The sequence below is a fragment of the Actinosynnema sp. NPDC023658 genome (genome assembly GCF_040639995.1).
Lineage (GTDB): Bacteria > Actinomycetota > Actinomycetes > Mycobacteriales > Pseudonocardiaceae > Actinosynnema.
Genome location: NZ_JBFAAX010000013.1, coordinates 1 through 42,526 on the forward strand (window position 1 = coordinate 1; position 42,526 = coordinate 42,526).

General features: G+C 72.1%; 37 protein-coding genes, 2 tRNA genes and 1 riboswitch. Of the genes, 12 read left to right on the forward strand and 27 right to left on the reverse strand.

The window, feature by feature from the left end:
• Positions 1-310: 310 nt before the first annotated feature.
• Positions 311-3,688, reverse strand: a complete 3,378-nt coding sequence (locus tag AB0G02_RS03275; protein WP_360788591.1) for a pyruvate carboxylase — start codon at positions 3,686-3,688, stop codon at positions 311-313.
• Between the two features lie 468 nt (positions 3,689-4,156).
• Between AB0G02_RS03275 and AB0G02_RS03280 the strand changes: the two genes are divergently transcribed.
• Entirely contained in the window at positions 4,157-5,401 is a 1,245-nt protein-coding gene (locus tag AB0G02_RS03280; RefSeq protein WP_360788594.1) for a hypothetical protein, read from the forward strand.
• 47 nt (positions 5,402-5,448) lie between these two features.
• Here AB0G02_RS03280 and AB0G02_RS03285 read toward each other — a convergent pair whose 3' ends face one another.
• From AB0G02_RS03285 to AB0G02_RS03295, 3 genes are all read right to left on the reverse strand, one after another.
• On the reverse strand, positions 5,449-6,258 hold the full coding sequence (locus tag AB0G02_RS03285) for a hypothetical protein (protein ID WP_360788597.1): 810 nt from the start codon (positions 6,256-6,258) through the stop codon (positions 5,449-5,451).
• Between the two features lie 78 nt (positions 6,259-6,336).
• Positions 6,337-8,598 (reverse strand): ATP-dependent DNA helicase RecG, encoded by a 2,262-nt coding sequence (gene recG / locus AB0G02_RS03290; RefSeq protein ID WP_360788600.1) that lies wholly within the window; start codon positions 8,596-8,598, stop codon positions 6,337-6,339.
• 72 nt (positions 8,599-8,670) lie between these two features.
• Entirely contained in the window at positions 8,671-10,293 is a 1,623-nt protein-coding gene (locus AB0G02_RS03295) for a DAK2 domain-containing protein (RefSeq protein ID WP_360788602.1), read from the reverse strand.
• Between the two features lie 145 nt (positions 10,294-10,438).
• Here AB0G02_RS03295 and rpmB point away from each other — a divergent pair, with 145 nt between their 5' ends.
• Positions 10,439-10,630, forward strand: a complete 192-nt coding sequence (gene rpmB / locus AB0G02_RS03300; RefSeq protein WP_033437952.1) for a 50S ribosomal protein L28 — start codon at positions 10,439-10,441, stop codon at positions 10,628-10,630.
• A gap of 205 nt (positions 10,631-10,835) precedes the next feature.
• Here the strand turns inward: rpmB and AB0G02_RS03305 are convergent, their stop codons facing one another.
• From AB0G02_RS03305 to AB0G02_RS03320, 4 genes are read right to left on the reverse strand one after another with little or no spacing between them, the layout of a single operon-like run.
• Positions 10,836-11,510: a uracil-DNA glycosylase gene (locus AB0G02_RS03305; protein ID WP_360788605.1), complete on the reverse strand. Its 675-nt coding sequence runs from the start codon at positions 11,508-11,510 to the stop codon at positions 10,836-10,838.
• A 14-nt stretch (positions 11,511-11,524) separates the two neighbouring features.
• Positions 11,525-12,046 (reverse strand): gamma carbonic anhydrase family protein, encoded by a 522-nt coding sequence (locus tag AB0G02_RS03310; protein WP_360788607.1) that lies wholly within the window; start codon positions 12,044-12,046, stop codon positions 11,525-11,527.
• An 18-nt stretch (positions 12,047-12,064) separates the two neighbouring features.
• Entirely contained in the window at positions 12,065-12,535 is a 471-nt protein-coding gene (locus AB0G02_RS03315; protein WP_360788609.1) for a GNAT family N-acetyltransferase, read from the reverse strand.
• 14 nt (positions 12,536-12,549) lie between these two features.
• Positions 12,550-13,515 (reverse strand): thiamine-phosphate kinase, encoded by a 966-nt coding sequence (locus tag AB0G02_RS03320; RefSeq protein WP_360788611.1) that lies wholly within the window; start codon positions 13,513-13,515, stop codon positions 12,550-12,552.
• Between the two features lie 97 nt (positions 13,516-13,612).
• On the opposite strand from AB0G02_RS03320, the gene AB0G02_RS03325 reads away from it, so the two are divergent.
• A complete protein-coding gene (locus AB0G02_RS03325; protein WP_015104517.1) occupies positions 13,613-13,846 on the forward strand; it encodes an Lrp/AsnC ligand binding domain-containing protein in 234 nt (77 codons plus the stop codon).
• A gap of 20 nt (positions 13,847-13,866) precedes the next feature.
• Positions 13,867-14,445: a DUF3515 domain-containing protein gene (locus tag AB0G02_RS03330; RefSeq protein WP_360788614.1), complete on the forward strand. Its 579-nt coding sequence runs from the start codon at positions 13,867-13,869 to the stop codon at positions 14,443-14,445.
• Positions 14,446-14,480: 35 nt separating this feature from the next.
• Here AB0G02_RS03330 and AB0G02_RS03335 read toward each other — a convergent pair whose 3' ends face one another.
• Both AB0G02_RS03335 and AB0G02_RS03340 read right to left on the reverse strand, forming a co-directional pair.
• Complete coding sequence (locus AB0G02_RS03335) at positions 14,481-15,548, reverse strand: D-alanine--D-alanine ligase family protein (protein WP_360788617.1); 1,068 nt, start codon at positions 15,546-15,548, stop codon at positions 14,481-14,483.
• 199 nt (positions 15,549-15,747) lie between these two features.
• Positions 15,748-17,211 (reverse strand): PLP-dependent aminotransferase family protein, encoded by a 1,464-nt coding sequence (locus AB0G02_RS03340; RefSeq protein WP_360788674.1) that lies wholly within the window; start codon positions 17,209-17,211, stop codon positions 15,748-15,750.
• On the opposite strand from AB0G02_RS03340, the gene AB0G02_RS03345 reads away from it, so the two are divergent.
• Positions 17,210-17,872, forward strand: a complete 663-nt coding sequence (locus AB0G02_RS03345; RefSeq protein WP_360788619.1) for a pyridoxamine 5'-phosphate oxidase family protein — start codon at positions 17,210-17,212, stop codon at positions 17,870-17,872. The two genes, AB0G02_RS03340 and AB0G02_RS03345, sit on opposite strands and share 2 nt — an antisense overlap.
• On the opposite strand, the gene AB0G02_RS03350 is transcribed toward AB0G02_RS03345, so the two are convergent.
• The 4 genes from AB0G02_RS03350 to AB0G02_RS03365 all read right to left on the reverse strand — a co-directional run bounded on the left by AB0G02_RS03350 (position 17,856) and on the right by AB0G02_RS03365 (position 21,387).
• Positions 17,856-18,323, reverse strand: a complete 468-nt coding sequence (locus AB0G02_RS03350; RefSeq protein WP_360788622.1) for a cysteine dioxygenase family protein — start codon at positions 18,321-18,323, stop codon at positions 17,856-17,858. The genes AB0G02_RS03345 and AB0G02_RS03350 overlap by 17 nt on opposite strands.
• Positions 18,324-18,540: 217 nt before the next feature.
• Entirely contained in the window at positions 18,541-19,599 is a 1,059-nt protein-coding gene (locus AB0G02_RS03355) for a cystathionine gamma-lyase (protein WP_360788677.1), read from the reverse strand.
• Between the two features lie 80 nt (positions 19,600-19,679).
• Positions 19,680-20,684, reverse strand: coding sequence for an NAD(P)H-dependent glycerol-3-phosphate dehydrogenase (locus AB0G02_RS03360; RefSeq protein WP_360788625.1), 1,005 nt, complete (start codon positions 20,682-20,684; stop codon positions 19,680-19,682).
• A 1-nt stretch (position 20,685) separates the two neighbouring features.
• The gene (locus tag AB0G02_RS03365; protein ID WP_360788628.1) at positions 20,686-21,387 is read right to left on the reverse strand and encodes a lysophospholipid acyltransferase family protein; all 702 of its coding nucleotides are present in this window, start codon (positions 21,385-21,387) and stop codon (positions 20,686-20,688) included.
• Between the two features lie 101 nt (positions 21,388-21,488).
• Here AB0G02_RS03365 and cofC point away from each other — a divergent pair, with 101 nt between their 5' ends.
• Positions 21,489-22,097, forward strand: a complete 609-nt coding sequence (gene cofC, locus AB0G02_RS03370) for a 2-phospho-L-lactate guanylyltransferase (RefSeq protein ID WP_360788631.1) — start codon at positions 21,489-21,491, stop codon at positions 22,095-22,097.
• A 545-nt stretch (positions 22,098-22,642) separates the two neighbouring features.
• On the opposite strand, the gene AB0G02_RS03375 is transcribed toward cofC, so the two are convergent.
• Positions 22,643-24,202 (reverse strand): hypothetical protein, encoded by a 1,560-nt coding sequence (locus AB0G02_RS03375; protein WP_360788633.1) that lies wholly within the window; start codon positions 24,200-24,202, stop codon positions 22,643-22,645.
• An 84-nt stretch (positions 24,203-24,286) separates the two neighbouring features.
• On the opposite strand from AB0G02_RS03375, the gene AB0G02_RS03380 reads away from it, so the two are divergent.
• Genes AB0G02_RS03380 through AB0G02_RS03390 form a run of 3 tightly spaced genes read left to right on the forward strand, consistent with a single transcriptional unit; the run spans position 24,287 to position 27,760 of the window.
• Positions 24,287-24,493, forward strand: coding sequence for a hypothetical protein (locus AB0G02_RS03380; protein ID WP_360788636.1), 207 nt, complete (start codon positions 24,287-24,289; stop codon positions 24,491-24,493).
• A 59-nt stretch (positions 24,494-24,552) separates the two neighbouring features.
• On the forward strand, positions 24,553-26,841 hold the full coding sequence (locus AB0G02_RS03385; RefSeq protein ID WP_360788639.1) for an RNA degradosome polyphosphate kinase: 2,289 nt from the start codon (positions 24,553-24,555) through the stop codon (positions 26,839-26,841).
• Between the two features lie 7 nt (positions 26,842-26,848).
• Complete coding sequence (locus tag AB0G02_RS03390; RefSeq protein ID WP_360788679.1) at positions 26,849-27,760, forward strand: NUDIX hydrolase; 912 nt, start codon at positions 26,849-26,851, stop codon at positions 27,758-27,760.
• Positions 27,761-28,074: 314 nt separating this feature from the next.
• Here AB0G02_RS03390 and AB0G02_RS03395 read toward each other — a convergent pair whose 3' ends face one another.
• From AB0G02_RS03395 to leuC, 3 genes are all read right to left on the reverse strand, one after another.
• The gene (locus AB0G02_RS03395) at positions 28,075-28,767 is read right to left on the reverse strand and encodes an HU family DNA-binding protein (RefSeq protein WP_360788641.1); all 693 of its coding nucleotides are present in this window, start codon (positions 28,765-28,767) and stop codon (positions 28,075-28,077) included.
• A 198-nt stretch (positions 28,768-28,965) separates the two neighbouring features.
• On the reverse strand, positions 28,966-29,568 hold the full coding sequence (leuD, locus tag AB0G02_RS03400) for a 3-isopropylmalate dehydratase small subunit (RefSeq protein ID WP_360788644.1): 603 nt from the start codon (positions 29,566-29,568) through the stop codon (positions 28,966-28,968).
• A gap of 15 nt (positions 29,569-29,583) precedes the next feature.
• Positions 29,584-30,987, reverse strand: a complete 1,404-nt coding sequence (gene leuC, locus AB0G02_RS03405) for a 3-isopropylmalate dehydratase large subunit (protein WP_360788647.1) — start codon at positions 30,985-30,987, stop codon at positions 29,584-29,586.
• 71 nt (positions 30,988-31,058) lie between these two features.
• Between leuC and AB0G02_RS03410 the strand changes: the two genes are divergently transcribed.
• On the forward strand, positions 31,059-31,760 hold the full coding sequence (locus AB0G02_RS03410; RefSeq protein ID WP_053723084.1) for an IclR family transcriptional regulator: 702 nt from the start codon (positions 31,059-31,061) through the stop codon (positions 31,758-31,760).
• Positions 31,761-32,083: 323 nt separating this feature from the next.
• Here AB0G02_RS03410 and AB0G02_RS03415 read toward each other — a convergent pair.
• The 4 genes from AB0G02_RS03415 to gltX form a co-directional block, all read right to left on the reverse strand.
• Positions 32,084-32,156: transfer RNA gene (locus AB0G02_RS03415), tRNA-Glu, on the reverse strand.
• Positions 32,157-32,232: 76 nt separating this feature from the next.
• Positions 32,233-32,304 (reverse strand) — tRNA-Gln (locus AB0G02_RS03420).
• Between the two features lie 102 nt (positions 32,305-32,406).
• The gene (locus AB0G02_RS03425; RefSeq protein ID WP_360788651.1) at positions 32,407-33,144 is read right to left on the reverse strand and encodes an HAD family hydrolase; all 738 of its coding nucleotides are present in this window, start codon (positions 33,142-33,144) and stop codon (positions 32,407-32,409) included.
• A gap of 104 nt (positions 33,145-33,248) precedes the next feature.
• The gene (gene gltX, locus AB0G02_RS03430; RefSeq protein ID WP_360788653.1) at positions 33,249-34,739 is read right to left on the reverse strand and encodes a glutamate--tRNA ligase; all 1,491 of its coding nucleotides are present in this window, start codon (positions 34,737-34,739) and stop codon (positions 33,249-33,251) included.
• An 88-nt stretch (positions 34,740-34,827) separates the two neighbouring features.
• Between gltX and AB0G02_RS03435 the strand changes: the two genes are divergently transcribed.
• Positions 34,828-36,075: an FAD-dependent oxidoreductase gene (locus tag AB0G02_RS03435; RefSeq protein ID WP_360788656.1), complete on the forward strand. Its 1,248-nt coding sequence runs from the start codon at positions 34,828-34,830 to the stop codon at positions 36,073-36,075.
• 4 nt (positions 36,076-36,079) lie between these two features.
• Here the strand turns inward: AB0G02_RS03435 and AB0G02_RS03440 are convergent, their stop codons facing one another.
• Positions 36,080-36,850 carry a fumarylacetoacetate hydrolase family protein gene (locus AB0G02_RS03440; protein ID WP_360788659.1) on the reverse strand — a complete coding sequence of 257 codons (771 nt, stop codon included), beginning with the start codon at positions 36,848-36,850 and terminating at the stop codon, positions 36,080-36,082.
• Positions 36,851-36,907: 57 nt separating this feature from the next.
• Here AB0G02_RS03440 and AB0G02_RS03445 point away from each other — a divergent pair, with 57 nt between their 5' ends.
• Positions 36,908-37,549 carry a S1 family peptidase gene (locus AB0G02_RS03445; RefSeq protein ID WP_360788662.1) on the forward strand — a complete coding sequence of 214 codons (642 nt, stop codon included), beginning with the start codon at positions 36,908-36,910 and terminating at the stop codon, positions 37,547-37,549.
• Here AB0G02_RS03445 and cimA read toward each other — a convergent pair.
• The 4 genes from cimA to AB0G02_RS03465 form a co-directional block, all read right to left on the reverse strand.
• Positions 37,530-39,140 (reverse strand): citramalate synthase, encoded by a 1,611-nt coding sequence (gene cimA / locus AB0G02_RS03450; protein WP_360788665.1) that lies wholly within the window; start codon positions 39,138-39,140, stop codon positions 37,530-37,532. The two genes, AB0G02_RS03445 and cimA, sit on opposite strands and share 20 nt — an antisense overlap.
• 196 nt (positions 39,141-39,336) lie before the next feature.
• A complete protein-coding gene (locus AB0G02_RS03455) occupies positions 39,337-40,311 on the reverse strand; it encodes an ABC transporter substrate-binding protein (RefSeq protein WP_360788668.1) in 975 nt (324 codons plus the stop codon).
• On the reverse strand, positions 40,308-41,060 hold the full coding sequence (locus tag AB0G02_RS03460; RefSeq protein WP_360788671.1) for an ABC transporter ATP-binding protein: 753 nt from the start codon (positions 41,058-41,060) through the stop codon (positions 40,308-40,310). Before AB0G02_RS03460 ends, AB0G02_RS03455 begins: the two co-directional genes overlap by 4 nt.
• The gene (locus AB0G02_RS03465; protein WP_360788681.1) at positions 41,060-42,082 is read right to left on the reverse strand and encodes an iron ABC transporter permease; all 1,023 of its coding nucleotides are present in this window, start codon (positions 42,080-42,082) and stop codon (positions 41,060-41,062) included. Before AB0G02_RS03465 ends, AB0G02_RS03460 begins: the two co-directional genes overlap by 1 nt.
• A 190-nt stretch (positions 42,083-42,272) precedes the next feature.
• A riboswitch (cobalamin riboswitch) is annotated at positions 42,273-42,399 on the reverse strand.
• Positions 42,400-42,526: the final 127 nt, after the last annotated feature.

The following is a 42,526-nucleotide window of genomic DNA, read 5'->3' on the forward strand; positions in this document are numbered from 1 at the left end:
CCGGCTTTGGCCTGCCTGGGGTGCCCGTAAGGGCCCCATGTCAAATCGAGCCGACCAGGACCACCACACCCCGAACGTCGAACTCACATGCTCTGAGCGTTGAACTCACCCGCTCTGAACGTAGGACTCTCGCGCTACGACCGTAGGACTCTCGCGCTCCACCGTCCTGAACGCTCAACTCAGCGCACGCCAACGTAGGACACGCACGCTCCGAACGTAGGACACGCGCGACGCGAACGTAGGACACGCGTGTCCTGGAGGTAGGACACGCGCGTCCCGGACGTTCGACCCGACCCGACCCGGCCTGCGGTCAGCCGATCACGATCAGCAGGTCCCCGCCCTCGACCTGCTGCACGCCGCGCACCGCCAGCCGCTTCACCCGCCCGGCCTTGGGCGCGGTGATCGCCGCCTCCATCTTCATCGCCTCGATGGTGGCGATCGTCTGACCGGCCTCCACCTCGTCGTCCTCGGCCACACCGGGCGTGACGACCCCGGCGAACGGCGCGGCGACGTGACCCGGGTTGCCCCGGTCCGCCTTCTCCGCCACCGGCACCGCGGCCGCGATCGACTTGTCGCGCACCTGGATCGGCCGCAACTGCCCGTTCAGCGTCGCCATGACCGTGCGGATGCCGCGCTCGTCCGCCTCACCGATGGCCTCCAGGCCGATCAGCAGCCGCACGCCGGGCTCCAGGTCGACCTGGTACTCCTCGCCCCGCTTCAACCCGTAGAAGAAGTCCTTGCTGCCCAGCACGCTGGTGTCGCCGTAGGCGTCCCGGTGCGCCAGGAACTCCTTCGTCGGGGCCGGGAAGAGCAACCGGTTCAACGTGTTGCGCCGGTCGTCCTCCAACCCCTTCACGTCCGCGTCGGTCAGCTCCGCCACGCCCTTCGGCGCGGCACGGCCCTGCAGGGCCTTGCTCCGGAACGGCTCCGGCCAGCCACCGGGCGGGTCGCCCAGCTCGCCGTGCAGGAACCCGATCACCGACGCCGGGATGTCGTAGCGCCCGGGGTCCGCCTCGAAGTCGGACGGCGACACACCCGCTCCGACCAGGTGCAACGCCAGGTCGCCCACGACCTTGGACGACGGCGTCACCTTCACCAGCCGACCGAGCATCCGGTCGGCCGCGGCGTACATGGCCTCGATCTCCTCGAACTTCTCCCCGAGCCCGAGCGCGACCGCCTGGGTGCGCAGGTTCGACAGCTGCCCGCCGGGGATCTCGTGCCGGTAGACGCGGCCGGTCGGGCCGGGGATGCCCGACTCGAACGGCGCGTAGACCTTGCGCACCGACTCCCAGTACGGCTCCAGGTCGCACACCGCCTGCAGGTCGAGCCCCGTGGCCCGCTCCGTGTAGTCCGTCGCCGCCACGATCGCAGACAGCGGCGGCTGCGAGGTGGTGCCCGCCATCGACGCCACCGCGCCGTCCACCGCGTCCACGCCGGACTGGATGGCCGCCAGGTACGTGGCCAGCTGCCCGCCCGCCGTGTCGTGCGTGTGCAGGTGCACCGGCAGGTCGAACTCCTTGCGCAGCGCCGTCACCAACCGGGCCGCCGCCGGCGGGCGCAGCAGGCCCGCCATGTCCTTCACCGCGAGCACGTGCGCGCCCGCGCCGACGATCTGCTCGGCCAGCTTCAGGTAGTAGTCCAGCGTGTAGATGCGCTCGTCCGGGTTCGACAGGTCGGCCGTGTAGCAGAGGCAGACCTCCGCGACCGCCGAGCCCGTCTCCCGCACCGCCTCGATCGCCGGCCGCATCTGCTCGACGTCGTTCAGCGCGTCGAAGATCCGGAAGATGTCGATCCCGGTCTTGGTCGCCTCTTCGACGAACGCGCTGGTCACGGCCTCCGGGTACGGCGTGTAGCCCACCGTGTTGCGACCGCGCAGCAGCATCTGGAGGGTGATGTTCGGCACCGCTTCGCGCAACGCCGCCAGCCGCTCCCACGGGTCCTCGGCGAGGAACCGCAGCGCCACGTCGTACGTCGCGCCGCCCCACGCCTCCAGTGACAACAGCCCGGGTGCCATCCGCGCCACGTGCGGCGCCACGGCCAGCAGGTCCTTCGTCCGCACGCGCGTGGCCAGCAGCGACTGGTGCGCGTCGCGGAACGTGGTGTCGGTGACGGCCAGCGCCTTGCTCTCCCGCAGCCAGCGGGCGAAGCCCTCCGGCCCCAGCTCCACCAGCTTCTGCTTCGACCCGGCCGGCGGTTCGGCGTTCAGGTCGATCGCCGGCAGCTTCACCTTCGGGTCCACAACGGACGGACGCGGGCCGTTCGGCTTGTTCACCGTCACGTCGGCCAGGTAGGTGAGCAGCCGCGTGCCCCGGTCGGCGGAGTGCCGGGCGGTGAGCAGGTGCGGGCGCTTCTCGATGAACGAGGTGGTGACGCGGCCCTCGAAGAAGTCCTCGTCGTCCAGCACGGCCTGGATGAACGGGATGTTCGTCGACACACCCCGGATCCGGAACTCGGCCACCGCGCGCCGCGCGCGGGCCACCGCCGCGGAGAAGGTGCGACCGCGACACGTGAGCTTGACCAGCATCGAGTCGAAGTGCGCGCCGATGACCGTGCCCGCGCCGGTCGTGCCGCCGTCCAGCCGGATGCCCGAGCCGCCCGGCGAGCGGTAGGCGCTGATCATGCCGGTGTCGGGGCGGAAGCCGTTGGCGGGGTCCTCGGTGGTGATCCGGCACTGGAGCGCCGCGCCGCGCAGCTGCACGGTCTCCTGGCTCAGGCCGAGGTCGTCGAGGTTCTCCCCGCTCGCGATCCGCATCTGCGACTGCACGAGGTCCACGTCGGTGACCTCTTCGGTGACCGTGTGCTCGACCTGGATGCGGGGGTTCATCTCGATGAAGACGTAGTTGCCGCGCGGGTCGAGCAGGAACTCGACGGTGCCGGCGTTGCGGTAGCCGATGTGCCGGGCGAACCGCACCGCGTCGTTGCAGATCCGGTCGCGCAGCTCCGGGTCCAGGTTCGGGGCGGGCGCGATCTCGATGACCTTCTGGTGGCGGCGCTGCACCGAGCAGTCCCGCTCGAACAGGTGCATCACGTTGCCCTCGCCGTCGGCGAGGATCTGCACCTCGATGTGCCGCGGCTCGACCACCGCCTGCTCCAGGAACACCGTCGGGTCGCCGAAGGCGGACTCCGCCTCGCGGGACGCGGCCTCCAGGGCCTCCCTCAACCCGCCGGGCTCCTCGACCCGCCGCATGCCGCGGCCACCACCACCCGCGACGGCCTTCACGAACACCGGGAACGCGATGTCCTCGGACGCCCGGACCAGGGCCTCGATGTCGCTGGACGGCTCGCTGGACTTGAGCACCGGGAGGCCGGCCTCGCGGGCCGCGGCGATGGCGCGGGCCTTGTTGCCGGTCAGTTCGAGCACGTCCGAGGGCGGGCCGACGAACGTGATGCCCGCCTCGGCGCACGCCTTGGCCAGCTCGGGGTTCTCCGACAGGAAGCCGTAGCCGGGGTAGACCGCGTCGGCGCCCGCCTTGCGGGCCGCCTTGATGATCTCCTCGACGGACAGGTAGGCCCGGACGGGGTGACCGGGCTCACCGATCTCGTACGACTCGTCGGCCTTCAGCCGGTGCAGGGAGTTGCGGTCCTCGTGGGGGAAGACGGCAACCGTGCCGGCGCCCAGTTCGTAGGCAGCGCGAAAGGCCCGGATCGCGATCTCGCCGCGGTTGGCGACAAGAACCTTGCGGAACATGCGGCGTTCCCTCCCGGTTACTCGGCGAGTCCCGCCCGAGCGCGGGCGGGACTCGAGGAATCAAAAGCACGCTACCGTGCGCTTCCCGCCCCTCGGGAGTTCCATCTCACGTGACGGACGTCATCGTGATCGTTCACTCATCCGGTCAAGGCGGGCGCGACCTGGGATCACGCCCCGGGATTCTCCCTTGTGAGGGCACGTCGCGCAGCCCCCGGCGGGCCGCACGCGTGCGGCGGATTGACGGCGTACCGGTGCGGTGCCCACGTCACTGCCCGACAACGCCCGTTCACTCCACACGCTGAATCACCGACTCGTTACGGTGGGTTCGCGGTATCGGGTGACTACAGCCGGCGACTTCTCGGTAGGGTTGGCCGCATGGCCGGGGCTGAAGGGACTGGGCAGCCTGCTGCCCGCACTCATTTCGACGTCGTTCTGCGCGGTTACAACCAGCGCCAGGTGAACGAGCGGGTGACCAGACTCGAGTTCGACCTCAAGAACTCGAACCGGGCCCGGGACGCGGCGTCGGCCCAGGTCGCGGAGCTGAACAAGCTGCTCGGCTCCACGCGCGCCGAGCTGGAGAAGGTCAAGGCCCAGCTCAGCAAGCTGGCCACCAGCCCGTCCAGCGCCTCCAACGTCACCGAGCGCGTGCGCGTGATGATGACGTTGGCGGAGGAGGAGATCGCGGACATCCGCAAGGCCGCGCTGGAGCAGGCCAACGCCACCCGCGCCGAGGCCGAGCGGGCGGCGTCCGAGGGCAAGGCGGTGCACCAGCGCGCCATGGGCGAGCTGGAGGACCGGCGCCGGCAGCTGGAGGCGGCCCACCAGCAGCGGACCACGGAGCTGGAGCGGCAGCACGAGGAGCGCCGCACCGAGCTTGAGCGGCAGCACGAGGAGCTGCGGGCCCAGCTGACGGCCGAGCACGAGGCGCTGATGGCCGAGGCCCGCTCCGAGCGCGAGAAGGCGACCGCCGGGTTCGAGGCGAAGACCGCGGAGCTGGAGGCGAAGCGGGTCGAGCTGGAGGCGAAGTACAAGGGCTACCACGACGACCTCGACAAGGAGTACGACGAGCTGCGCACCAAGCTCCGCAAGGAGCACGAGGTGCACGTCGTCGAGGCCAAGGCCGAGGCCGCGAAGCTGCTCGAAGCCGCCCGCGCCGACGCCGCCGAGCTGCGCGCCCGGACCGAGGAGCAGGTGGCCGAGCTGGAGTCCGAGGCCCTGGCGAAGGCCGAGAAGGCGGTGGCCGACGCCAACGCCGCGGCCGAGCGGACGATCAGCGAAGCGGACGCCCACGCCGAGAAGACCATCACCGAGGCCGACGCCCACGCCGACCGCCGCACCACCGCGGCCGACGAGAAGCTGGCCGAGCTGCACCGCGTGCACCGCGCCCTGAGCGAGCAGTTCGCCGCCGCGCAGGAGGCGGTGTCCAAGGCGGTGGCGACCCTCAAGCCGCTGGACGACGAGAGCGCCGCCGACGCCGCCGACGAACAGCCCGCCGCCACCACCCCGGACCCGGAACCCGCCAAGCCGGAACCCAGCAAGCCGGAACCCGCCGCCGGGGCCGACGCGCCCACCAAGCCGGCTACCGCGAAACCGGCCACCGCCAAACCGGCGAACGCCAAGCCCGCGTCATCGGCGGCAAAGACCAAGAACACGGACCCGTCCGAGCAGCCGACCGCCCAGCTGCCGGTCCCCAAGAGCAGGCAGCCGAGGTAGTCAGCCCGGCCCGAGCCCGCGTCAGGGCTCGCGTCACGCGGCTCGCGTCACTGGGGCAGCTGGTCGGCCGGGACGACCTCGGCCTGGTCCGGCACGGCGATCTCGACCGGCTGCCCCCAGTCGCGGAACCGGGTGCTGGACTGCTTCACGACCTTGCCGTCCAGCTCGAACCGGTACTCCGCCCGCAAGGGGGCGCTCGTGTCGTCCACCCACACCGACGCGGCGATCCTCACCCCGTACTCCGCGAGCTGGGTGTGCTGAAGCTGGATGTCCTGGTCCTCGATGACCTTCGCCATCTTCAACGGGTCCACCACCAGGTCGAACCGGGTCGCCGGCACGCCGTCCACCTGCTCGGACGCCTTGTTCACGATCAACGCCGCCCGCGGCTGGAGGTAGTCCAGCTCCGCGCCCACCATGGCGCTCGGGCCGAAGCCCCTCAGCAGCGCGGACACCTCGCCGCCGCTGCCCGACGCGTAGTAGCCCCACTTCTTGCCCGCGGGCATCGGAGCGCCCTCCACCTGCACGTACGTGCCGTCGCGCACGACCACCAGCGCGATCTTCTTGGGCTGCCCGCCGGTCGACACGGTCATCGTCATCGACCCGGTCACCCCGTCGGCGTCCTGCCGCACCGCGCCGTCCACGACGTTGTGCACCTCGGTGGCGTCCCCGTCGGAGGCGAAGCCCTCGGTGTGGAACGTCGCCGTCCCCAGCTCGGCCCGCCGCTGTTCGACGCGCTCGGCCAGCACCGCCAGGTCGCCCTTGGGCAGCGAGGACGTCGTCGAGGCCGGATCACCGCCCGGCGCGGCCGTGCAGGCGACCAGCGCCAGCGGAACCAGGGCGAGCAGGAATCGGCGCACGAACCAGGGTAACCGCCACCGGCCAGCCCTTCCCCGACCACCGCCTCCCGACCGACCGGCCCACCTCGGACCCACCCATCAGGCCTTCTCCAGGTACTCCGCCCGCTCGTCGTCCAGCAGCCCGGCCACCAACCCGGCCAGCCCGGGGTGCGCGGCCAGCTCCGGGTCCGCCTCCACGACCTCCTGCGCGACCACCCGCGCCTCGGTGATCACGTCCTCGTCGCGCAGCAGCGACAGCATCTTCAGCCCCGACCGCGTCCCCGACTGGGCCGCGCCGAGGATGTCGCCCTCGCGCCGCAGCTCCAAGTCCAGCTGGGCCAGCTCGAAGCCGTCCAGGGTGGACTCGACCGCGCGCAGCCGCTCCATCGTCGACGTGCCGTCCGGCATCTCGGTCACCAGCAGGCACAGCCCCGGCGCGCTGCCCCGGCCCACGCGTCCGCGCAGCTGGTGCAGCTGGCTGACGCCGAACCGGTCCGCGTCCATGATCACCATGACGGTGGCGTTGGGCACGTTCACGCCGACCTCGACCACGGTCGTGGCGACCAGCACCTGCACCTCGTTCGCCGCGAACGCGCGCATCACGGCGTCCTTGTCCTCCGGCGGCATCCGGCCGTGCAGGACGTCGATCCGCAGCCCCCGCAGCGGCCCCTCGGCCAGCCGGTTGGCCACGTCCACCACCGCCAACGGCGGCCGGCGGTCCGACCCGTCGTCCTTCCCCGCACCGCCCTTCCCCGACCCGGCCTTGCCGGACCCGGACCCGGAACCCGACCCGGAACCCGATCCCGACCCCTCCTCCGGCGGCCCGTCCGCGTCGTCCTCCGACGCACCGTCACCGATGCGCGGGCACACCACGTACACCTGGTGGCCCTTGCCGACCTCCTCGTGGATCCGCTGCCAGGCCCGGTCCAACCAGCCCGGCTTCGACGCCACCGGCACGACCGACGTGCTGATCGGTGAACGCCCCCGCGGCAGCTCGCGCAGCGCGGACACCTCCAGGTCGCCGTACACCGTCATCGCCACCGTGCGCGGGATCGGGGTCGCCGTCATCACCAGCACGTGCGGTGTGGACCCACCCGCGCGCCCGCTCAGCGCGGCCCGCTGCTCCACGCCGAACCGGTGCTGCTCGTCCACCACGACCAGCCCCAGGTCCGCGAACTCCACCTTGTCCTGGATCAACGCGTGCGTGCCGACCACGATCCCGGCCTCGCCGGACACGATCTCCAGCATCGACCGCTTCCGCGCCGCCGCGCCCATCGACCCGGTCAGCAACGTCACCCGCGTGGCGTGCTCGGCGCCGCCCAGCTCACCGGCCTGCGCGAGGTCGCCCAGCAACTCCCGCAACGACCGCGCGTGCTGGGCCGCCAGCACCTCGGTCGGCGCGAGCATCGCCGCCTGCCGACCGGCGTCGACGACCTGCAACATCGCCCGCAGCGCGACCATCGTCTTGCCCGAGCCGACCTCGCCCTGGAGCAGCCGGTTCATCGGGTGCTCGCCGGACAGGTCGTGGGCGATCTGCTCACCGACCTCCCGCTGCCCCGCGGTCAGCTCGAACGGCAGCCGGGCGTCGAACGCGTCGCGCACCAGACCGGCCCTGGGCGGGCACGCGGGCGCGGGGCGGGCGGTGGCCGAACGGCGGCGTTGCGCCAGGGTCAGCTGGACGGCCATGGCCTCGTCCCACTTCAACCGCTGCTGCGCGACGGTGATCGCCGCCCAGCCGTCCGGCCGGTGGACGTCCCGCAACGCCTTCTCCAGCCCCACCAACCCGCGTTCGGCGCGCAGCGACTCCGGCAGCGGGTCCTCGGCCACCCCGTCCCACACCGCGAGGACCTGCTCGACGCAGTTGGAGACGTTCCACGACTGGATGCCCTGCGCCGCCGGGTAGACGGGGATGAGCGCGCCCGCGAACCCGGCCACCGCGTCGTCCCCGCCCTCCAGCACCTGGTAGTCGGGGTGGGCGAGCTGGAGCTTGCCGTTGAACATGCCGACCTTGCCCGCGAACATCGCCTCGCGGCCGGGCAGCAGCTCCCGCTCGACCTTGCGCGAGCCGCGCCCGAAGAACACCAGGTGCAGCTCGGAGGTGCCGTCGGTGATCACCGCCTCCAGCAGCTCGCCGCTGCGCGACTTCATCCGCCGCTGCCGCGCGCTCTTCACCCGCGCCTGCACGGTGACGTGCTCGCCGAGCTCCAGGCCGGCGATCACGGTCAGCTTGCCGCGCTCGTCGTAGCGGCGCGGGTAGTGGCGCAGCAGCTCACCGACGGTGGTCAGGCCGAGGCCGGCCTCCAGCGCGTCGGCGCTCTTCTTGCCGAGCACCGACACCAGCTTCTCGTCGAAGGTCGTCATCCCGGCCCATTCAACTACTCGACACCGACACCGACACGGCCGACACCTGCACCGTCGCCTCGCCCCGGCCGACTACTCGACACCGACGACCAGCACCGCGTCCCGCTGACCGCCCGGGTAGGACGCCAGCTCCACCTCGGGGTGCGCGACGCGGAGGTGATCTTCCAGCACCCGCTCGACCCCGTCCGGGGCGGCCCGCCCGACCAGCACGGTGACCAGTTCGCCGCCGCTGGCGAGCATCCGGTCGACCAGTCGGCAGGCCAGGTCACCAACGTCGGCCGGACCGGGCTCGATCAGCACGACCTCGCCGTCCACCATGCCGAGCAGGTCACCCGGGCGGCACCGGCCGACCCACGTGATCGCCTCCCGGTCGGACACCGCGACCTCGCCGCGCCGGGTCGCCGCCGCGGCCTCGGCCATGGCCACCACGTCGTCGCCCGCGCGGCGGGACGGCGAGTGCACCGCCAGCGCCGCCAACGCCTGCACCGGCGAGAACGTCGGCACGACCACCACGTCCTGACCCGCGGCGACGGCCTGCGTGACGGCCTCGTCGAGCGGTTCGCGCCAGGTCGGGTCGCCGGGCAGCACGGTCACCTGCCGCGCCCGCGTGCTCACCACGACGGCCAGCAGGTCGGCCGCCGTCACCGCGTCACCGGGCTCGAACACCACCGCGCCCTCGGACCGGAACAGCTCGGCCACCCCGTCGCCCTCGACCAGCACGACGATCGCCCGGTCGCGCACGAACCGGGGCGCCTGGGCGGCGATCTGGTCGGCGAACCTGGCCACCGTGATCCGGTGCGGCCGACCGGCCCTGATGCCCGCCTCCACGGCCGCGCCGATGTCGTTGCAGTGCACGTGCACCGTCCACAGGCCCTCGCCGTCGCCCACCACCGACACGCAGTCCCCGACTGCCAGCAGCTCGTCCTTCAGCGTCTCCACAGCCGGCACCCCGGCGTCCGACGACCCTGCCTCCGGCACCCTGTCGAGCAGGTACATGACCTCGTACTCGAACTCCGCCGACCCGTCCTCGCGCGCGGTCGTCAGCGAGTCCCGCGGCACGGGGACGACCACCGGCGCGTGCTCGACCACCCGCCCGGTGATCACCGCCACCAGCGCGTCCAGCAGCACGACCAGCCCGCGCCCGCCCGCGTCGACCACCCCGGCGCGCGCCAGCACGGCCAGTTGGCGCGGTGTGTCGGCCAACGCCTCGGCGCCGGCCTTCGCGGCGACCGTCACCACCTCGTCCAGCTCGTCGGACGTGCAGTCGCGGGCCGCCTCTGCCGCCGCGTGCAGCACGGACAGCACCGTGCCGGGCACGGGCTTCGACACGGCCGCGGTGGCCAGCTCGTCGGCCCGCCACAGCGCCCTGCGCAGCGACGCGCCGGACGCCGTGGACGCGCCCTGGGCGGCCTCCGCCAGCCCGCGCAGCACCTGGGACAGGATCACGCCCGAGTTGCCGCGGGCACCGGCCAGCGCGCCGCGCGCGAGCGCCGCCAACGCCGACCCGGCCGTGTCCACGGGCGTCCTGAGCAGGGCGTCCAACGCCGAGCGCATGGTCTGGAGCAGGTTCGTGCCGGTGTCGCCGTCGGGCACCGGGAACACGTTGGTGCGGTCCAGGTCCTCCCGGTTGGCGTCCAGGGATCGAACACAGGCGTCCGCCCACTGGCGCACCGCGACCGCATCGAGAGCCTGCATGGCGGCGAGGGTATGCGACCCGGTTTGGAGGCAGAACGGCCCACCGGCTACCCTGTCCAGGTTGCCATGCCCGGCTGAGGCTTGTGCACGCTTGCGCGCCCGCCGGGGCGTGAGTACCGCTGAAGAAACCTAAGGAGTGGCTGACGTGGCTGCCGTGTGCGACGTCTGTGGCAAGGGGCCGGGCTTCGGCCATTCTGTCTCGCACTCCCACCGGAAGACCAACCGCCGGTGGAACCCGAACATTCAGACCGTGCGCGCGAAGGTTTCCTCTTCGACGCGGCAGCGGCTGAACGTGTGCACCTCGTGCCTGAAGGCGGGCAAGGTGGTGCGCGGCTGAGACCCGCGCCCGAGCTTGGCGAAAGGCCCCCGGAACGCGGTTCCGGGGGCCTTTCGACGTTCCGAGCTCTTCAAGTCTTGAGCCTGCCCGGCCGGGAGCATCCCGACTCGGGCGCGATCCGGGTCACGCGCGGGTCGCGTCCTGAGCGTTCAACTCGGGTGTTCCGAACGTAGGACACGCACGACCCGGACGTAGGACACGCGGGTCAGGGGAGCTTCCAGTCGATCGGCTCCGCGCCCTGCCCCACCAGCAGCTCGTTGGCCTTGCTGAACGGCCGGGAGCCGAAGAAGCCGCCCGCCGCCGACAGGGGGCTCGGGTGGACGGACTCGACGCAGCGCTCCGGGCCCAGCAGCGGCTTGAGGGCGCGCGCCTGGCTGCCCCACAGGATCGCGACCAGCGGCGCGTCCCGCTCGGCCAGCGCCTTGATCGCCTGCTCGGTCACCGGCTCCCAGCCCTTGTTGCGGTGGGAGTTGGACTTGCCCGGCTGCACCGTGAGCGCCCTGTTGAGCAGCAGCACGCCCCGTTCTGCCCACGGGGTCAGGTCGCCGTTGGACGGCTTGGGGTGGCCGAGGTCGGACATGTACTCGGTGTAGATGTTGACCAGGCTCTTCGGGATGGGCCGGGTCTCCGGCGACACCGAGAAGCTCAGGCCCACCGCGTGCCCCGGCGTCGGGTACGGGTCCTGGCCCACGATCAGCACCCGCACGGAGTGGAACGGCTGCTGGAACGCCCGCAGCACGTTCTCCCCCGCCGGCAGGTAGGTGCGCCCGGCGGCGACCTCCGCCCGCAGGAACTCGCCCATCGCGGCGATCCGGTCGGCCACGGGCGCGAGTGCCGCGGCCCAGCCTGCTTCCATGATTTCCTCAAGCGGACGTGCCACGGCGGGACCTTATCTCAGTCCAGGCGCCGGAGTTCCTTGCGGTAGAGCAAGATGTTGTCCACGTACTTGTCGACCGCGAACTGCCACGCGCCGTCCGGCACGACGTACCCCTCGCGCACCTTCGCGGGCACGCCGAGCGCCATCGACCGCGCCGGCACGTGCCCCTCGAACGACAGCACCGCGCCCGCGCCGACGATCGCTCCGGTCTCCACCACGGACCCGTTGAGCACCACCGACCCCGAGGCGATCAGGCACCGGTCCGCGATGGTCGCGCCCTCGATGTGGACGTTGTGCCCGATGACGCACTCCGCGCCGATCAGCGCCGGGTGGACCTCGGTGCAGTGCACGACCGTGCCGTCCTGGATCGACGTCCGCGCGCCGACCTCGATCCGCCCGAAGTCGCCCCGCAGCACGGCCTGGGGCCAGACGGAGGCGTGCGCGCCGATCCGGACGTCCCCGATGACCGTCGCGTCCGGGTGCACGTAGGCGTCCGGGTGGATCACCGGCTCGTAGTCGCCCAGCGCGTAGATCGCCATGCGGTCCCCTCCCGGCCCTCAGAGATCCTTCGCGAAGCAAAGGCTTTCCGGATGATGCCGGTAGACACCGAAGTTGTCGATGCGCGCGTATCCATTGGCGCGGTAGAGGCCGATCGCCTCGGGCTGACGCAGGCCGGTCTCCAGCACCATCCGGGTGCGGCCGGCCGCCCGCGCCGCGGCTTCCAGCGACTTCAGCACCACCGGCGCCAGGCCGCGCCCGCGCATCGCGTCCACCACGTACATGCGCTTGATCTCGGCGTCACCGGGGCGCAGCGAGTGCTCGGCCACGTCGTGCGCACGCCACCCACCGCAGGCCACGGGGACCTCGTCGACGTAGCCGACCACGAAGTGCCCGAGCGGCGCGGCGAACTGCGCCGGGTCGACCGGCGTGATGTCGACCTCGCCGTAGCGGTCCAGGTAGACCTGCTGGAGGTCCGCGATCAACTTCACCGAGTCTGGATGGTCATACGGGATCGTGCATAGTTCCACACTTGTGAGGCTACCTACCGCCAGTGCTCCCAGCCAGGGGGTTTCTCGTACGCCCGGCCGTCGACGGTGACCCCGCTGCCGTGCCGGACCGTGCCGATGGTGCTCCACCCCTCCGGCACCGCCCCCGGCTCGGGGAACGTCGCCGCCAGCGCGTGATCCTCGCCACCGGTCAGCGCCCAGTGCCGGGCGTCCGCGCCGAGCGCCGCCGCGACGTCGATCAGCCGCGGGTGCACCTCCAGCAGCTCGGTGCGGATGTCGATGCCGATGCCCGACTCGTCCGCGATGTGCCCCAGGTCGGCCAGCAGGCCGTCGGAGACGTCGATCATCGCCGTCGCGCCGGCCGCGGCGGCCTGCGGTCCGGCGGCGTAGGGGGGTTCGGGGTTCCGCTGGGCACCAACGACCGCCACCGGCGACCGGAACCCGCGCTGCAGCACGGCCAGCCCGCCAGCCGCCCAGCCGAGCCGTCCGCACACCGCGACGACATCACCCACTTGCGCACCGGAACGGGTGACGGGCTCCAACCCGCCCATGTCGCCCAACGCCGTAACGGAGATCACCAGTGTCGCGGACGACACCATGTCGCCGCCCACGACGCCCGCCCCGGCGACGGTCGCCTCCTGCCACAGGCCGGCGGTGATGCCCTCCACGACCGCCGACGGCGTGTCCGCCGGGCACGCCAGGCCGATCAGCAGAGCGGTCGGCATCGCGCCCATGGCAACGACATCCGCCAGGTTCACCGCCGCCGCCTTGCGCCCCACCTGCTCGGGAGACGACCAGTCGAGTCTGAAGTGGACACCCTCGACGAGCACGTCGGTGGACACCACCACGCGTCCGTCGGGCGCCGCGACCACAGCCGCGTCGTCACCCGGCCCGAGCAGGGTAGTGGGCGGCTGCGTCCGACCTGCCGTCACCCGGCGGATGAGACCGAACTCACCCACCTCAGCGACCGTGTCCGCGTTGCGCGGCGGCTCCGGACGCAAGATTGCCTCCCGTTCTGAGCATTCGGAACCCCAACTGGGGTACGTTGCTGTGCACGTTCCTACCCCGACCTAACCTGTCGCGACGAAGGGGCACGCCGTGGTGCACGCATACATCCTCATCCAGACCGAGGTCGGGAAGGCAGCCGCCGTTGCGGCGGAGATCTCCGGCATCCCCGGTGTGGCCACCGCGGAGGACGTCACCGGTCCGTACGACGTCATCGTCCGCGCCGAGGCCGACACCGTCGACCAGTTGGGACAGCTCGTGGTCGCCCGCATCCAGAACGTCGAGGGCATCACGCGAACCCTGACCTGCCCTGTGGTCCACTTGTAGCGCCGTGCTGTCATAACCGGGTGGCACAGGAACCGGAACCCGCGTCGCTGCTCCCCCGCCCGCTGCTCGCCGTGGCCCTCGGGCTGCCGGCGCTGCTCGCGGCCGGGGTGGCGGCCGTAGGCCTCTTCCTCGGCGCGGGCGGCAAGGACGACCCCGCGGACCCGTCGACCGGTCACGCCGGGCCCGTCGCCCTGGTGCCGGTGCCCGCGCCGAAGGCCAGGTCGGACGAGTGCAAGGCGCTGCTCAGCGCCCTGCCGATGCAGCTGGTGTCCAACGGCGTCACGCTGCCGCGCCGCGAGTTGGCCGCGCCCGCGCCCGAGGGCGCGCTGGCGTGGGGTGACGCGCAGCACGAACCCGTCGTGCTGCGCTGCGGTCTGGACCGACCCGGTGACCTCACGCCGACCTCCGAGCTGCGGTTGATCTCCGACGTGCAGTGGCTGGAGGTGTCCGACGGCGGTTCGGCCACCTGGTACGTGGTGGACCGGCCGGTGTACGTGGCGCTGACCGTGCCGCCGGACGCCGGCACGGGCCCCCTCCAGGACGTCTCGACCACGATCCGCGACACCCTCGCCCAGGGCCCCGTGCAGACCAGGGGCTGACCTGGCCTGACGGGGCCGGCTCAGGACCGACGGGACTAGCGCAGGCCGGTGCCGCGGGCGATCGCCGTGTCGACCAGCGTGGTGAGCAGCGTCGGGTAGTCCACGCCCGTCTCGGCCCACATCCGCGGGTACATCGAGATCGGCGTGAAGCCGGGCATGGTGTTGACCTCGTTGACCACGAGCTCGTCGTAGTCGGTGACGAAGAAGTCGACCCGGGCCAGGCCCTGGCAGTCCAGCGAGCGGAACGCGGTGACGGCCATCTCGCGCAGGTCCCGGGTGACGTGCTCGTCGAGCTTGGCCGGGATGTCGAACTCGCACACGTCGTCGAGGTACTTGGCGTCGAAGTCGTACCAGTCGACCTCGCCGCCGACGATGCGCAGCTCGGCGGGCAGCGACGCCTCGACGCGGCCGTCCGGGAACTCCAGCACGCCGCACTCGACCTCGCGGCCGGAGACGGCGGCCTCGATGATCACCTTCGGGTCGGTCTTGCGGGCCAGGGCGATCGCGCTGTCGAGGTGGGCCCAGTCCACGACCTTCGAGATGCCCACGGACGACCCGGCGCGCGCCGGCTTGACGAAGACGGGCAGCCCCAGGCGTTCGCGGTCGGCGTCGGTCAGGGTCTCCTGCTCGCGGCGCAGCACCACGAACTCGCCGACCGGCAGGCCCACGCCCTGGAGCAGCCGCTTGGTGAACTCCTTGTCCATGGCGACCGCGCTGGCCAGCACACCCGGTCCCACGTACGGGATGTCCGCCAGCTCCAGCAGGCCCTGCACCGTGCCGTCCTCGCCCCAGGCGCCGTGCAGGACGGGGAACACGACCTCCACGTCGGCCAGCACGTCGTTCGGCGCGACCGGCACCAGCTCGGAGCCGGACACGGGCACCAGCGAGTTGACGGTCGGCAGCCGGCGGTCGCGGACCTCGAGCGCCTTGGTGTCGTCGGCGCCGATCACCCACGCGCCCGTTTCCGTGATGCCCACCGGCACGACTTCGAACCGGTCCCGGTCCAGGTGCGGCAGGACACTCCCGGCGGACAGGCAGGAGACCATGTGCTCGCTGCTGCGCCCGCCGAACACCACGGCGACCTTGGTCTTGCGCTGTGTCATGGCTCGGACCCTACCCGGATGGTCTAACCCACTGGCCGGCTCGCCACGAACACCCACCCTGAGCGTTCAACTCACCGCCACGAACGTAGGACTCTCGCGTGCTGGACGTAGGACTCTCGCGAGAGTCCTACGTTTAGACCCCGCGTGTCCTACGTCCGGAACGACCGTGTCCTACGTTCGGGTGCCCCGAGTTGAACGCTCAGGACGGCTGCGACGGGGTGCCGAGGATGCGGATCAGGTCCGGGATCGCGGCCGAGAGCTGGTCGCGGGAGCAGGCGCTGTAACCGATCGCGGCGCCGTGCACCCTGGGACGGCCCGCGTGGTGGCGGGCCAGGCCGTCCAGCCGGAGGCCGCGGTCGTGCGCCTCGGCCAGCACGTCGCGCTCCGCCTGCGCGGACGGCAGCGGCACGACGATGTGCGCGCCCGCGTCGTCGCCCAGCACGGGGACCCCGGCGTCCGCGAACGCGGCCGAGAGCAGCGCACGGCGCTCGGACAGCTCACGCCGGAGCTTGCGCAGGTGCCGCCCGAGGTCGCCGTTGCGCGCCAGCTCCACCAGGACGCGCTGGCCCGCCGCGGACGGGCTGGTCCCGGTCCGGTCGCGGTGCGCCATGACCTCGGCGGCGATCGGCTCGGGCGCGACCATCCACCCCGCGCCGAGCATCGGGGTGAGGATCTTGCTCGTGGTGCCTAGGTGCACCACCACGTCCGGCGCCAGCGCCGCCAGCAACGGCAGCGGCGCGACGTCGTAGCGCAGCTCGCCGTCGTAGTCGTCCTCGACGACCAGCCACCCCTCCGCCCGCGCCCGCTCCACCAGCGCCACCCGCCGCGCCGCCGACATCCGCCCACCCATCGGGTACTGGTGCGCGGGCGAGCAGTACACACCGCGCACGCCGGGCGGCACGGCCTCCACCAACAAACCCTCGGCGTCCACGGGCGCCTGCACGACCTTGACCCCGGCCGACCGCAGCGCCCACACCGCCCGCTGGTACCCCGGCTCCTCCACCGCGATCACGTCACCGGGCCGCAGCACGGTCGACGCCAGCTCCACCAACGCCGCCGTCGTCCCGCCGGTCGCGAGCACCAGCTCCTCCCGCAACCCGCCGCGCACCGCCAACCCCCGGTGCCGCAACAGGTGCTCCGCCACCACCGCCCGGTACTCCGGCAACCCGCCGCGGTGGGGCCGGAACAGCGGCTGCACGTCCGCCGCCGCACGCCAGGCCCGCCGCCACGCCGCCCGGTCCAACCCCTCGGCCCACGGCGCACCCGGCGCGAGGTCCACGACGTCCGCCGCCACGGCCGGCGCGGTCGCACGCCGGGTCCGCGCCTTCAACGCGCCCGGCGGCGTCGTGGTCACGTACGTGCCGGACCCGTGCCGCCCGGCGATCCAGCCCTCGGCGTGCAGCTGCTCGTAGGCTGCCGCTGTCACGGTCCGGCTCACGCCGAGCCGTTCGGCCAAAGCCCGGGTCGAGGGCAGCCGGTCACCGCTGCGCAGCCGCCCGTCCGCCGCCGCCGCGCGCAGGGCGTCCGCGAGCTGCACGGCCAGCGGTTCGGCCGACGAGCGGTCCAGCACCACCGCCAGCGCCGTCTCCGCCAAAGTGGCCTCCTCATAACGCTGGTAATTGGCACTTGAGCAAGTCCACTTTAGCGGAAATGCTGGTCGCATGACGCTGTCACCGACGGATCGCAGCACCATCAAGCGGGGCCGCAAGCGCGCCGTGACCGAACGCGAAGCCCTGTACGAGGTCCTCGACGCCGCCCTCGTCTGCCACCTGGCCGTCGTCGTGGACGGGGCGCCGCTCGTGCTCCCCACCGGCTACGGCCGCGACGGCGACACCCTCTACCTGCACGGCTCGACGGGCGCGCGCAGCCTCCGCGAGGCCGCGACCGGTGTGCCGGTGTGCGTCGGCGTCACGATCCTGGACGGCATCGTCTACGCCCGCTCGGCGTTCGACCACTCGATGAACTACCGCGCCGCCGTCGTGCACGGCACGGCCGTCCCGCTCACCGACCCGGACGCCAAGCTGCACGCCCTGCGCGTGCTCACCGAGCACCTCGCCCCCGGCTCGTGGGACTACGCCCGGCAGCCGACGCCGAAGGAGGTCGCCGCGACCGCCGTGCTGTCGCTGGACCTGGCCGAGGCGTCGGTGAAGATCCGCAGCGGCCCGCCTGGCGACGAGGCCGAGGACGTCGCCGCCAACTCCCGGTGGGCGGGCGTGCTGCCGCTCCGCACGGTGTGGGGCGAGCCCGAGTCGGACCCGACCCTGGTGGGCGAGTGGGACGTGCCTGCGCACGTCACCGCCCGGAGCGTCACCGCACCGAGGTAGTGCCCGACAGCGGGTCGAACCGGACCGGCCGGATGGTGCGCCCGCCGTCGCGGAACACGTGGATCGTGACGGCGGGGTCGCTGCCGTCGTTGCGCACCTGGTGCACGTACGACGGCCCGAACACCCGCGACTGACCGGCCACGAGGTGGTGCAGCACCTGGGTCGGGCCGGGCGTGACGACCTCCGTCAGCGAGCCGCTGACCACGGTGAACGCGCCGCTCGTGACGCCGTGGTCGTGCAGGTCGGCGTGCTGGCCGGGCAACCAGCTCATCAGCCACACCTCCTGCGAGTCGGTGCGGTCCACGAGCGCGGCGAAGCGGGTCTCGGGGTCGTAGCGGAGCAGGTGGGCCCAGCGCTCACGCCGTGCCGCCGTGTCGAGCGCGATCCGCACGGGGTGCAGGGCGGCGTGCGACTGGGGCAGGGCGATGGTGTTCTCCGGAACGGCGAACATGGTTCCTTCTCGGTGCTCGGTGAGGTGCGAGCCTCACGGGCTCGCGGGACGCGAGACGATCACCGAGGCAGACAGAGCGCGCTGGCGACCAGGCGGAGGTCGATGTGACCCCGCCCGTCGATCATGGCGCGGAAGGACATGCGAACGAGGGTGGCACCACGTCCGCCGCCGCGCAACCACGTCCCACGCAATGGGCCCGTCCGGGTGACGGACGGCGTCACAGCGACCGGAGCACGTCCCGGACCAGGTCGGCGGTGTCCTCGCAGCCCGCGGACAGCCGCACCAGGCCCTCGGGCACCGGGTCGCCCCACTGCGCGCGCCGGTCCAGGCTCGTGTGCAGGCCGCCGAAGCTGGTGCTCGCGAACACCAGCCGGGACCGCTCCAGGAACGCGGCCACCGCGCCCGCGTCCGCCAGCTCGAACGTCAGCACCCCGCCGAACCGCCGCATCTGCCGCGACGCCACCTCGTGCGCCGGGTCCTGAGGGGCGCCCGGCCAGCGCAGCCCGGTGACCGCCGGGTGGTCCCGCAGCACGTCGTACAGGGCCGCCGCGTTCTCCGCCTGCCTGGTCAGCCGCAGGTCGAGCGTGCCGAGGCCGCGGTGGACCAGCCACGCCTCGAACGGGCCGGGGATCGCGCCGCCGGTCGTCCGCGCCGCGCGCACCCGTGCCGCCCGGGCCGGGTCCGCCGTGGACCCGTGGGCGTGCAGCACGTCGCTGTGCCCGGCGACGGCCTTCGTGTCGCTGCTCACCACCGCGTCCGCGCCCAGCAGCAGCGGTTGCTGCCCGAGCGGCGTCGCGGTCGTGTTGTCCACCGCCACCAGCGCGCCCGCCGCGTGCGCGGCCTCGACCAGCGCCGCGATGTCGCACACCTCCAGCCCTGGGTTGGACGGCGACTCCAGCAGCACCAGCCGCACGCCGTCGAACGACGGGTACGGACCGGCGGTCGGCACCTCGCGCACCTCCACCGGCATCTCGGCGACGAGCGTGCGGGTCAGGTAGTAGCCGTCGCTGGGCAGGACGACCACGTCACCGGGCGCCAGCACCACGCGCAGGAACGTCGAGATCGCCGCCATGCCGGACGGGAACAGCACCGCCGTGCCGCCGTCCAGCCCGCCCAGCGCCGCCTCCAACGCGCGCCAGGTCGGGTTGTGCACCCGGCCGTAGGTGTCCTCGCCGCCCAGGTGGTACGCCGAGGCGAACACCGGTCCGGCCAGGAACGGCTCGCCCGGCGCGGCCGGCGACGTGTGCACGACCCGCGTGCCGTCGCCCCAGGCCACGTCGTCCCCGGTCGCGCCGTTCCCGGTCGCGCCGTTCCCGGTCGCCGCTGTCACGTCGTCCGGGTTCACGTCGTCCGGGTTCACTGCCGTTCCGCCTTCCGCTCACGCCCGAGCAGCGCCGCCGTCAGCACGCGCGGGTCCAGCCCTTCGTGGCACACCTGGTGCACGCCGTCGGTGATCGGCATGTCGACGTCGACCCGGGCGGCCAGCTCGCGGATCGACGAGCACGACTTCACGCCCTCGGCCACCTGCCCGTGCGCGGCCTCCTGCGCCTCCGCGAGCGAGTCGCCGCGCCCCAGCCGCTCCCCGAACGACCGGTTGCGCGACAGCGGCGACGCGCACGTGGCCACCAGGTCGCCCAGGCCGGCCAACCCGGCGAACGTCAACGGGTCCGCGCCCAGCGCCGCGCCCAGCCGGGCGGTCTCGGCCAGGCCGCGGGTGATGATCGAGGCCATCGTGTTGTCGCCGAAACCCATACCCGCCGCCATGCCGCAGGCGAGCGCGATGACGTTCTTGCACGCGCCACCCAGCTCGCAGCCCACCACGTCGACGTTGGTGTAGGGCCGGAAGTAGGAGTTGGAGCACGCGTGCTGGAGGTCGACCGCGCGGTCGTGGTCGGTGCACGCGATGACCGTCGCGGTCGGCTGCTCCGCGGCGATCTCCTTGGCCAGGTTCGGCCCGGTCACCACCGCGACCTGGTCCTCCGGCACGCCCGCGACCTCGCGGACCACCTCGCTCATCCGCTTGAGCGTGCCCAGCTCGACACCCTTGGCCAGGCTCACCAGCGTCGCCCCGGCGGGCAGCCAGGGCCGCCAGTCGGTCAGGTTCGCCCGCAACGTCTGGCTCGGCACCGCCAGCACCACGGCCTGCGCGCCCTCCAACGCCTTCTCGGCGTCGGAGGTGGCGTCCAGGTTGGCGGGCAGCACCACGTCCGGCAGGTAGTCGGCGTTGACCCGGTTCGTCGAGATGGCGTCGGCCACCTCCGCGCGCCGCGCCCACAGCACCACGTCCGTGCCGGAGTCCGCGAGCACCTTGGCGAAGGCGGTGCCCCACGACCCGGCGCCCAGCACCGCGACCCGGTCCACGTCAGGCTTTCTTGGAGTAGAAGCCGTCGGGCGCCTGCTCCTCGCGGATCTCCGCGAGCAGGCCCTTGACCTCGTTCATCAGCACGTCGGTGACCTCGCGCAGCAACGCCAGGTTCTGCGGCTGGGCCCGGTAGGCGTCCAGGTCGACCGGCGGACCGACCTTCGTCACCACCGTCTTGCGCGGGAACGGGCGGAACTTCTTGCGGTAGTGGTCGTAGACGTCGCGCGTGCCCCAGCGCGCGACGGGCAGCACCGGCACGTCGTGCTCCAGCGCGAGCCGTGCGACGCCGGTGCGCGAGGTCATCGGCCAGCCGTCCGGGTCGCGGGTGATCGTGCCCTCGGGGTAGATGATCACGACGAGGCCCTTCTCCAGGGCCTCGTGCGCGGCGCGCAGGCTCTGCTGGGCGTCGGCCGTGCCGCGGTAGACCGGGATCTGCCGCGCGCCCTTGATGACGGCGCCGACCACCGGGACGTTCCACAGGCTGTGCTTGGCGAGGAAGTGCGGCACGCGGCCCTGCTTGTGCGTGAAGACGGCGTCGTAGACCGGGTCCAGGTGGGACACGTGGTTCATCACGATCAGCGCCCCGCCCGTCCTGGGCACCCGTTCCGCTCCGTCGTTGCGCCGCCGCGCCATCAACGCGGTGGCGGGGTAGAAGATCGCCGCGGCGAGCCCGACCCAGAAGCCGCCCTTCTCCTTGGCCACGTGCACTCCCTCTTCGTCGTGGACCTGGAGTCTTCCCCACGTCGCCGGCGGCGACAATCAGCCCCTGGCCAGGTCCGGCCGGCATCCGGGAGTATGGCGGGGTGGGAGCCGACGTGGACCTGGTGGTGCCGGTCAAGGCCCTGGAGCTGGCCAAGTCACGCCTGGTCGGCGCCCGGCTCGACCGACCGGCGCTGGCCTTGGCGTTCGCGTTGGACACGATCGCCGCCGCCCTCCCGGTCGTGCGGGATGTGTTGGCTGTCACGTCCGACCCGGCGGTGGTGGCGGAGCTGCGGGCGCTGGGTGTCGAGTCGGTGGCCGGTCCGGAGGGGTTGAACGAGTCCCTGCGGTTCGGCTTCGGGGTGCTGCGGTCGCGGGACGCGGGGTCCGTGGTCGGTGCGCTGCAGGCCGACCTGCCCGCGCTGCGGACCGCGGAGCTGGGTGCGGCGTTGGCGGCGGCGCGCGGTCGTGCGTTCTGCCCGGACCGCCAGGGGACCGGGACGACGCTCCTGCTGTCCGCGCCGGGTGGCGACCTCGCCCCGGCGTTCGGGGTCGGGTCCGCGGCGGCTCACGCGGCTTCGGGCGCGGTGGCCCTGCTCGGCCCGTGGCCGTCGCTGCGGCACGACGTGGACACGGCCGAGGACCTGGGCCTGGCGGCGGACCTGGGCCTGGGCCCGCGCACCGCGACGGTCCTGATGCCGGTGGGCGGCTGACTTCGGGACGGTTCGGCAGGATCGTTCGGCGCGGACGGTCCGTCGCCGGCGGCTGACCGCGGCGTTCGGCCGGGGGCGGCTGTTCGACGCGGACGGTTCGTGCGGTGGTCGGCGCGGTGGTTGTCCACAAGCGGCTCACCGCACGGCAACGCCCCACGAGGACTCGGCCCACCCCACTACCCGCCAGCGGCCGGGCGCACCCCAGTTGTCCACAACGCCGCCCGGAGCACTGCGATCTGTCGGCCCACCCCGGCAAGATAAAAGCAGGGGTCCCCTGGGCGAGGACCCCTGCGTAGCCACTGCCTGCCGGCGGCACGGCTCACCGCGGTGGCCGCGCGGCGATCGCAGCGCGACTCACGCGTCTACGGCAGCTCACGTCGACAGCAACCGACCCACCGCGTCAGCAGCACGGCTCAGCGCAGCGGCAGCCGGCTCACCCGCTCCAGCAGTGCAGCTCACGGCGTTGGCAGCAGGCCCACTGCGCCAGCAGTACAGCTCACCGCATCAGCGGCTGGCCCAAGGCACCAGCGGTGCAGATCAGCCCGTCAGCAGCAAGGCTCGCCAGGCGTGCAGCGGCCCACGAGCATCGGGCACGCGTAGCCGTAGTCGGGGTCAGGGGCGAGAGGTAGGCGTTTGCGCGGGTTCTCCAGTGGCCGGGCGGTGGTCGAGACCGGCGCGGTCCGCAGCGTCACGTTGGCGTGCGCGGCCTGGGCCTCGTACGCGCCCGCCGTGAGCTTCACCACTTCCACCCCGCGCGCCAGGTCCGCCACGAACACCCGCCCGCGGTGCCAGTAAGGGGCGAACGACACCGCGCCCTCGGGCCTCCAGTACGCCACCTGGATCGGGTTCGCCGGGTCCGAGACGTCCAGGAACCGCGTCCCCTGCTCGTACCACGAGTACGCCACGATCCGCTGCTGCACGTCGAAGTAGTGCGCCGAGCAGAACGTGTCCGGCCCCGGCAGCGTGCCCTCCTGGTCGTCCGGCGACCACACGCCCACGGTCTTCAGGTAGAACGGCCGCTCGGGCGTCGCCCGCCACGACTCGCCGTCCCGCGAACCCTCCAACGACGAGATGACGAACCGCCCCTGGTCCTTGCACGTGGGCGACCCGAACGCCTCCTCGGTGTGCAGCAGCAGGCTGCCCGCCGGGTGCTCGCGCGACGGCACGGGCCCGTCCTGCAGCGTCCGCCCGACCGGCCGGAACGAGTTGTGCGAGAACGACGTCGGCATGTCCAGCCTCGGCGCCGCACCACCCGCGTACGGGACCGGGCTGTACGGGGTCGCCTCGCGCACCCGCCCGCTCAGCGGATCGCGGTGCCACCCGCGCGTGTAGTAGCCACGCGTCCCGCCCGTGCCCGCGACCCACGCGATGCCGGCCGCGTCCACCTGGACGTCGTGCGTCATGTGCGTCTCGCCCTGGTCGCGGCCGAGGTCGACGTACGTGCCCAGCGTCTTCGGGTTGCGCGGGTCGCGGATGTCGGTGACGAACACCTTGCCGGAACGCCGGTAGGTGTCCGGGTCGGTGGACGGCGTGCCGTCGTAGCCGGTCGTCCACAGGTACGCGCAGTCGTTGACGCACGTCGTGATGTGGCCGGTGCCCATGGGCTCGAAGCTCATCACCTCCAGCCGCGCCGGGTCGGCGGCGGACACGAAGTAGACCCCGGTCGGACGCTCGTTGCCCGGCTGGCGGCCGAACGCGCTGCGCTCCCGCGCCAGGAACACCAGCTTGCGCTGCGCGTCGACGGTGACGTCCTCGTTCTCCCAGAACCGCTGCTCGGGGTCGTCGCCGGGCAGCGCGAGCTCCTGCTTGGTCAGGTGGTCGAGCAGCACGGGCTCGTCGACGTCGGTCACGTCGTAGGTCTTGAGCCCGAACGTGCCGCTGAGGAACATCACGTCGCGGTGCCCGTACCGCACGAAGTTGACGGACACGGCGCCTTCGGTCTCCGGGATCGCCGCGCGCAGCTCGACGTTCTTCGCCGCCGCCTGCAGGCCCGCGCGTGCGGGTTCCGCGGCCGGCGCCTGCGCGGAGGCCGTGCCCTGGCCGACGAAGCCCGGACCGGCGAAGCCGAGCAGCAACGCGGTCAACACCCCTGCCACGACCCTCATGCCCACTCCCTCCGTGACGGAACCACTGCGGAGCGTGGCAGCGGCCTCCGCGCGCCGCCACCTCCGATCGGTTAGCTTTGGCGCGTGACCGACCACGGGACCGAACAGGCGACGGTGAGCGCGCACCGCCCGGACGGCTCCGCGACCGTGCTGCGCGACGACGGCGTGCTGGTGGACGTGTCGGCCCTGGCCGTGGCCGAAGGTGGCTGGCGCTCGCTGCGCCCCGGCCAGCGGGTCACGCTCGTGCGCGACGACGCCGGTGACGTGCGGGGCGTGCTGCGGCCGGTGTGACCGGGAGTTCACCTGCTCGTCGGCTCCGATCGGCGCGGAGCCGCCCGTTCTGGGGAACAATGCTGAGCGTGAGCACGGACAACACTCCCGAGCAGCCCGCGCCGAAGCGACGGACGAGGACGCCGCGGGTCACCCCCGCTGCGAGCACCACCCCCCGTCGCCGTCCGCGCCCGGCCGCCCGCAGGGGCAGCGGCACGCGGGCGGGTACGTCGGCGGCGCAGCAGTCGGCCGAGGCGACGGCCCGGTCGTTCCCGGGCTCACCACCGGCCGTCACGGCCGTCGAGGCGCAGGCAGACCTGCCCGACGACCGGTACTTCAACCGGGAGCTGTCCTGGTTGGACTTCAACGCCAGGGTGCTCGCGCTGGCCGAGGACGCCTCCCAGCCGCTGCTGGAGCGGGCGAAGTTCCTGGCCATCTTCGCGTCGAACCTGGACGAGTTCTACATGGTGCGGGTCGCCGGCCTGAAGCGCCGCGACGAGACGGGCCTGTCGGTGCGCAGCGCGGACGGCCTCACGCCGCGCGAGCAGCTGTCCAGCATCTCCAAGCGGACGCAGGAGCTGGTCGAGCAGCACGCCAGGGCGTTCCTCGACCACGTCCAGCCGGAGCTGGAGAAGCACTCGATCAGCATCGTGAACTGGGCGCAGCTGACCGACTTCGAGCGGCTGCGGCTGTCGAACTACTTCACCGACCAGGTGTTCCCGGTGCTCACGCCGCTGGCCGTGGACGCCGCGCACCCGTTCCCCTACATCTCCGGCCTGTCGCTGAACCTCGCGATCACGGTCCGCGACCCGGAGGGCGGCGCGGAGCGGTTCGCGCGCATCAAGGTGCCGGACAACGTGCCGCGCCTGGTGCGCGTGGAGAGCGACCGGACCAGCCCGACGGCGACGTTCCTGCCGTTGGAGGAGCTGATCGCGGCGCACCTGGGCGAGCTGTTCGCGGGCATGCAGGTCATCGAGTGCCACGCGTTCCGGGTGACCCGCAACGCCGACCTGGAGGTCGAGGAGGACCAGGACGAGGATCTGCTCAAGTCGTTGGAGCGGGAGCTGGCGCGACGCCGGTTCGGGCCGCCGGTGCGGCTGGAGATCGCCGACGACATGACCGAGCACATGCTGGAACGGCTGCTGCGCGAGCTGGAGGTCGACCCGCACGACGTCGTCCAGGTGCCCGGCCTGCTGGACCTGTCGTGCCTGTGGCAGCTCTACAGCGTGGACCGCAAGCAGCTCAAGGACGCGCCGTTCGTGCCCGCCACGCACTCGGCGTTCGGTGAGCGGGAGACGCCGAAGAGCATCTTCGCCACCCTGCGCGAGGGCGACGTGCTGGTGCACCACCCGTACGACTCGTTCTCCACGTCCGTGCAGCGGTTCATCGAGCAGGCAGCGGCCGACCCGCGGGTGCTGGCCATCAAGCAGACGCTGTACCGCACCTCGGGCGACTCCCCGATCGTGGACGCGCTGATCGACGCGGCCGAGGCGGGCAAGCAGGTCGTGGCCCTGGTGGAGATCAAGGCGCGGTTCGACGAGCAGGCGAACATCAAGTGGGCGCGGGCGCTGGAGAAGGCGGGCGTGCACGTCGTGTACGGCCTGATGGGGCTCAAGACGCACTGCAAGACCGCGTTGGTGGTGCGGCAGGAGGGGTCGCGGATCCAGCGGTACTGCCACATCGGCACCGGCAACTACAACCCGAAGACCGCCCGGCTGTACGAGGACATCGGCATCTTCACCGCCGAGCCGACCATCGGCGCGGACCTCACCGACCTGTTCAACGTGCTCACCGGGTACGCCCGGCAGGACCACTACCGCAGCCTGCTGGTCGCCCCGTACGGCGTGCGGCGCGGGATCGTGGAGCGCATCGAGCGGGAGATCGAGCACGCGCGGGCCGGTTCGCCCGCCGGTGTGCGCATCAAGGTGAACTCGCTGGTGGACGAGCAGGTCATCGACTCGCTGTACCGGGCGTCGCAGGCGGGTGTGCGGGTGGACGTGGTGGTGCGCGGGGTGTGCGCGTTGAAGCCGGGCATCAAGGGGTTGTCGGAGAACATCCACGTCCGGTCCATCCTCGGCCGGTTCCTGGAGCACTCGCGGGTGTTCCACTTCGTCGGCGGCGGCGAGCACTGGATCGGCAGCGCCGACATGATGCACCGCAACCTGGACCGGCGGGTGGAGGTGCAGGTCCGGGTGACCGATCCGAAGCTCACCGCGCAGCTGGACGCGATGATGGACTCGGCGTTGGAGCCGACCACGCGGTGCTGGGTGCTGCAACCGGACGGGGAGTGGGAGCCGTCGCCGGCGGACGGTTCGAGCGTGCGCGACCACCACACCGAGTTGTTGCGCAACCACCGCGCGATCGGGTGACGCGGTGATCCGGGCAGCCGGCGCCGTGCTGTGGCGCGAGGGTTCCGTGGCGGTCGTGCACCGCCCGCGTTATGACGACTGGTCCCTGCCGAAGGGCAAGTTGGACGCCGGTGAGACCGTGCCCGCCGCGGCGGTGCGCGAGGTGCTGGAGGAGACCGGGTTCCGGGCCGTGCTGGGGCGGTACCTGTGCCAGGTGTCGTACCGCGCTTTCGGCAAGCCGAAGGTCGTGGACTACTTCAGCGCCGAGGCGGTGTCGGGGGCGTTCGAGCCGAACGACGAGGTCGACGAGCTGCGGTGGGTGCCGGTCGACGAGGCGTCCGCGCTGGTGACGTCGGACAACGACCGCTCGGTGCTGGCGGCGTTCGCGGCGGAGCCGTCGGACCTGGCGACCGTGCTGCTGGTGCGGCACGCGAAGGCGGGCAAGCGGGAGAACTGGCCGGGTGACGACGACCTGCGGCCGTTGAGCTCGGCGGGGTGGCGGCAGGCCGGTGGGGTGCGGTCGATGCTGCCGCTGTGGGGGCCGGTGCGGGTCCACGCCGCGCCGCGCGTGCGCTGCGTGGAGACCGTTCAGGGCGTGGCGGAGGACCTCGGCGTGGGCGTGCTGCTGGAGCCGCGCCTGACCGAGGAGGGCTACTGGCCGGACCGGGAGGCCGGGCTGGTGCGGCTGCTGGAGATCGCGGACGGCCCCGGGACGGTGGTCGTGTGCAGCCAGGGCGGGGTGATTCCGGACGTCGTGTCCACCCTGGCCGACCTGGGCGGTGTGGCGCTGGACGGCACGCCGTGCAAGAAGGGCAGCACGTGGCTGCTGGCGTTCCGCCGCCCGGAGCCCGGATGGTCTACTTCGGACTCGCACACCTCGTGGCCGCGCCTGGTCTCGGCCCACTACTTCCCCACCGCGTTGCCCGCGCCCACGACGTGACGCCGCTCGGCCAGTCGGGCACCCCGCTCGGCCGGTCGGGTCACGCCCGGGGCCCGGTCGGGCACGGTGAGTCCCCCACCGCTACGCCGAAAGTGCCGAATCGCGTTCCGAGCGTTCAACTCACGTGCTCTGAGCGTAGGACTCTCGCGTCCTGAACGTAGGACTCTCGCGTCCTGGAGGTAGGACACGCGTGACGTGAAGGTTGGACACGCGCGGGGTGCGAGGGGGTGGGTGCGCGCTTAGGGCCCGGTGCGCGTCCGCACCGGGCCCTGAGCGTGTCCTGCGTGCCTGGCCGGTGATCACCCGGCCGGGCTTCACTTCTTCTTGGCCGGGGCCTTCTTGGCCGCGGGCTTGGCGGCTGCGGCCGTGGTGGCCTTCGCCGTCGACGCCTTCGCTGCGGGCGCCTTCTTGGCCGCCGCGGGCTTCGCCGCGGTCGTCGTCGCCTTGGCCGCCGTCGTCTTCGCGGCGGTGGCCTTGGTCGCGGTGCTCTTCGCAGGCGCGGCCTTGGTGGCGGTGGCGGCGGGCTTCGCAGCCGCGGCGGTCCGGCGGGTCGCCGGTGCCTTGGTGGCTGCCGCAGCGGCACGCGTGGCGGTACCGGTGCTGCGCGTCGCGCGCGCAGTGGTGGTACGCGCGGTGGTGCTGCGGGTCGCCGGCGCCTTCGTCCCGGCCGCCGGCTTGGCCGCCGCCGCGGCGGCAGCAGCGGGCTTGGCCGCCGTGACGCGCGGCAGCTTCTTCGTGCCGCTGATGACGTCCTTGAACGTCGAGCCGGCGCGGAACGCGGGCACGTTGGTCTTCTTGACCTTCACGGTCTCACCGGTGCGCGGGTTGCGAGCGGTGCGGGCCGCACGGGCACGCTTCTCGAAGACACCGAAGCCGGTGATGTTGACCTTCTCGCCCTTGTGGACGCTGCGGACGATGACGTCGACGATGCCATCAACAGCGGCAGCGGCGTTCTTCTTGTCGCCGAGGCGCTCGGCGAGCGCCTCGATGAGCTGGGCCTTGTTCACCTTCAGTCCCTCCCAGGACGCTCACGGCCCTTAGTCGGGCCGACTGATTGCCCACGGTAAGCCCATATGCAAGGAAATACCAATCGCCACGCCAGATTTTCCGTTGTGGCGTGGGCAATTACGACCTGTCGAGGGACGTCTGAGCGGCCCCGGAGGCCGGATTCCCGCTGTTCGGAGGGGAATCCGGCCCCTTCGGGGTCAGCTGGAGGCCAGTGGTTCGGTGGTGGGCAACCAACCCTGCCTGCGCTGCTCGAACTCGGTGATGTCATCGGCGTGCCGAAGGGTGAGGGCGATGTCGTCCAAACCCTCCAGCAGCCGCCAGCGGGTGTACTCGTCGACGCTGAAGGGCGCGGTGAAGTCCTTCGCCACAACCGTGTTCTTCGTCAGGTCGACGGTGACCTCGGTGCCGGGCTCGTTCTCCAGCAGCTTCCACAGCAATTCGACATCGGACTGCTCGCACTGGGCGGCCACGAGGCCCTGCTTGCCCGCGTTGCCCCGGAAGATGTCGGCGAACCGGGACGAGATGACCACCCGGAAGCCGTAATCCATGAGCGCCCAGACGGCGTGCTCGCGGGACGAGCCGGTGCCGAAATCGGGTCCGGCGACCAGCACGCTGCCGGCCCGGAACGGCTCCTGGTTGAGCACGAACTGCTCGTCGCCGCGCCAGGCGGCGAACAGGCCGTCCTCGAAGCCCGTGCGGGTCACGCGCTTGAGGTAGACGGCCGGGATGATCTGGTCGGTGTCCACGTTGGACCTGCGCAGCGGAACGCCGACCCCGGTGTGCGTGGTGAACGCTTCCATGTTCGAAGAACTCCCTCAGACCAGGTCGGCGGGCGACGACAGCGTGCCCCGCACGGCGGTGGCGGCGGCCACGAGTGGCGAAACCAGGTGGGTGCGGCCACCCTTGCCCTGCCTGCCCTCGAAGTTTCGGTTGGAGGTCGACGCGCTGCGCTCGCCCGGCTTGAGCTGGTCCGGGTTCATGCCCAGGCACATCGAGCAGCCGGCCTGGCGCCACTCGGCGCCGGCCTCCAGGAACACCTCGTGCAGCCCCTCGGACTCGGCCTGCGCGCGCACCCGCATCGACCCGGGCACGACGAGCATCCGGACGCCGTCCGCGACCTTGTGGCCGCGCAGGACGTCGGCCGCGGCGCGCAGGTCCTCGATGCGGCCGTTGGTGCACGAGCCGAGGAACACCGTGTCGACGTGGATGTCGCGCAGCGGGGTGCCCGGCTCCAGACCCATGTAGGTCAGCGCCTTCTCCGCGGCCACGCGCTCGTTCTCGTCGACGATGGCCTCGGGGTCGGGCACGGACGCGGCCAGCGGCAGGCCCTGGCCGGGGTTGGTGCCCCAGGTGACGAACGGCGTCAGCTCGTCGGCGTCGAGGCGGACCTCGGCGTCGAACTCGGCGTCGTCGTCGGTGCGCAGGGTCTTCCAGTACTCGACGGCCGCGTCCCAGTCCGCGCCCGACGGCGCGTGCGGACGGCCCTTGATGTAGTCGAACGTGGTCTGGTCGGGCGCGATCATCCCCGCGCGGGCGCCTGCCTCGATCGACATGTTGCACACGGTCATGCGGGCTTCCATCGACAGCGCCTCGATCGCGCTGCCCCGGTACTCCAGGACGTAGCCCTGGCCGCCGCCGGTGCCGATCTTCGCGATCACCGCGAGGATGACGTCCTTCGCCGTGACACCGGGCTTGAGCTCGCCGTCGACCGTGATGGCCATCGTCTTGAACGGGCGCAGCGGCAGCGTCTGGGTGGCCATCACGTGCTCCACCTCGGACGTGCCGATGCCGAACGCCAGCGCGCCGAACGCGCCGTGCGTGGACGTGTGGCTGTCACCGCAGACGACGGTCATGCCGGGCTGCGTCAGGCCCAGCTGCGGGCCCACGACGTGCACGATGCCCTGCTCCGCGTCGCCCATCGGGTGCAGCCGCACGCCGAACTCCGCGCAGTTCTTGCGCAGCGTCTCGACCTGCGTGCGCGACACCGGGTCGGCGATGGGGAGCTCGATGTCGATCGTCGGGACGTTGTGGTCCTCGGTGGCGATCGTCAGGTCCGGTCGGCGGAGCTGCCGACCTGCGAGCCGCAGGCCGTCGAACGCCTGCGGGCTGGTCACTTCGTGCAGCAGGTGCAGGTCGATGTAGAGCAGGTCCGGCTCCGCGCCACTGCCGTGGCGCACGACGTGTGCTTCCCACACCTTCTCCGCGAGCGTGCGGCTCATCGCAACTCTCCCAAGATCTGGACAGTCGATAGATCTGGACTTCCCAGACAGTGGGAAGTTAGTATCGGCTTGTGGGACAGCATAGCGGGATCGGCGTGTTGGACAAGGCAGTGGCTGTCTTGAACGCCGTCGCAAAGGATCCGTGTGGGCTCGCCGAGTTGTGCAACCGGACGGGCTTGCCGAGGGCTACCGCGCACCGGTTGGCGGTCGGGCTCGAGGTGCACCGGTTGCTGCGACGGGGTTCCGACGGCCGGTGGCGCCCCGGCGCGGCGCTGGCGGAGTTGGCGGGAGGTGCGACCGACCCGTTGCTCGACGCGGCGTCCTCGGTGCTGCCGAGGTTGCGCGACATCACAGGAGAGAGCGTCCAGTTGTACCGGCGCGACGGGATGCAGCGCATCTGCGTGTCCTCCGCGGAACCGCCGAGTGGTTTGCGCGACACCGTGCCGATCGGCGCGCGATTGCCGATGACCGCCGGCTCGGGCGCCAAGGTATTGGCCGCGTGGGCCGATCCGGGAACTCAACGATCCGTTCTGGCCGACGCCGTTTACGGCGAGCGCACATTGTTGGAAGTGCGCCGCCGGGGCTGGGCGCAATCCGTGGCGGAACGGGAACCGGGTGTAGCTTCCGTTTCCGCGCCGGTTAGGGACAGCACGGGCTCGGTGGTGGCGGCGGTCTCCGTTTCGGGCCCCATCGACCGCATGGGCCGCCGTCCGGGCGCCCGCTGGGCCGCGGACCTCCTGGCCGCCGCGGAAGCCCTCCAGTCACGCCTGTAGGCCCCCGGGTGGGTCCGCACCACACACACCCGGTGCGGACCCACCCAGCGCCTCCCACGACCAACCCAGCCACGGCCTCGCCCACTGACGTGCACGAACCACCCGGCACACGTACGGAAATCCACCGCCGCTGCTCGCCAGTGACGTGCACGAACCATCCCGCCTGCTCCACCGGCGACGGGCACCACCCACCGAACGCCCACGGAGTCGGCCGGGGGTGCAGGGGCCGAAGCCCTCCTGCGCGGGGTCCGGGGGCCGCGCCCCCGGTGTCAATGCGAAAGATCCCCGTTTCGCGTCAGCGAAACAGGGATCTCCCTGATCTGTAGCCCCGATGGGATTCGAACCCACGCTACCGCCTTGAGAGGGCGGCGTCCTAGGCCGCTAGACGACGGGGCCAGGAACTTTCGTATTTACTTTGTCTTGCTGTCCTGCGGTGCCGGTAGCTTACCACACTCGGTTATCTACCTTGCAGCTGGGGTACCAGGACTCGAACCTAGACTAACTGAACCAGAATCAGTCGTGCTGCCAATTACACCATACCCCATTGGTTTCCCGGGTCCGGCTCCCTCTCGGTCCTGCTGGAGGGCGCTGTCCGTTCCGCCGGGAGGAATACTAGACCACGTGCCCGGCGGAACGGAAATCGGGGTCACGCGGAGGCGGCCGACAGCTCGCAGACGAGGAGTTCCGGCAGCTCAGCGAGGCTGGTGATGGCGGCGATGCCCGCGGGCAGGGCACCCTCGCGCGGGCCCTGGCGGTTCAGCCACACGCCCTTCATGCCCGCGTCCCGGGCGCCGATGGCGTCGGCGTGCAGGCGGTCACCGATGTGCACCGTGTCGCCCAGGTTGACGCCCAGGTCGGCGCACGCGGTGTCGAAGATCACCCGGTCCGGCTTGGCCGCGCCGACCTCGCCGGCGATGAGCACGGTGTCGAAGTACTGGGAGAGCCCCAGCGAGGCGATCTTCACCCGCTGGTGCCGCCCTGAGGCGTTGCTCACGGCGGCCATGGGCAGACCGGTGGCCCGCAGCCACTCCAGGCACGGCACGACGTCCGGGAACAGCCGCCAGCCGGCCGCGAGGACCTCCTGCCGGCGCAGTTCCCGGCGGGTCGCCTCGTCTTGGTCCAGCTCCTCGCCGAGGGCCGCGAAGAAGGCGCGGGTGCGGATGTTGCGCATCGTCTCGTACTCGAGCTCGCCGGCGAGGAGCCGCTCGCAGTGCTCGTCCGTGATGCGCTGCCACAGCGGCCAGGCGTCGGCGTTGCCGACCATCGCGGCCAGGGCGGCCCGGGACGAGGTGCTGTAGTCGACGAGGGTGTCGTCGACGTCGAGGCACACGGCCCGGATCTCGCCGGTTCTCCGAGGGGTGAAGGTCGGGGCTGCGGTTGTCACCCCGTGAGGCTAGGTGCGGTCACCCCTCGTCCGACTCGACCAGAGAGGTGATATCTGGCGATGCTTGCACGATCAAGCACCCCTGAACCGACCGAACGCAGCAGTCAGATTGCCCCGAGCGCCCGGCGCAATCGCCCGATCGAGCGACTCCGACCCAGTAGTTCCATGGATTCATAGAGTGGCGGCGAGACGGTACGGCCCGTCACGGCGACCCGCACCGGGGCGTACGCCTTGCGCGGCTTGAGGCCCATCCCGTCCACAAGGGACGACCTCAGGGCCTCCTCGATCCCGGCCGCGGTCCACTCCGGGAGCGCTTCCAGCGCGTCGACGGCCGCCTGCAGCACCGGCCGGGCGCCCTCGTCGAGCACCGTCGCGGCGGCGTCCGCCTCGGGCGCGAAGTCGGGCTCCGCGACGAACAGGAACCGCACCATCCCGGACGCCTCGGACAGCACCACCAGCCGCTCCTGGACCAGCGGCGCCACGCCGGTCAGCACGGCCAGCTGCTCCGGGCTCGGCTCGGGCGGCAGCACGCCGTCCTTGACCAGGTGCGGCAGCACGCGGGTGATGAACTCCCCGACCGGCAGCGCCCGCAGGTGGGTGGCGTTGATCGCCTCGGCCTTCTTCAGGTCGAACCGGGCCGGGTTGGCGCTGACCTTCTCCAGCTCGAACGCCGCGACCAGCTCCTCGACCGAGAAGACGTCGCGGTCGTCCGCGATGGACCAGCCCAGCAGCGCCAGGTAGTTCAGCAGGCCCTCGGGCACGAAACCGCGGTCGCGGTACAGGAACAGGTTCGACTGCGGGTCGCGCTTGGAGAGCTTCTTGTTGCCCTCCCCCACGACGTACGGCAGGTGCCCGAACCGCGGCGTGGACGTCGTGACGCCGATCCGCGTCAACGCCCGGTACAGCGCGATCTGGCGGGGCGTGGACGGGAGCAGGTCCTCACCGCGCAGCACGTGCGTGATGCCCATGAGGGCGTCGTCGACCGGGTTCACGAAGGGGTAGAGCGGGTCGCCGTTGGCGCGCACGAGCACCGGGTCGGGCGTGCTGCCGGCCTTGAACGTGATCTCGCCGCGGACCAGGTCGACCCACGTGATGTCCTCGTCGGGCATCTTGAGGCGCAGCACCGGTTCACGGCCCTCGGCGCGGAACGCGGCCCGCTGCTCCGCGGTGAGGTCGCGGTCGTACCCGTCGTAGCCGAGCTTGGGGTCCTGCCCGGCGGCCCTGCGGCGGGCCTCCACCTCCTCGGCGGTGGAGAACGACTCGTACAGCTCGCCCGCCTCGAACAGGCGGGCGGCGATGTCGGCGTAGAGGTGGCCGCGTCGACTCTGCCGGTACGGCGCGTGCGGCCCGCCGACCTCGGGGCCCTCGTCCCAGTCGAGGCCGAGCCACCGCATCGCCTCCAGCAGCGAGAGGTACGACTCCTCGGAGTCGCGCGCCGCGTCGGTGTCCTCGATCCGGAACACCACCGCGCCGCCGGTGTGGCGGGCATAAGCCCAGTTGAAGAGGGCGGTGCGGATGAGGCCGACGTGGGGCGTGCCCGTCGGCGACGGGCTGAAGCGGACGCGGACGCCGGGGGTGGTCGCTGCTGCGCTCATGACCCGTTCAGCGTATCCGGCTTGACCGGGTGCCCGCTCGAGAGCATCCTGGACTTATTCAACCGGTGTTGAAAAGTGGAGGGTCAGGATGGACAGGACTGGGGTCGTGGTCGTCGGGGGCGGCCCGGCGGGCATGGTGGCCGGGTTGGTGCTGGCCAGGGCCGGTGTCGAGGTCACCGTGCTGGAGAAGCACGGCGACTTCCTGCGCGACTTCCGGGGCGACACGGTGCACGCGTCGACGTTGACGCTGCTGGACGAACTGGGTCTCGGGCCGTCGTTCGCCCGGGTGCCGCACCAGCTCGTCGACCGGGTGCAGGTCCTGCTGGACAGCGGGCCGGAGACGGTGGCCGACCTCAAGCGGCTGCCCGGAGCGCACCAGCACATCGCGTTCGTGCCGCAGTGGGACTTCCTGGACCTGCTGGCCGACGCGGGCAGGCGCGAGCCGACGTTCCGGCTGCGGATGGACACCGAGGTCACCGGCCTGGTCACGGCGGGCGCGAAGGTCACCGGCGTGCGCTACCGCACGGCCGACGGCGGGACCGGGGAGCTGGCGGCGGACCTCGTCATCGCGGCGGACGGGCGGAACTCGCTGGTGCGCGACCAGGCCGGGCTGCCGGTGCGCTCGTTCGGCGCTCCGATGGACGTGTGGTGGTTCCGGCTGCCGCGCAACCGCGAGGAGCTCGACGGCGCGACCGGCCGGTTCTCCCGCGGGCACGGGCTGGTGCTGATCAACCGGGGCGACTACTTCCAGTGCGCCTACCTGATCCGCAAGGGCGCCGACGCGGCGCTGCGGGCCGAGGGCGTGGAGGCGTTCCGGCAGCGGATGGTGGGGCTCGTGCCGTGGCTGGAGGAGCGGATCGGCGCGATCGGGTCGCTGGACGACGTGAAGCTGCTGGACGTGAAGCTCGACCGGTTGCGGCGCTGGCACCGCGACGGGCTGCTGTGCATCGGTGACGCCGCCCACGCGATGTCGCCCATCGGCGGTGTGGGCATCAACCTGGCCGTGCAGGACGCGGTGGCCGCCGCGCGGTACGTGGCCGGACCGCTGCGGCGGGGTTCGCTGACCCCGAAGGTGCTGGCGAAGGTGCGGCGCCGGCGGTGGTTCCCGACCGCGGTGACGCAGGCGCTCCAGCGGCGCGTCCAGGACACGTTCCTCAAGCCCACGCTGGCCGGCACGTCCCGGATCGCGCAGGGCCGCGTGCCGGCCCCGATCCGGCTGGTGCGGCGGTTCCCGTGGTTGCGGGTGGTGCCGGGTTACCTGGTGGCGATCGGGCCGCTGCCCGAGCACGCGCCGGAGTTCGCCCGGCGCGCGCCCGAGAGCATCGAGCGGACCTGACGCCTCAGCGGGTGGTGACCGTGTTGGTCAGCGTGCCCAGGCCCTCCACGGTCACCGAGACGGTCTGCCCGGCGGTGAGCGGCCCGACGCCGGCGGGGGTGCCGGTCAGGATGACGTCGAGCGGGCGCAGCGTCATCACCGCCGAGATGTACTCGATCAGCTCGGGGATGCCGTGCAGCAGCTGGGAGGTCCGCGCGTCCTGCTTGACCACGCCGTCCACCTCGGTGCGGATGGCCACGTCGGACGGGTCGAACTCGGTCTCCACCCACGGGCCCAGCGGGCAGAACGTGTCGAAGCCCTTGGCCCGCGTCCACTGCCCGTCGACCTTCTGCAGGTCGCGGGCGGTGACGTCGTTGGCGATCGTGTAGCCGAGGATCGACTGGTGGGCGCGGGCGGCGGGGATGTCCCGGCCTCCGACGCCGATGACCACGGCCAGCTCTCCCTCGAAGTCGACCCGCTCGGACGCCGCGGGCAGCTTGATGTCCGCGTTCGGGCCGATCACCGCGGTGTTCGGCTTCAGGAACATCAACGGGTTCTCGGGGACCTCGTTGCCCAGCTCGGCGGCGTGCTCGGCGTAGTTGCGGCCGATGGCCACGATCTTGGGCGGCAGGAACGGCGCCAGCAGGCGGACGTCGGCCAGCGGTCGGCGGCGACCGGTGAAGGTCGGGTTGGCGAAGGGGTCGTCGGCGATCTCGACGGCGGTCAGGTCGTCACCCTCGCCTTCGATCGCGGCGAAGGCCAGGCCGTCGGGTTGGGCGATACGGGCGATGCGCACGGAGATCACCCTAACCGGCGGCTTGAATCGGCACCGTGCGTCCCTAGCGTCGGGGGGATGCGAACCCTGCTGCTCCTGCTCACCCTGCTCGTCGCGACGGCCGTCCCCGCCGGCGCGACTCCTGGAACGGCCGGCTTAGCCGCCGCGGCGACCCCGCTGGAGGCCGGCACCCCCCTCTCCACGGCGAGCGGCGCGCGTTGCTCGAACGGCTTCAACGTGCGCGGGCACCTGATCGTGTCACCGTCCTGCGGGACCGTCGGCACCGTCGTCCGCGGGCCCGGCCTGGTGGACGTCGGTCCGATCGTGGCGGTCCGCCCGACCTACGCGATCGTCCGTATCACCAACACCGCGGCCTGGGTCCAGCGGCCCACCGTCGTCGGCGGCGGCACCGTCACCGGCTCGGCCGAGACGCCGGTCGGCGGGCCGGTGTGCGCGGCGGGCCGCACCACCGGTGTGCGGTGCGGCACCGTGCAGGCGAAGAACGTGACGGTGAACTACCCGTCCGGCGTGGTCTACGGGCTGACGCGGACGTCGGTGTGCTCCGAGCCGGGCGACCAGTGGGCGCCCCTGTTCACCGGCGGCCAGGCCCAGGGGCACTCGCTGGGTGGCAGCGGCACCTGCTCGACCGGCGGCACGTCCTACTTCTACCCGCTCAACCGCATCCTCTCCGCCGAGGGGCTCACGCTCGTGACGGGGTGACCCGCATCGCCTTGTGCACCAGCGCGTCGCACAGGGCGAGCCAGCTGGCCTCGACGATGTTGCCGTGCACGCCCACGGTGGTCCACTCGCGCTCGCCGTCGCTGGACTCCACGAGGACGCGGGTGACGGCGTCGGTGCCGTGCTCGGCCGAGTTGTGGGAACCCGGGAGGATGCGGACCTTGTAGTCGTTCAGCTCCACCACGTCCAGCCAGGACAGGTGGGGCAGCAGCGCCTTGCGCAACGCGGCGTCCAGCGCGTGCACCGGGCCGTTGCCCTCGGCGGTGGCGATGACCCGCTCACCGGCCACGTGCACCTTGACCGTGGCCTCGGACACGATCGTGCCGTCCTGGTGGTGGTCCAGCACCACGCGGTAGGACTCCAGCCGGAACGGCGGGGTCTCCAGCTCGGACATCTCCTCCTTGAGGAGCAGCTCCAGGGAGGCGTCGGCGGCCTCGAACGACCAGCCGCCCGCCTCCAGCTCCTTGACCTTGCGCACCACGTTGGTGAGCGCTTCCGGCCGGCGGGTCAGGTCGATCCCGAGCTCACGTCCCTTGAGCTCGAGACTGGCCCGACCCGCCATCTCGGTGACCAGCACCCGCATGTCGTTGCCGACGGTGTCCGGATCGATGTGGTTGTACAGCTCCGGATCAACCTTGATCGCGCTCGCGTGCAGCCCCGCCTTGTGGGCGAAGGCCGACGACCCGACGTAGGCCTGGTGGGTGTCGGGTGCGATGTTCGCGATCTCGGCCAGCGCATGGGAGACCCGGGTGAGCTCGGCCAGCGACTCGGTGGGTAGCACCTGCAGGCCGAGCTTGGTCACGAGGTTCCCGACGACGGAGAACAGGTCGGCGTTGCCCGCCCGCTCGCCGTAGCCGTTCGCGGTGCACTGGACGTGGGTCGCCCCCGCCTGCACCGCGGCGATGGTGTTGGCCACCGCGCAGGACGTGTCGTCCTGGCAGTGGATGCCGACCCGGAAGCCCGTGCGGGCGACCACGTCGGCGACGGTCTCGGCCAGCCCGAGGGGCAGCTGGCCGCCGTTGGTGTCGCAGAGGACGACGACGTCCGCGCCTCCCTCCACAGCGGACTCCAGCACGCGCAGCGCGGTGTCGGGGTCGAAGGCGAAGCCGTCGAAGAAGTGCTCGGCGTCGAGGAAGACCCGGCGGCCCTCCCCGACCAGGAACGCGACGGTGTCCCGGACCATCGCGCAGTTCTCCGCGACGTCGGTGCGCAGTGCCCGCTCGACGTGCCTGCGGTCCGACTTGGCGACCAGCGTCACGACCGGCGTCCTAGCCTCCAGCAGTGCCCTGACCTGCGCGTCCTCGTGCACCTTGACGCCCGCCTTGCGGGTGGAGCCGAACGCGACGAGCTGGGCGTGCTTGAGCGTGAGCTCCCCCTCGGCGGCGCGGGCGAAGAACTCGGTGTCCTTCGGCATGGCCCCCGGCCAGCCACCCTCGATGAAGCCCACGCCCAGCGAGTCGAGCAGGCGGGCGACGGCCAGCTTGTCGTTGACCGAGTAGGAGATGCCCTCGCGCTGGGCACCGTCCCGCAGGGTCGTGTCGAAGACGTGGAACGAATCACCGAGGGGGGTCACGAAGAGGCTCCTAGGGATCTGAGGAAAACAAAAAGACCCCCCGCAGGATGCGAGAGGTCGGCGCGTCGGGTGCTTCGAGGGAGCACTACCCGACGCGCTGGGAAATAATGATCACGGTGTGGAGAGCCACGCTCCGATGGTGCCACAACCCGTCCGCCGATACCAAGCCACGGACGGGTTGTCCCACAGTCTGGGTTCAGCTACCGGCCAAGAACCTGGCGAGCGCCTCGACGGCGGCGGGGTTGCGCGGACCCTCCACCAAGGCCGCGTAGGGCAGCACGAAGAACCGGCCGTCCCTGATGGCGGGCACGTCCCGCAGCGGCGGGTGGGCCTGCAGGAACGCCCGCTTCTCGTCCGGTGTGGTCGCGTCGCCGTCGGCGTAGTCGTTGATCAGGACGACGTCCGGCGCGCGGTCCACGACGGCCTCCCAGCCGACCGCCGTCCAGCTGTCGTCGAGGTCGCCGAAGATGTTGTCGCCGCCCGCCTTGCCGATGATGTCGTGCGGCGCGGCGTTGCGGCCGGAGGTGAACGGCTGGTCGATCCCGCTGTCGTAGAGGAACACCTTCGGGCGGTTCGGCTCGGCGAGCTTCCCGGCTTCGGAGACCTGTTCCCGATAACCGGCGATCAGTTCTTCGGCCTTCGCCTCCACGCCGAAGATCCGGCCGAGGTTGCGCAAGTCGGTGTAGAGGGCGTCCAGCGGGGGCATGATGCCGCGCCGCTCCCCCACGCCGTTCCGGCACGCCTCGGTGAGCTGGTAGGTGGCGATGCCCAGGTCGGCCAGCGCGTCGGGCGTGAAGCCGGTGCTCTCGGAGAAGCCGTAGTTCCAGCCGGCGAGCACGAAGTCCGCGCGTGCGCCCTGGACGAGCTCCTTGGTGATCTGCTCGCCCAGGTGCGGCACGCGCTCGAAGTCCGCCCGCCACGGCGAGGTGGCGACGTCGGTGGAGTGGGCCGGGCCGATGACGTACCCGGCCATCCGGTCGCCCAGGCCCAGCGCGAACACCAGTTCCGCGATGCCGGTGTCGTTGGTGACCACACGGGACGGTGCCGCGTAGGCGACCTCCCGTCCGCAGTTGGTGACGGTGACGGTGGCCGTCGGCGCGGCGGGTGCGATCCGCGCGCCGCAGCCGGCCGTGACGAGCAGTACCGCGACGATCGTGACGAGCCTCTTCACCGAGCGACCTCTCCGTGTTCGAACAGCAGTTGGGGAACCCCGCTGGTGGGGTGGCGGACGACGTGCGCGCGGACGTGGAAGACCTCGTGCAGCAGCTCGGGGGTCAGCACCTCGGCGGGTTCGCCGCTGCGCACGACCCGGCCGCGGTCGAGCACGTGCAGCCGGTCGCAGTAGGCGGCGGCCAGGTTGAGGTCGTGCAGGACCGCGAGGACGGTGACGCCCAGGCCGCGCACGAGGCCGAGCACCGCGAGCTGGTGGCTGATGTCGAGGTGGTTGGTGGGTTCGTCGAGGACGAGCACCCGCGGCTGCTGGGCCAGGGCGCGGGCGATGAGGACGCGCTGCCGCTCGCCGCCGGACAGGGTGAGGAAGCCCCGGTGGGCGAGGTGCGCGACGTCCACTCGGGACAGTGCGTCGGCCACCACCAGCTCGTCGTGCCGCGGGGTGGTGCGGTGCGGGAGGCGTCCCATCGCGACGACCTCGGTGACGGTGAAGTCGAACTCGACGTGGCTGTCCTGGGTGAGCGCGGCGAGCTGCCCGGCGGTGTCGCGGACCTTCGTGGTGGTGATGTCCCGGCCGCCGAGGCGGACCACTCCCCCGGACGGCGCGAGCGCCCGGTACACGCAGCGCAGGGTGGTGGACTTGCCGCTGCCGTTGGGGCCCACGACGCCGTGGACCAGGCCGGATCCCGCGTGCAGGTCGATGCCGCGCAGGATGCCGTCGACCGTGACGCCCTCCAGTCGGACGTCCATCAGCGACCGCCGAACACGTAGCCGCGGCGGCGCATCAGCAGGAGGAAGCACGGCACGCCGAGCGCGGCCGTGATGACGCCCAGCGGCAGCTCCTCGGGCGCGGCGAGCAGGCGTGCGGCGACGTCGACCCAGACGAGGAAGCACGCGCCCGCCAACGGCGCCGCGGCGAGCACCTTGCGGTGGTCCGCGCCGACCGCGAGGCGCACCAGGTGCGGCAGCATGAGCCCGACGAACCCGACCGCGCCGCTGACCGCGACCAGCACGCCCGTCATGGCGGCGGTGACGCCGAACAGCGCCTTGCGGGTGCGCGCGACGTCGAGGCCGAGGGTGGTGGCGGTCTCGTCGCCCAGGGACAGCGCGTTGAGGTGCTTGGCGCGGGTGCGCAGGTAGGCGATGCCGGCGGTGGTGACCGCGGCGGCGATCGGCAGCGACGTCCAGGTGACGCCGCCGAGGCTGCCGAGCAGCCAGAACATCGCCGCGCGTGCCGCCTCACCGCGTGGCGACCGGAAGACCAGCAGCATGGCGACGGCGGAGAAGCCGTAGGCCAGGGCCGTGCCGGTGAGCACCAGGCGCAACGGGGTGAGGTCGCGCCCGGCGACCGCGTAGACCAGGGCCATCGCGGCGAGGGCGGCCAGGAACGCGGCCGCCGACAGGGCGTGGACGCCGAGCGAGGCGAACAGGCCCGTGGTGGTGACGGCGGTCGCGCCGACGCTCGCGCCGGAGGAGACGCCCAGCACGTACGGGTCGGCCAGGGCGTTGCGGACCAGCGCCTGGATGGCCACGCCGACCGCGGACAGGCCAGCGCCGACGACGGCGGCGAGCAGGACGCGCGGCAGGCGGATGTCCCACACGATCCGGTAGGGGCCCGCCTCGGCGGCGTCGACCGCGCCGCCGGTGAGGGCGGCCGTGAGGTAGCGCAGGACGTCCCCGAAGGGGATGCGCACCGGTCCGAGCGCGACGCCGCAGACGACGGAGGCCACCAGGACGGCCGTGAGGGCGAGGCAGAGGGCCCGGGTGGGCAGGCGTCGCGGGGTGGGCGGTGGCGCGGGCGGCGCGTGATCTGGTGCCGGCGTGGGCGGCGGGGTGCGTTCGGCCGCGGGTGGGGTGCTGCTGGCGGTCACCGGTCGCCTTCCGGACGGGTGGCCGCGACCGGCCGGCCGGCACCCGCTCGTGGCAGGCCGGCGCACCCGTCCCGCAGACCACGGCAGGAGTGGAGCACTTCCCACCGCCCGCGGGTGATCGGGCTCGCCGAGCAGGGTGCTCGGCCTACCGTTGCGGGTCAGCGCCGGACTTCGACCGGACTTCCCCCACGGGCGGCACCGGCGACCCTACGGCCCGTGACGCGGTCAGGGCCACCACGACGAGGTCGTGGTGGGCGCGAAGACGGGGGGAGTGGCGTGATCTCAGGGGTGCAGGGAGCAGGACTCACCCCTATCGTAAGAAGGAAACAACACTACAGGGGTTGG

Bases quoted from the DNA above. Each gene is read 5' to 3' on its own strand.
- AB0G02_RS03275 (WP_360788591.1), bottom strand. From the start codon at position 3,688: ATGTTCCGCAAGGTTCTTGTCGCCAACCGCGGCGAGATCGCGATCCGG.
- recG (WP_360788600.1), bottom strand. From the start codon at position 8,598: ATGACGACCTTCGACGAGAAGCTGGTGTCGGTGCTCGGCAAGAAGAGC.
- AB0G02_RS03295 (WP_360788602.1), bottom strand. From the start codon at position 10,293: ATGCAGGCTCTCGATGCGGTCGCGGTGCGCCAGTGGGCGGACGCCTGT.
- AB0G02_RS03310 (WP_360788607.1), bottom strand. From the start codon at position 12,046: ATGGCGATCTACGCGCTGGGCGACTACGAGCCGGTGATCCACCCGGAC.
- AB0G02_RS03335 (WP_360788617.1), bottom strand. From the start codon at position 15,548: ATGACACAGCGCAAGACCAAGGTCGCCGTGGTGTTCGGCGGGCGCAGC.
- AB0G02_RS03345 (WP_360788619.1), top strand. From the start codon at position 17,210: ATGACGCTGTCACCGACGGATCGCAGCACCATCAAGCGGGGCCGCAAG.
- AB0G02_RS03340 (WP_360788674.1), bottom strand. From the start codon at position 17,211: ATGCGACCAGCATTTCCGCTAAAGTGGACTTGCTCAAGTGCCAATTAC.
- AB0G02_RS03350 (WP_360788622.1), bottom strand. From the start codon at position 18,323: ATGTTCGCCGTTCCGGAGAACACCATCGCCCTGCCCCAGTCGCACGCC.
- AB0G02_RS03375 (WP_360788633.1), bottom strand. From the start codon at position 24,202: ATGAGGGTCGTGGCAGGGGTGTTGACCGCGTTGCTGCTCGGCTTCGCC.
- AB0G02_RS03385 (WP_360788639.1), top strand. From the start codon at position 24,553: ATGCTGAGCGTGAGCACGGACAACACTCCCGAGCAGCCCGCGCCGAAG.
- leuD (WP_360788644.1), bottom strand. From the start codon at position 29,568: ATGGAAGCGTTCACCACGCACACCGGGGTCGGCGTTCCGCTGCGCAGG.
- leuC (WP_360788647.1), bottom strand. From the start codon at position 30,987: ATGAGCCGCACGCTCGCGGAGAAGGTGTGGGAAGCACACGTCGTGCGC.
- gltX (WP_360788653.1), bottom strand. From the start codon at position 34,739: ATGAGCGCAGCAGCGACCACCCCCGGCGTCCGCGTCCGCTTCAGCCCG.
- AB0G02_RS03435 (WP_360788656.1), top strand. From the start codon at position 34,828: ATGGACAGGACTGGGGTCGTGGTCGTCGGGGGCGGCCCGGCGGGCATG.
- AB0G02_RS03445 (WP_360788662.1), top strand. From the start codon at position 36,908: ATGCGAACCCTGCTGCTCCTGCTCACCCTGCTCGTCGCGACGGCCGTC.
- AB0G02_RS03460 (WP_360788671.1), bottom strand. From the start codon at position 41,060: ATGGACGTCCGACTGGAGGGCGTCACGGTCGACGGCATCCTGCGCGGC.